The 56,322-nt window shown below is 71.8% G+C and carries 53 protein-coding genes, 1 pseudogene and 1 riboswitch (2 of these 55 only partly in view); of the genes and pseudogenes, 23 read left to right on the forward strand and 31 right to left on the reverse strand.

Annotated features, from left to right (window positions below; all coding sequences use genetic code 11):
- Window positions 1–249 carry the 3' end of an ABC transporter permease gene (locus P2424_RS25420; RefSeq protein WP_276478034.1) on the forward strand. Its footprint begins 540 nt before the window's first position, so 249 of the gene's 789 nt are visible here — the last part of the coding sequence; its start codon lies beyond the left edge, outside the window; the stop codon is at window positions 247–249.
- 80 nt (window positions 250–329) lie between these two features.
- Window positions 330–584, forward strand: coding sequence for a hypothetical protein (locus P2424_RS25425; RefSeq protein ID WP_276478035.1), 255 nt, complete (start codon window positions 330–332; stop codon window positions 582–584).
- Between the two features lie 64 nt (window positions 585–648).
- Here the strand turns inward: P2424_RS25425 and P2424_RS25430 are convergent, their stop codons facing one another.
- The 3 genes from P2424_RS25430 to P2424_RS25440 are packed head-to-tail and all read right to left on the reverse strand — an operon-like array spanning window position 649 to window position 6,737.
- Entirely contained in the window at window positions 649–1,539 is an 891-nt protein-coding gene (locus tag P2424_RS25430) for a hypothetical protein (protein WP_276478036.1), read from the reverse strand.
- Complete coding sequence (locus tag P2424_RS25435; RefSeq protein ID WP_276478037.1) at window positions 1,536–2,903, reverse strand: CHAT domain-containing protein; 1,368 nt, start codon at window positions 2,901–2,903, stop codon at window positions 1,536–1,538. Before P2424_RS25435 ends, P2424_RS25430 begins: the two co-directional genes overlap by 4 nt.
- A 3-nt stretch (window positions 2,904–2,906) precedes the next feature.
- Window positions 2,907–6,737 (reverse strand): MinD/ParA family protein, encoded by a 3,831-nt coding sequence (locus P2424_RS25440; RefSeq protein ID WP_276478038.1) that lies wholly within the window; start codon window positions 6,735–6,737, stop codon window positions 2,907–2,909.
- 355 nt (window positions 6,738–7,092) lie between these two features.
- Between P2424_RS25440 and P2424_RS25445 the strand changes: the two genes are divergently transcribed.
- Together P2424_RS25445 and P2424_RS25450 are read left to right on the forward strand one after the other, a co-directional pair.
- Window positions 7,093–7,806 carry a cytochrome P450 gene (locus P2424_RS25445; RefSeq protein WP_276478039.1) on the forward strand — a complete coding sequence of 238 codons (714 nt, stop codon included), beginning with the start codon at window positions 7,093–7,095 and terminating at the stop codon, window positions 7,804–7,806.
- 1,091 nt (window positions 7,807–8,897) lie between these two features.
- Window positions 8,898–9,431 (forward strand): SMI1/KNR4 family protein, encoded by a 534-nt coding sequence (locus tag P2424_RS25450; RefSeq protein ID WP_276478040.1) that lies wholly within the window; start codon window positions 8,898–8,900, stop codon window positions 9,429–9,431.
- A 46-nt stretch (window positions 9,432–9,477) separates the two neighbouring features.
- Here P2424_RS25450 and P2424_RS25455 read toward each other — a convergent pair.
- The 3 genes and pseudogenes from P2424_RS25455 to ychF form a co-directional block, all read right to left on the reverse strand.
- Window positions 9,478–9,698: pseudogene (locus P2424_RS25455) on the reverse strand (mobilization protein); the annotation flags it as partial.
- Window positions 9,699–9,969: 271 nt separating this feature from the next.
- Entirely contained in the window at window positions 9,970–10,845 is an 876-nt protein-coding gene (locus P2424_RS25460) for an Abi family protein (RefSeq protein ID WP_276478041.1), read from the reverse strand.
- A 271-nt stretch (window positions 10,846–11,116) separates the two neighbouring features.
- Window positions 11,117–12,205 (reverse strand): redox-regulated ATPase YchF, encoded by a 1,089-nt coding sequence (ychF, locus tag P2424_RS25465; RefSeq protein ID WP_276478042.1) that lies wholly within the window; start codon window positions 12,203–12,205, stop codon window positions 11,117–11,119.
- A 472-nt stretch (window positions 12,206–12,677) separates the two neighbouring features.
- Between ychF and P2424_RS25470 the strand changes: the two genes are divergently transcribed.
- The gene (locus tag P2424_RS25470) at window positions 12,678–13,349 is read left to right on the forward strand and encodes a DUF6542 domain-containing protein (RefSeq protein ID WP_276478043.1); all 672 of its coding nucleotides are present in this window, start codon (window positions 12,678–12,680) and stop codon (window positions 13,347–13,349) included.
- Window positions 13,350–13,555: 206 nt separating this feature from the next.
- Here the strand turns inward: P2424_RS25470 and P2424_RS25475 are convergent, their stop codons facing one another.
- Window positions 13,556–14,593 carry a 4-hydroxy-3-methylbut-2-enyl diphosphate reductase gene (locus P2424_RS25475; RefSeq protein ID WP_276478044.1) on the reverse strand — a complete coding sequence of 346 codons (1,038 nt, stop codon included), beginning with the start codon at window positions 14,591–14,593 and terminating at the stop codon, window positions 13,556–13,558.
- A gap of 219 nt (window positions 14,594–14,812) precedes the next feature.
- Between P2424_RS25475 and P2424_RS25480 the strand changes: the two genes are divergently transcribed.
- From P2424_RS25480 to P2424_RS25495, 4 genes are all read left to right on the forward strand, one after another.
- On the forward strand, window positions 14,813–16,321 hold the full coding sequence (locus P2424_RS25480) for an APC family permease (RefSeq protein ID WP_276478045.1): 1,509 nt from the start codon (window positions 14,813–14,815) through the stop codon (window positions 16,319–16,321).
- A gap of 106 nt (window positions 16,322–16,427) precedes the next feature.
- Window positions 16,428–17,642, forward strand: coding sequence for an exodeoxyribonuclease VII large subunit (gene xseA, locus P2424_RS25485; RefSeq protein ID WP_276478046.1), 1,215 nt, complete (start codon window positions 16,428–16,430; stop codon window positions 17,640–17,642).
- A 9-nt stretch (window positions 17,643–17,651) separates the two neighbouring features.
- A complete protein-coding gene (locus P2424_RS25490; RefSeq protein ID WP_276478047.1) occupies window positions 17,652–17,978 on the forward strand; it encodes an exodeoxyribonuclease VII small subunit in 327 nt (108 codons plus the stop codon).
- A gap of 184 nt (window positions 17,979–18,162) precedes the next feature.
- Window positions 18,163–18,756, forward strand: coding sequence for a malonic semialdehyde reductase (locus P2424_RS25495; protein ID WP_276478048.1), 594 nt, complete (start codon window positions 18,163–18,165; stop codon window positions 18,754–18,756).
- Window positions 18,757–18,979: 223 nt separating this feature from the next.
- Here P2424_RS25495 and P2424_RS25500 read toward each other — a convergent pair whose 3' ends face one another.
- On the reverse strand, window positions 18,980–19,570 hold the full coding sequence (locus P2424_RS25500) for a DUF4245 domain-containing protein (RefSeq protein ID WP_276478049.1): 591 nt from the start codon (window positions 19,568–19,570) through the stop codon (window positions 18,980–18,982).
- A gap of 225 nt (window positions 19,571–19,795) precedes the next feature.
- Between P2424_RS25500 and glpX the strand changes: the two genes are divergently transcribed.
- Window positions 19,796–20,830 carry a class II fructose-bisphosphatase gene (gene glpX / locus P2424_RS25505; protein WP_276478050.1) on the forward strand — a complete coding sequence of 345 codons (1,035 nt, stop codon included), beginning with the start codon at window positions 19,796–19,798 and terminating at the stop codon, window positions 20,828–20,830.
- Between the two features lie 136 nt (window positions 20,831–20,966).
- On the opposite strand, the gene P2424_RS25510 is transcribed toward glpX, so the two are convergent.
- Both P2424_RS25510 and P2424_RS25515 read right to left on the reverse strand, forming a co-directional pair.
- Window positions 20,967–21,335, reverse strand: coding sequence for a WhiB family transcriptional regulator (locus tag P2424_RS25510; protein ID WP_276478051.1), 369 nt, complete (start codon window positions 21,333–21,335; stop codon window positions 20,967–20,969).
- A 235-nt stretch (window positions 21,336–21,570) separates the two neighbouring features.
- Window positions 21,571–22,359: a DUF1707 domain-containing protein gene (locus P2424_RS25515; protein ID WP_276478052.1), complete on the reverse strand. Its 789-nt coding sequence runs from the start codon at window positions 22,357–22,359 to the stop codon at window positions 21,571–21,573.
- 126 nt (window positions 22,360–22,485) lie between these two features.
- Between P2424_RS25515 and P2424_RS25520 the strand changes: the two genes are divergently transcribed.
- Window positions 22,486–24,186: a fumarate hydratase gene (locus P2424_RS25520; RefSeq protein WP_276478053.1), complete on the forward strand. Its 1,701-nt coding sequence runs from the start codon at window positions 22,486–22,488 to the stop codon at window positions 24,184–24,186.
- Window positions 24,187–24,289: 103 nt separating this feature from the next.
- On the opposite strand, the gene P2424_RS25525 is transcribed toward P2424_RS25520, so the two are convergent.
- Window positions 24,290–24,658 carry a VOC family protein gene (locus tag P2424_RS25525; RefSeq protein WP_276478054.1) on the reverse strand — a complete coding sequence of 123 codons (369 nt, stop codon included), beginning with the start codon at window positions 24,656–24,658 and terminating at the stop codon, window positions 24,290–24,292.
- A 74-nt stretch (window positions 24,659–24,732) separates the two neighbouring features.
- Between P2424_RS25525 and P2424_RS25530 the strand changes: the two genes are divergently transcribed.
- The 4 genes from P2424_RS25530 (at window position 24,733) to P2424_RS25545 (ending at window position 29,887) form a co-directional block, all read left to right on the forward strand.
- Window positions 24,733–26,154, forward strand: a complete 1,422-nt coding sequence (locus tag P2424_RS25530; RefSeq protein ID WP_276478055.1) for a class II fumarate hydratase — start codon at window positions 24,733–24,735, stop codon at window positions 26,152–26,154.
- A gap of 83 nt (window positions 26,155–26,237) precedes the next feature.
- Complete coding sequence (locus P2424_RS25535) at window positions 26,238–26,930, forward strand: DUF402 domain-containing protein (RefSeq protein WP_276478056.1); 693 nt, start codon at window positions 26,238–26,240, stop codon at window positions 26,928–26,930.
- A gap of 184 nt (window positions 26,931–27,114) precedes the next feature.
- Window positions 27,115–27,750, forward strand: a complete 636-nt coding sequence (locus P2424_RS25540; protein WP_276478057.1) for a class I SAM-dependent methyltransferase — start codon at window positions 27,115–27,117, stop codon at window positions 27,748–27,750.
- A 49-nt stretch (window positions 27,751–27,799) separates the two neighbouring features.
- Window positions 27,800–29,887 carry a SpoIIE family protein phosphatase gene (locus P2424_RS25545; RefSeq protein WP_276478058.1) on the forward strand — a complete coding sequence of 696 codons (2,088 nt, stop codon included), beginning with the start codon at window positions 27,800–27,802 and terminating at the stop codon, window positions 29,885–29,887.
- Between the two features lie 120 nt (window positions 29,888–30,007).
- Here P2424_RS25545 and P2424_RS25550 read toward each other — a convergent pair whose 3' ends face one another.
- Window positions 30,008–30,541, reverse strand: coding sequence for an alkyl hydroperoxide reductase (locus P2424_RS25550; protein WP_276478059.1), 534 nt, complete (start codon window positions 30,539–30,541; stop codon window positions 30,008–30,010).
- A 6-nt stretch (window positions 30,542–30,547) separates the two neighbouring features.
- Complete coding sequence (locus P2424_RS25555) at window positions 30,548–31,102, reverse strand: peroxiredoxin (protein WP_276478060.1); 555 nt, start codon at window positions 31,100–31,102, stop codon at window positions 30,548–30,550.
- 243 nt (window positions 31,103–31,345) lie between these two features.
- Between P2424_RS25555 and P2424_RS25560 the strand changes: the two genes are divergently transcribed.
- Window positions 31,346–31,768, forward strand: a complete 423-nt coding sequence (locus P2424_RS25560) for an SgcJ/EcaC family oxidoreductase (RefSeq protein ID WP_276478061.1) — start codon at window positions 31,346–31,348, stop codon at window positions 31,766–31,768.
- Between the two features lie 96 nt (window positions 31,769–31,864).
- Here P2424_RS25560 and P2424_RS25565 read toward each other — a convergent pair whose 3' ends face one another.
- Together P2424_RS25565 and P2424_RS25570 are read right to left on the reverse strand one after the other, a co-directional pair.
- Window positions 31,865–32,059 (reverse strand): DUF397 domain-containing protein, encoded by a 195-nt coding sequence (locus P2424_RS25565; RefSeq protein ID WP_276478062.1) that lies wholly within the window; start codon window positions 32,057–32,059, stop codon window positions 31,865–31,867.
- Window positions 32,052–32,888, reverse strand: coding sequence for a helix-turn-helix transcriptional regulator (locus P2424_RS25570; RefSeq protein ID WP_276478063.1), 837 nt, complete (start codon window positions 32,886–32,888; stop codon window positions 32,052–32,054). Before P2424_RS25570 ends, P2424_RS25565 begins: the two co-directional genes overlap by 8 nt.
- 135 nt (window positions 32,889–33,023) lie before the next feature.
- Between P2424_RS25570 and P2424_RS25575 the strand changes: the two genes are divergently transcribed.
- Both P2424_RS25575 and P2424_RS25580 read left to right on the forward strand, forming a co-directional pair.
- Window positions 33,024–33,305: a hypothetical protein gene (locus tag P2424_RS25575; protein WP_239502105.1), complete on the forward strand. Its 282-nt coding sequence runs from the start codon at window positions 33,024–33,026 to the stop codon at window positions 33,303–33,305.
- Window positions 33,306–33,758: 453 nt separating this feature from the next.
- Window positions 33,759–34,778: a hydrogen peroxide-inducible genes activator gene (locus tag P2424_RS25580; RefSeq protein WP_276478064.1), complete on the forward strand. Its 1,020-nt coding sequence runs from the start codon at window positions 33,759–33,761 to the stop codon at window positions 34,776–34,778.
- A 58-nt stretch (window positions 34,779–34,836) separates the two neighbouring features.
- Here the strand turns inward: P2424_RS25580 and P2424_RS25585 are convergent, their stop codons facing one another.
- On the reverse strand, window positions 34,837–35,433 hold the full coding sequence (locus P2424_RS25585; RefSeq protein ID WP_276478065.1) for a TetR/AcrR family transcriptional regulator: 597 nt from the start codon (window positions 35,431–35,433) through the stop codon (window positions 34,837–34,839).
- 294 nt (window positions 35,434–35,727) lie between these two features.
- On the opposite strand from P2424_RS25585, the gene P2424_RS25590 reads away from it, so the two are divergent.
- A complete protein-coding gene (locus P2424_RS25590; protein ID WP_276478066.1) occupies window positions 35,728–36,681 on the forward strand; it encodes a chlorophyllase in 954 nt (317 codons plus the stop codon).
- A 48-nt stretch (window positions 36,682–36,729) separates the two neighbouring features.
- Here the strand turns inward: P2424_RS25590 and P2424_RS25595 are convergent, their stop codons facing one another.
- From P2424_RS25595 to P2424_RS25605, 3 genes are all read right to left on the reverse strand, one after another.
- Window positions 36,730–36,909, reverse strand: a complete 180-nt coding sequence (locus P2424_RS25595; protein ID WP_276479126.1) for a hypothetical protein — start codon at window positions 36,907–36,909, stop codon at window positions 36,730–36,732.
- Between the two features lie 143 nt (window positions 36,910–37,052).
- Window positions 37,053–37,988, reverse strand: coding sequence for an SPFH domain-containing protein (locus P2424_RS25600; protein ID WP_276478067.1), 936 nt, complete (start codon window positions 37,986–37,988; stop codon window positions 37,053–37,055).
- Window positions 37,989–38,130: 142 nt separating this feature from the next.
- Entirely contained in the window at window positions 38,131–38,655 is a 525-nt protein-coding gene (locus tag P2424_RS25605; protein WP_276478068.1) for a PadR family transcriptional regulator, read from the reverse strand.
- A 230-nt stretch (window positions 38,656–38,885) separates the two neighbouring features.
- Between P2424_RS25605 and P2424_RS25610 the strand changes: the two genes are divergently transcribed.
- The gene (locus P2424_RS25610) at window positions 38,886–40,913 is read left to right on the forward strand and encodes an alpha/beta-hydrolase family protein (protein WP_276478069.1); all 2,028 of its coding nucleotides are present in this window, start codon (window positions 38,886–38,888) and stop codon (window positions 40,911–40,913) included.
- A 94-nt stretch (window positions 40,914–41,007) separates the two neighbouring features.
- On the opposite strand, the gene P2424_RS25615 is transcribed toward P2424_RS25610, so the two are convergent.
- The 4 genes from P2424_RS25615 to P2424_RS25630 form a co-directional block, all read right to left on the reverse strand.
- The gene (locus tag P2424_RS25615) at window positions 41,008–42,417 is read right to left on the reverse strand and encodes an AI-2E family transporter (RefSeq protein WP_276478070.1); all 1,410 of its coding nucleotides are present in this window, start codon (window positions 42,415–42,417) and stop codon (window positions 41,008–41,010) included.
- A gap of 257 nt (window positions 42,418–42,674) precedes the next feature.
- Complete coding sequence (locus tag P2424_RS25620; protein WP_276478071.1) at window positions 42,675–43,409, reverse strand: transglycosylase SLT domain-containing protein; 735 nt, start codon at window positions 43,407–43,409, stop codon at window positions 42,675–42,677.
- A gap of 442 nt (window positions 43,410–43,851) precedes the next feature.
- Window positions 43,852–45,192, reverse strand: coding sequence for a PhoH family protein (locus P2424_RS25625; RefSeq protein ID WP_276478072.1), 1,341 nt, complete (start codon window positions 45,190–45,192; stop codon window positions 43,852–43,854).
- A gap of 477 nt (window positions 45,193–45,669) precedes the next feature.
- Complete coding sequence (locus P2424_RS25630) at window positions 45,670–46,431, reverse strand: isoprenyl transferase (RefSeq protein WP_276478073.1); 762 nt, start codon at window positions 46,429–46,431, stop codon at window positions 45,670–45,672.
- Window positions 46,432–46,579: 148 nt separating this feature from the next.
- Here P2424_RS25630 and mgrA point away from each other — a divergent pair, with 148 nt between their 5' ends.
- The gene (gene mgrA / locus P2424_RS25635) at window positions 46,580–47,674 is read left to right on the forward strand and encodes an L-glyceraldehyde 3-phosphate reductase (RefSeq protein ID WP_276478074.1); all 1,095 of its coding nucleotides are present in this window, start codon (window positions 46,580–46,582) and stop codon (window positions 47,672–47,674) included.
- A 154-nt stretch (window positions 47,675–47,828) separates the two neighbouring features.
- On the opposite strand, the gene P2424_RS25640 is transcribed toward mgrA, so the two are convergent.
- On the reverse strand, window positions 47,829–48,581 hold the full coding sequence (locus tag P2424_RS25640) for an A24 family peptidase (protein WP_276479127.1): 753 nt from the start codon (window positions 48,579–48,581) through the stop codon (window positions 47,829–47,831).
- Between the two features lie 208 nt (window positions 48,582–48,789).
- Between P2424_RS25640 and P2424_RS25645 the strand changes: the two genes are divergently transcribed.
- Both P2424_RS25645 and P2424_RS25650 read left to right on the forward strand, forming a co-directional pair.
- Window positions 48,790–49,011, forward strand: coding sequence for a hypothetical protein (locus P2424_RS25645; RefSeq protein WP_276478075.1), 222 nt, complete (start codon window positions 48,790–48,792; stop codon window positions 49,009–49,011).
- Between the two features lie 187 nt (window positions 49,012–49,198).
- The gene (locus P2424_RS25650) at window positions 49,199–50,128 is read left to right on the forward strand and encodes a hypothetical protein (RefSeq protein ID WP_276478076.1); all 930 of its coding nucleotides are present in this window, start codon (window positions 49,199–49,201) and stop codon (window positions 50,126–50,128) included.
- Window positions 50,129–50,143: 15 nt separating this feature from the next.
- On the opposite strand, the gene P2424_RS25655 is transcribed toward P2424_RS25650, so the two are convergent.
- The 7 genes from P2424_RS25655 to P2424_RS25685 all read right to left on the reverse strand — a co-directional run.
- A complete protein-coding gene (locus tag P2424_RS25655; RefSeq protein WP_276478077.1) occupies window positions 50,144–50,773 on the reverse strand; it encodes a hypothetical protein in 630 nt (209 codons plus the stop codon).
- A gap of 135 nt (window positions 50,774–50,908) precedes the next feature.
- A complete protein-coding gene (locus P2424_RS25660; RefSeq protein ID WP_276478078.1) occupies window positions 50,909–51,664 on the reverse strand; it encodes an OmpA family protein in 756 nt (251 codons plus the stop codon).
- Between the two features lie 3 nt (window positions 51,665–51,667).
- Window positions 51,668–52,267 carry a hypothetical protein gene (locus P2424_RS25665; protein WP_276478079.1) on the reverse strand — a complete coding sequence of 200 codons (600 nt, stop codon included), beginning with the start codon at window positions 52,265–52,267 and terminating at the stop codon, window positions 51,668–51,670.
- A 32-nt stretch (window positions 52,268–52,299) separates the two neighbouring features.
- Window positions 52,300–52,977 carry a hypothetical protein gene (locus P2424_RS25670; RefSeq protein ID WP_276478080.1) on the reverse strand — a complete coding sequence of 226 codons (678 nt, stop codon included), beginning with the start codon at window positions 52,975–52,977 and terminating at the stop codon, window positions 52,300–52,302.
- Window positions 52,978–53,030: 53 nt separating this feature from the next.
- Window positions 53,031–53,234: a hypothetical protein gene (locus tag P2424_RS25675; protein WP_019357641.1), complete on the reverse strand. Its 204-nt coding sequence runs from the start codon at window positions 53,232–53,234 to the stop codon at window positions 53,031–53,033.
- 863 nt (window positions 53,235–54,097) lie between these two features.
- A riboswitch (cyclic di-AMP (ydaO/yuaA leader) is annotated at window positions 54,098–54,272 on the forward strand.
- A 238-nt stretch (window positions 54,273–54,510) separates the two neighbouring features.
- Window positions 54,511–55,401 (reverse strand): DUF5936 domain-containing protein, encoded by an 891-nt coding sequence (locus P2424_RS25680; RefSeq protein WP_276478081.1) that lies wholly within the window; start codon window positions 55,399–55,401, stop codon window positions 54,511–54,513.
- A 4-nt stretch (window positions 55,402–55,405) separates the two neighbouring features.
- On the reverse strand, window positions 55,406–56,322 hold the 3' portion of the coding sequence (locus P2424_RS25685) for a type II secretion system F family protein (RefSeq protein WP_276478082.1). It continues 76 nt past the right edge of the window; 917 of the gene's 993 nt are visible here — the last part of the coding sequence; its start codon lies beyond the right edge, outside the window — the gene reads right to left on this strand; it ends in the stop codon at window positions 55,406–55,408.

Below are 56,322 nucleotides of genomic sequence, written 5' to 3' on the forward strand. Positions count from 1 at the left end.
GCCCCCGCTGTCGTGCAGTTCATCCTCTTCCCGCTCGTGTTCCTGTCCGGCACCTACATGCCCATCCACAACGAGATCGTGGAGAACGTCACCGCACTGCTGCCGGTGCGGCCGTTCAACCAGGCCCTGCTCCGCGCGGTGCAGGACGGCGGCTTCGCTTGGCAGCACCTCCTCACCCTGCTGATCTGGGGTGTCGCCGGAGCGGTCGTGGCCGTCCGCCGCTTCCGCTGGGATCCACGGTCCGAATGACCGGCGAACGGTTGTTTCAGCCTGCGCAGGACACGAGAGAAGAACCGTACAGATCTGGAATGAGAAACGAGGTGGTCAAAATGGCAGGCCGAGGGCGCCGCTACAAGGGGCCGTGGCTGGTGCGGATCCGAGAGCACGAAATATCCTGCGCACTGTGCGGAGGCTCGCTGTTCTGGGACCGGGAAGTGCAGCTCAACACCGCCGGCATGAGCCTGATGAACCTGGACTGGGCGAACGCCTCGGCTCTCGGCCTCCAGTGCGCCGAGTGCTCACGCCTGGAACTGTTCGCCGACAGCAACCAGGCCCGGTTCAGTGCCCCGGAGGAAGAGCCCTGAGCTTCCCGTCAGACCCGCGCACACGTACTGCCCGACGTGGGCCGAGGGGCCGACCACTGTGCCGTCAGCGTGACAGGGCCGCCAGGCTCAGGAGCAGGTGGGCGGACTCGGGGTGGTCGATGTCCGAGTGGGCACCGGCGGGGGCCAGCCGGGTGCGGGCGCTGCCGCGGAAGCAGTGGCCGGCGTCGACGTTGACCAGCCGGTGGTCCAGCGCCGAGAGCCGGTACGGCTCGTGCGGCGCCAGGAGCCGGGTGTGGAACTGGGCGACGGGAGCGGGGCCGGCGCCCGAATGTCCGATACCGGCTGAGCCTTCGGCACGGAGATGCCAGAAGCCGGTGGCACGGTCCCAGCGGGAGTGGGTCAGCACGAGCGGGCCGCGCAGCGGAGCACCCGGCTTGCCGTCGGTGCGGAACAGCGCGGGGAAGAGCTGGTGGAAGGCGTCACGCGGCGCGGCCATCTGGAAGACGAGCATGCTGTCCGCGGTGAAGGGCCGGTCGGGCATCTCGGGAGCGGTCCATCCCAGCACCCGAGGCGCGTCCGGGGCTGACGCCCACTGCACGGCCTCGCAGAGGAATCGGCCGCCGAACGAGTGCCCCACGAGGTGGAGGTACTGGCCGCTGCGGTTGGCGAGCACGGGGGGATCGGCGGGATCGCCGCGCCGGCTGTCGAGGTAGCCCAGCAGATGTGCGAGTACGTGGGGCGCGTGGCCCAGCCCGGGTGCGCTCATCGCGTGGGCGCGGTCGCGGATGCGCCGGTAGCCGCTGAGCGAGGGGAGGCTGGAGGACGGCCAGCGCACGACCACGAGCCAGGGCCGGTATCCCCGGGTCAGCTCCGGATAGCGCTGTGGATGGGTGGTGTGGAGTTCGCCGGTCCGGGCGAGCAGGGCCGACGCGCGGCGTGCCGCGACGGGTGGGGCGGTCTGCCAGCCGTGCACGTAGACGTAGACGTCCGTCACCCGGTCGGGAATGTGGACGTGTCGGGAGAGGTGCTCGGCGATGCGGTGGCCTGGGACGGTATGGCGGCCGCCAGGTGAGCGGAGTCGCCCCCGTTCGTCGAGGTCGAGGGTGGTGACGTGCACGCTTTCTCCCAACGGCTGTCGATACCGCAGTGCAGTGAGTAGCTCAGCGCGAGCGGGTTGCGCAGTTCCTCGATGAAGTGCTTCACGAGCGCGTGGCAGATCTCGCCGGCGGTCTGCGCGCCGCTGACATACCGCTCGATGAACGCGTGGGCGTATTCGGCGGCGAAGACTTGCGGCATTTCGATCTGCGGGCCCAGCACCCCGTCCGCGCCGTGCTCGATGAACGCACTCCCGAGGTACTCCAGCTCGGCCGTGTCGGCCGGCTCACCCGCATGACACGCGTTGATCAGGACGAACGGGCGGAAGGATGCCCCCGGTGCGGCGCCGCACTCTTCGCGGTACCGGTGCACCGACTCCGCGTCGATGAGCTTGCCGTCGGACAGCTGGATGCCGACTGTGCGGTGGGAGCCGCGTTCGACGAACATGCCGTGGCACCAGAAATACATCAGGTCCTCGTCGAAGTCCGGTGCGCGCAGTGACTTGAACAGTTCCTCGGCGGTGGTACGCACGGTCAGCTCGGAAGCCTCCCGCAGCAGGTCGTACACGGCGTCGGAACGGCCGACGCCGTCGAGAGCGGTGTCGGTGTTGAGACTGGTCGCGGGCACGGCTCGGGCGGTCGGAGGGGCCTCGTACAGCGGGTACGGTGCCCCGGTCTGCTCGATCTGGTGCCGGTGGCCGAGGAAGGAGGACGACGCGTCGGGGCCCGGGGCGCGCACGGCGAGCATCGGCCACGGCACGTACAGCTCCGAATCGAAACTCACCCGCAGGTTCTCTTCGCGCAGCTCACCGAGGAGGAAGTCGCGGAACTTCTCCAGCTCACTGCCTGTCCCCGCCAGGATCCTGTCCAGGACGCGTCTGCCCTGCACGGCCAGCTCCTCGACCAGCGGGTCGACGGTGTCACCGTAGGGGCGCAGGTCACAGGTCTCAGCGAACGCGTATCTCCCGTACGGCGTGCGGTCGGCGCCGGGCAACTGCAGCCGGACGACGTTCTCGTACCAGAAGTGACGCAGCCGGTCGGCCTGGGCGCGAATGGCGGAGGCGGACGTCCGGAGCCGGGCACGATGCACACGGGTACGGGGCGACCGTCGGTCACGCGCGAAGGCGAGGATCATGACACTGTCGTCGGCACACACGTGCAGAGTGACGGTGAGATCCAGCGGCCGCTGCCCGTGCTCTCCGGGCCATCGGGTGTACTGCGCCGACGGGTCGTGGACGATCTCGGCATTCAGCTCGCGGGCCATCGGTCACGGACTCCCGAGCGATTCCCGGTCCGGGGCAGTGGCCACCGGCAGCGTGGTCTCCAGAACCTGCAGCACCCTGCCGTTCTCCGCGTCGTACACGGAGAAGCGCACGCGGTGCGTGCCCGCCTCCCCCGCCGTGACGGCGAACCGGGCGGGCTCGTCGTTCGCCGTGCAGTCGACGGCGGGGGGCTCCACGGTCGCGCGAGAGCGAGTCGTGGCGACGACCAGAAGGTTCTGCTGCGGTGGGTGCGGCTCGGCCATGTCCGGCGGGTCGGCGGCGGTCAGCCGGAACTCGAGCGTGCAGGCTTCGCCGACGCATACGACGTCCTCCGCCACCGTCACCCGAGCGCGGAGCCGGGGGCGGGGCGCGGGAGGGGGCAGCGGGGCCGGACTGCTCAGCCGTGCGGACCGGGGGCCGCTCGGGGGCGGAGGCCGGCTGGCGGTGCCGAGGACGGACGAGCCCGGCTCGACTGCATCACCCGGAGCGTCGTCGGGCACCCCCGGGAACTCGGAGAACCGTGCGTCGAGAGCAGCCGCGGAGGTGCTCGCGGTCTCCGTCGGTGCTTCCGGAGCGATCGGGGCGCCCGGATGGGCGCTGGGGAAGCCCTCTGCGACCAGCACCGCGAGGTCGACGTACGCCCGCCGGGTATCCGCCCGGAGCCGAGCCGGGTCCAGTTCCGCGCCGGTGGCAAGATGCTCGTCGAAGGGGACGGTGACGACGCCGCGGCAGCGCCGGGCGAAGTGCTCGGCGATGAGGTGAGCCTTCACCAGGCGGGAGCGGGCGTGCACGCTCGAGAGCACGACCAGCGAACTCCGGGCCAGCTCGGCGTGGCCGTGGGCGGAGAGCCAGTCCATGGTCACGGAGGCGACCTCGGCACCGTCGACGCTCGCGGTGGCGACGATCACCAGCTGGTCGGCGAGCGTCAGCACACCCCTCATGGCCTCCTGCATCAGGCTGGCGCCGGAGTCGGTGACGACGATCGGGTAAGTGCGGCTCAGAGCGTCGACGACTTGCTGATACTGCTTCGCGCCGAACGGCACGGACAGCGCCGGGGAGACGTCGTTGGCGAAGACCTCCAACCCGTCCGGGCCGGGACCGGCGAAACCGCGGACGTCCTCGGGACCATGGAGCTGCGGGAGAGCGGCGAGCAGGTCCAGAAGCTTCGAGCCCGCCTCCCGGCTCACACGGTGTCCGAGGGTGCCACCCTCCGGGGACGCGTCGACCGCAACGACCGGATCCTCGCGCAGACCGGCAAGCGTGGCGCCGAGCATCGCCGCCGTCGTCGTCTTGCCCGTGCCGCCCTTCAGACTGATCACCGCGATGCGGTGGGACCCGGACAACGGTGAGCGCAGTACGTCCCTTCCGGATCGCGGCTCACCGGCTGTGGACCCCCCGCGCCTGGCCAGCCGGCGGCGCCACTGGCTCGTCCACGACGGCTTCAGCAGCAAGTGCCCGGCCGAGAGCTTGGCCTCGTCGTCCGACGGCGCCGTCCGCGCACCGTGCGGCGTCCCACCCTGACCGCCGGGCACGGGCGGCGCCCAGCACTCGGAGCGAGGTGGCCCGGCCCCCGCGTGGGGATGTCGGGAGTACGGGGCCTCCCCTGCGGGCCCCACCGGGACGCGGGTGGCAGTGGCCGCGTCGGCGGCCCGGTTCCGCCACTCGGTCAGCTGGTCGCGGATGCGCAGTACGGCATCGTCATCGGGACCGAAGACCCGCACCATGTCGTCGAGGAGTTCGGCGTAGGCGGCCGCCGCCTCCGCGGCGTCGCCTGCCTCTCCGCGCCAGAGCGCCAAGTTGTGGCGCGTCAGAAGGGTGTCCCTGTGGTCGGGGCCCAGTGCCCGCAACCGGTCCGCCAGCAGGTCCGTGTAGGCCACGGCGGCCCGCGCGGGATCACCGGCGACGCCTTGCCAGCGCGCCAGGTTGTCCCGGACGGTGAACACATCGCTGTGGTCGGGGCCCAGCACCCGCACCAAGTCGTCGAGCAGCTCTCGATAGGCGGCCACGGCACCGGGCGCGTCCTGCGCGGCACCCCGTACCCAGGCACGATGACCGCGGGCAGCGAGCGTGTCGGGATGGTCCGGGCCGAAGTGCTGGTGCAAGGCGGCGTGCAGCCACTCCCAGCGCATCCGGGCCGCACGGATCAGCCCGGCCGTGATGAGGTTCCGGCCGGCCTGGAACAGCACGGGATGGCACTGCTGCTTCCACAGCGCTCCCCGCGCGTGCGTGGCCAGGATGTCGGTTCCCGAACGCAGCGCCCGGCACAGCGCGGACCGCGGCTCGGCTGACGCCGGACCCCACACTTCCCGCAACGCGTCTGCGGCGCTCAGGACCAGTCGGTGCCTCACCCCGGACGGCACCGCCGCCCGGACGGCGTCCTGAACCAGGCTGCTCAGGCCGACAGTCGGGTGCTCCGCGTCACCGCGGCTCTCCACCAGGCGCACCCTGTGCAGTACGTCGAGGGTGTGCAGGGCCTCCGCGCTCTCGACCGGGCGGGATCGCCCAAGGGCACCGGGTGTCTCCCCGTCCGCCGCGCCGCGCCGTCGTGCGAGGTAGTGCAGCGCGGGCTCACTGGTGAGCACGGCGACCGGCACACGGTGCGGATCGAGTACCGCGGCCAACTCCAGCAGAGGACGGGCGAGTCCCGCGGAATGCCGGTCGGCCGTCTCGAGGGACAGCCACCAGCAGGCCGTGACGGGGTCGGGCCCGGCAGCGCCCGGCAGGCGCCGGGTGAGATCGGCCAGGCGGCCGCGATAGTCGGCAAGGCTCTGTCCGGAATACACCAGGCAGGCGGCCGCTGTGGACAGCGCCAGCGGGTGCCGCCCGAGGTCGGAAGCCAATGCGGTGGCCTCGGCGGGATCGCCGAGGCGCCCCTGTGCACCGAGCTCGAGCCTCAGAAGGCCGTCCGCCGCCTCGGAGCCGAACCGTCCGATCTCGACGCGTCCGGTGCCGTTCGGCGGCGGCGCAGGGTGGCGGGTGGTGACCAGCACGCGACCGTTGGGCCGTTTCGGTGGCCACAGGTCCTGCAGTCCGGCGAAGTCGGGAAGCCCGTCGAGTACCACCAGCCAACGCCGGTCCGTCCAGCTCAGCCAGGAGCGGAAAGCCTGCGCGGCACGCTCCGGCTGCTCGGTGCTGTGCTCGGTGACGACTGCGGCGGCTTCGGCGTAGCCCCACACGACCGCGTCTTCGCTGGTCGCTGTCACCCACACCACCAGGTCGACCGCCCCGTCCAGCAGCATGTGCCGGGCGACGCGGGCGGCCAGCCGGGTCTTGCCCACCCCGGCGGGCCCGACGAGGGCCCGGGCGGCGGACGGCTCGTCAAAGCCGGCATCCAGCAGATCGGCCTCGGCACGGTGGCAGAACGGGCCCACCTCGGCCGGAATGCTCCCGACGAGAGTGGGAGCACTGTCCGCGCCTGCGCGTAACGGAGTCCACTCGACACGCGAGGGCGGGAGCGGGGCCCGCACGGGGGACGGAGCGGAGCGCTGCACCGGGCCGGATACTGCCGTGACGGCGTATGGGTGGCGCAGCACCACATGGTCCAGCTGCTCCACGAGTTCGGAGGTCTCGCTTTCCGGTGCGGTCTCCAGCAGCATCTCGAACCGCGTCTGCCAGGCGGCCTCCAGCCGGATGCGGGTCCGCTCGTCACGTGCTTCCATGAGCAGCGCCAGGTCGCGGTCCAGCCGGACCGCATGCGCCTCTTCTGCCCGTGGGTCACCCCGGCTCAGCAGGCGCGCCGCGAAGGAGCGGACGGAGTACCACGCCTCGCTCCCCATGGCCTCGACCACGGCGGCGCCGGCTGCCGCGGCTGCGGAGCGGGAGGCGTCGTCCACCATGCGCCGCATCCCGCCCTTCGCACGTCTCCCTCTGCCAACTGCCTCAATGGAAGCACAACGGCACCAGGCCGCAACCCCGTTGACGGTCGACCAGAAAGCCGGGCGAGCAGTACACCGTCCTCGCCTGTCAACGGTGACCGGCGGACCGTCCGAGCTCCGGTGCCGGTGACCGACAGGCGACTGTCATGGCTTCGTTCCGGAGTGGTTCCTGCTCGAAGGGCGTGCGCCGGGTCGGCGGTTCCCGAGCGGACCGCCCGCGCCAGTGCGGCGCCGCTCAGGACGCACCGCCGACCGAGCCCGACCCTGCGTCCTCGCCGAGGGGCGTGCCGCCGGGCGTGGCCGCAGGCGCAGCCTCGTGACATGGAGGGCGATACCGGTCGGTCAAGGGTACCGGCGCGCGCTCGCGCCTTCGGGGCCGGACACCGGTACGCGGCTGGTCTACCGCTGCCTGGCGGACCTGCTGCTGCACCCCGACACACCGGGTCGCAGCCGTGAGCTGATGCGGCGGGCCGCCCACGAGGGCGTGGCCATACGCGCCCGGTACGCCTGGCAGCGGGCCCGGGCCGAGGTGGTACGGGCCAAGCTGGTGACTGCCGTCGCCGAAGAGGCGCACCGCCGCCGGCAACCTGCGGGCGAACCGCGGGACATGCTCGACGCGGTGCTCATAGTGGGCGCCGAAGCGGGAATGACCGACCGGGCAGTGGCCGACCTGCACCTGATGATGTTCCGGCCGATTCTGGCCCCACAGCTGCTCTCCGTCTGCCCGTACCTGCTGCACCACGACGCCCGCCACCGGGATTCCCCGGACGCCTTCCGTCCCGAACGCTGGGCCGACGACAGCAGCCACGGTCCCTACCTCCCCTTCGGAACGGGCCCCTTCAGCTGCGCCGGAGCAGCCGTGGCCCACACGCTGCTCATCGAGTCGCTGACCGCCCTCACCGACCAGGCCTGCCTGGCTGTCACCGACGCTGATACACGCGCTGCCATGTCGGAGGGCAACATCCCGCGACCGTTCGTCCTGCACCGCACCCCGGACCGCCCACCCGCACTCCACGCAGGAAGGAGGTGATCACCCATGACCTCGACGATGCGACGCATCTTCACCAACAAGCCGGCCCGACGCTGGTACTGGTACTGACGACCAGGGCACGACCGGCCCGGGCGCCTTCGGCGTCCGGGCCCTCCCTTGCGGGGCCCTTGGCAGGCCGGTCATGCCGGTGTGGTCCCCGCGCGAGCGGGGGTGTTCCGACCTGCGCATCCGGTCTCCGGCGCCCCGCAGCTGGTGCACGGCAGGCGAGCGCTGGGAATCGAGAGGTCTCTCTCCTCGGGTGGGACTCATCGCGCGCCTTGAGCGCGCTGCTCCGCCCAACCACCGCCCGTGCGCGTGCGGTCCGTGCCAGCGGCCGAAACTTCCCGCGACGGACCTCCTGTCCATCGCAGCGGCAGAGCGAGAGGTGGACCGCTCCAGGACGACATCCTGGAGTCTGCCGTGGGCAGCTCACCATGACCGAGGAGACTGACCCGAGTATCTGCCCGGGTGGACCGTAGATTCACCGGCGCAGCCGGTTCACCAACGCCGGGAAGGTGTGGCCCCCGGTGCTCATAAAACAGGGCGTATTTGATGTGCCGTACGGGTTCATCGCGCTGCCGCCGGTGACGCAACCCGTCTGCTGGCTGCGGGGCTGCACTTGTTCTCGCCCAGGTGCAAGCGAGTGGGCCCCCGCCGTAGCGGGGGCCCACTCTCCCAACACCTCACCTGACCCCTGCGGGACACCCAGAAGGGCGACGGCATCCGCAGGAAGGCGAGGAGACATACAGCGTACCCAGCCGTCCGCCCTACCAGACAGCAGGCCCAGGAGCACCGTTACCTGTCACGATCGAGTCCCTGCGCAGCAGCGTGAAGCGCGCGAGGTATGGAAGGTCCGCACAGATCTCCGACTTGGCTTGGCCCAGTCGCCGGCATCGGCCGCGCCGAGTGCTTCGAATCGGGCGCGCAGCGACTCCGCTGTCGCCCTTCCACGCGCGTCCAGACTGTTCAGCCAAGCCTGCCACTCGTTTGAGGATTCGCTCACCGTGACCATGCCCCACGCGTATCTCGGCTGGAGCTCCGCCAGCACTATCAGCAGCTGGGCAGCCCAAGCCGATCGCTACTCTGTTCGCATGATCGTGAACGGAGATCGCCAGTTCCCCGCCGCGCTCGCCGCTGCCATGGCAGTCCGACTCGAGTGCATTGGCGAGGATGGCGTCGACTTCGAACCCTACGAGTCCTTCCTGACCGCCGATGAGACCACCGAGTGGTTCCGCGCGTGGACAGGCAACGGCGAGCTGAAAGGTGACGACTTCCGCGTATTCGGCCAGGACGGCACCGGTGGGAACGCGGCGTTCTGGCTGGTTCGTCCAGGTCGGGAGCTGGTAGAGGAGCCGGTTGTCTTTCTGGGCTCCGAAGGGGAGACGGGCGTTGTCGCTCGCGACCTGGGCGCCTTCCTGTGGCTGCTGGCTGACGGCTTCGGCCCGCGGGAAGCAGCCACCTCATACGAGCCCGAGCCGGATTGGGCTCCACAGGTCAATCGCGACCTGACGGCCATCGCGGAGCAATTCGCTCCGGACCGCCGCGCGTCGGCAGCGACGATCATTCCGCAGGCCACACGAGAGTTTCCCGATTTCGACGACACCATCATGAAGCTTTGCCGTTGAACCCGACCCGCCCCCCACGGCGTGTGGCGAGGGCATCTGATCGGTGTCAGCGGTGTCGACTGCGCTCTTCGGGCCTCGTAGCCACTGGCGTGGTCGAGGGTGTGGCGTGGCGGGCATGGACGACATTCCACTGATGCTGCTGCGGCTGCGAGCTGCTTGTGTCCGCCGGTTCGGCTGAGCGGTGATGCGCCAGTTGCGGACCTCGGCGGGGTGCTCGGCGCTGTCGAGTTCCCGCTGGGCGCTCACTTCGGCCAGGAGACGTCGGGGCTAGGCGTAGGCGCTCCCCCGCGTGCCGGGCTCATCCAGCACGCTGCGGACTCTGTGCGGACCGCGAAGGCCGTCCGACCCGCTCCGCCGCAGGTCGGCCTTTCACCGGACGTAGTGGGCACTAAAACGACGACCTTCAACGGGTCCGCTGACAGCAGGTGGCAGCCGTGCTGCGCGCACCATGCCGACTACGCCTTCCACGTGCTCACGTAGGCGCGTGTCTTTCGCACCGCACCGCCGTACTTGGGGATCGTCCCTGATCAGGGCTGATTCACGCCCTGTGATCGCGCGGGCTCTGAGGCCGCGCCAGCCCCTCCCAGAACAACCCACCACGAGGGTGCTGCTCGGCAACCTTCACAAGCACCGGATCAGCGACCTTGCCGCGTGTGGCCACGTCGTCGAGCGAGGCGATGACATCGAGAACCGAACGCGGCTCGAACTGTCCGGCCAACCGCTTCGCCTTGCTGCGCACATTGTTCGGCGTAGGGCCGGCGTCGAGGACCGAGTGATGCCACAGTCGGCTGTGGTGGGCGCACCGGTTGCGCAGGTAGACCAACGACCTCACACGGTAGGCGAACCCTGCCTTCGCGACCCCGACGCTGGTCGCCACGGCATCGGAAAGAGCGCCGCCAGCTCCGCGCTCGATGGCCTTGGACAGCGTCCCGAACGACCACGCTTCAACGGCGGACCACACGGGCAGCTTGCTGTAGTCGACGCGGTCACGTTCGGTGCCCCTGTACCGCAGGATGTGGCGGTCCTTGCTCCGGTCGATGTCACGCAGGCACGACTCGACGGTCGGCTCAACGTTGCCGACGTCGGTGTAGAAGCTTTCCTCGAGGAACCTGCCGTACGGACCGTGCACGTCGGCGATCACTCGGGCGACATGCGTGCGCAGCAGGAGTTCGACCCGTGCGAGGGGGGGGCTGAGCGCGGTGCGTAGCGCCTCATCGGCTTCGTAGATGCGGCGGATCTCAGCGAACGTCGTACCGGGCGTAAACGCGTCGTCGCCCATATGGGGGGCTCGCTGGAAGTAGCGAGCGTAGCCGGAGAACCGGTAGTAGTTGTTCGAGCCAAAGAACGCCGCACAAATGTCTTCGTCGGGGATAACGAGGCCACGGCTGGCCAGGAGCGCGACCTGCTTCTCCACGGACAGGCTCGGTTTCACTCGCACCCCGGAAAGAAAGAGGCCCCTCCCATTTGAGCATCGTGGAGAGGCTTGGGAGGGGGTCGATTGCCACCATTCTAGCCGATGCGCCGAGCCTCGCACCAGCCGCCTTCGGGTCGACCGGCTGCTTCTTCCCGACCGTCCCGCCGGTTCCCGCGGGGCGGACCCATACAGCACGCTGCGGACTCTGTGCGGACCGCAAAGGCCGCCCAACCCGCTCCGCCGCAGGTCAGATGACCTTTCGCCGGACGCATCAGACGTTGAAGCGGAACTCCACCACGTCGCCGTCGCGCATGATGTAGTCCTTGCCCTCCATGCGGGCCTTGCCGGCGGAGCGGGCTTCGGCGACCGAGCCGGTCTCCAGGAGGTCCTCGTAGGAGATGACCTCGGCCTTGATGAAGCCCTTCTGGAAGTCGGTGTGGATGACACCGGCGGCCTCGGGGGCGGTGGCGCCCTGCTTGATGGTCCAGGCGCGGGCTTCCTTCGGTCCGGCCGTGAGGTAGGTCTGCAGGCCGAGGGTGCGGAAGCCGACGTGGGCGAGGGTGGCGAGGCCGGGCTCCTCCTGGCCGACGGTCTGCAGCAGCTCCAGCGCCTCCTCCTCGTCCAGCTCGGCGAGGTCCGCCTCCAGCTTGGCGTTCAGGAAGACGGCTTCGGCGGGGGCGATGAGGGCGCGCTGCTCGTCCTTGAAGGACTCGTCGGTCAGCTCGTCCTCGTCGACGTTGAAGACGTAGATGAACGGCTTGGTGGTGAGCAGGTGCAGCTCGTGCAGCGGTTCGGCGCGCTCGGTGCCCTGGGCGATGCCCGCGGAGAAGAGGGTGCGGCCCTCCTCCAGGATGGCCTGCGCCTCCTGGACGGCCTTGACCTGCGGCTGCTTGTCCTTCTTGACCCGTGCTTCCTTCTCCAGGCGGGGCAGCACTTTCTCGATCGTCTGGAGGTCGGCCAGGATCAGCTCGGTGTTGATCGTCTCGATGTCGTTCTTGGGCGAGATCTTGCCGTCGACGTGGACGACGTTGTCGTCCTTGAACGCACGGATGACCTGGCAGATCGCGTCGGACTCACGGATGTTGGCGAGGAACTTGTTCCCCAGCCCCTCCCCCTCGCTCGCGCCCCGCACGATGCCCGCGATGTCGACGAAGTCGACGGTGGCGGGAAGGACCCGCTGGGAGCTGAAGATCTCGGCGAGCTTCCCCAGCCGGGGATCGGGGACGCCCACGACGCCGACGTTCGGCTCGATGGTGGCGAACGGGTAGTTGGCCGCCAGCACCTCGTTCTTGGTCAGAGCGTTGAAAAGGGTCGACTTGCCGACGTTCGGCAGGCCGACGATTCCGATCGTGAGCGACACGTGGCGACTACTTCCCGTTGCCCCTGGCGGGGGTTCTCCATAGAGGGGTCTCTTGGCGGACAGGCGGCCCGGAGGCCGACCACCCAGTCTACGGGCGACCGGAGCCGCCCTTCCCCGGTGTCGGCCGTACGGGACCAGGGAGGGATCGGGGCAGGGCCGGGGCGGGACCGGGCAAGCCCGGGGCAGGGCCGGGTGCGGGTCGCGGCCAGGGGTTCCGGAGTGACTCGGAGGCGGCTGAGCCGCTGCCCGAACCGACCGGACCTCCGAGCCGGCCCCGAGCGCGGTGGGCGGCGGGCGATCCGGCTGCCGATGCGGCCATCAGGCTGCCGGCCGGTGCCCGGGCAGCGAGTACGGCCGAACCTGTGGCCGCATCCGGCAGGCCGGGTGGTCATGGTGTGCCGGACCGGCACCTTTGGCGGAATCCGCGTGTTCATGACGGTCACCAAGGGGCCCGACCGCCTACCGTGGCCCGGTGGAGCAACGCAGCGCGCGCACGACCCAGCACGATCCGTACGGGGCCCCGCCCCCGGGCAGCCGTGCCGAAGGCGGCGGTGCCGCCACCCGGCAGAGCCCACGGCTCCCGCACCCGGCAGCGCCCGCCCCCGCAGCCGCGTCCGCGGGCCGCCGGAAGAAAGCACAGGCACCCTCCGCTCCGCCGAGAGGCACACCCCGGCGGGGTGCGGGCAAGCAGGCAGGCGGGCGGCAGCGGGCGGCTCGCGGGGGGTCGGCCCGGCGCGGGGCGTCCCCGTCGGCGCCGCGCCTGACCGGGCTCGGCGTCGGGGTGTTCGCCACGCTGCTGATGGTGCTGATCGGGGGCCTGGTGGCCCTGATGCCCGGCGGGGCGCCCGCTTTCTACGGCATCGGGTTCGTGCTCGTCTCGATGGCCGCCGCCGTGTGGGTACGGCCGACGGAGTTGTTCACCGCTCCGGTCGCGGTGCCGCTCGCCTACACGGCGGGGCTCTTCTTCGCCGGGGGCGCCGGGGACGGCGTCATGGGCGTGCTCCAGAACGTCTTCACGGGCTTGGCCGTGCACGCGGGGTGGCTGTACGCGGGCACCCTCGCGGCGGTGCTGATCGCGCTCGTCCGGAGGACGGCTCTCGCTCTGGAGCAGCGCCGCACCCGACGGCGCGCCACGGCAGGATGAGGGCCGCCGGTCGGTGAAGGGGCCGGGAACCGTGCCCCGCCGACGATGACCGCCGGTGGGGCGCCGTCGAGCGCCGTGCCGGAGCTTCGCCACCGCGCGCCGCCGGTCGCGGCCATCCCGGTCCCCGAAGCCGACGCGGCTGAACGGCGCACCGCCCGCTCCCGGCCCGGCCGGCCCAGGGTGGCCGGGCCCGCGGGGGCCAGGTGTCAGGCCCGTGCGCGGTCCGCGGCCTCGGTGCGCAGATCGCGGCGGAGTTCCTTCGGGAGTGAGAACTGCATGTGCTCGTCGACGGGCTTGACGATCTCGACCTCGTCCCAGCCGCGCTGCGCCAGCCACTCCAGGACGCCGTCGACCAGGACCTCGGGGACCGAGGCACCGGAGGAGAGGCCGATCGTCTCGATGCCTTCCAGCCACGCTTCGTCGAGTTCGTCCGCGTTGTCGACCAGGTGGCCGTCCTTGGCGCCGTGCGTGAGGGCCGTCTCCACCAGGCGTACCGAGTTGGAGGAGTTCTTGGAGCCGACCACGAGGACCAGGTCGGCCTCCGCGGCGACCTGCTTGATCGCGGTCTGGCGGTTCTGGGTGGCGTAGCAGATGTCGTCGCTGGGCGGCGAGAGCAGATTCGGGTAGCGGCCCTTGAGCGCGTCGACCGTCTCCATGGTCTCGTCGACCGAAAGAGTGGTCTGGGAGAGCCACACCACCTTCTCGGGGTCGCGGACCTCGACGTTCCCCACGTCCTCCGGGCCGTCGACCAGCGTGATGTGGTCCGGCGCCTCGCCGCTGGTGCCGATGACCTCTTCGTGGCCCTCGTGCCCGATCAGGAGGATGTCGTAGTCCTCCTTGGCGTACCGCACCGCCTCCTTGTGCACCTTGGTGACCAGGGGGCAGGTGGCGTCGATGGTGGCCAGTTTGCCGCGCTCGGCCTCCTCGTGGACGGTGGGCGCCACCCCGTGCGCGGAGAAGATGACGATCTCGCCCTCGGGCACCTCGTCCGTCTCCTCGACGAACACGGCCCCCTTCTTCTCCAGGGTCTGGACCACGTACTTGTTGTGCACGATCTCGTGCCGCACGTAGATCGGAGCACCGTACTGCTCCAGCGCCTTCTCCACGGCGATCACCGCGCGGTCCACGCCCGCGCAGTAGCCGCGGGGCGCGGCGAGCAGGACGCGGCGGCGGCCCGGAGCGGCGGATTGCGGTGCGGTGGTTTCCGGTGCGTCGTCGGGCCTGCGGGCGGGCGTACCAGTCATGGCTCCATCGTAAAGGCCGTGCTCGCGTCGTTCCGGGGGCCGCCCGCGGTGGCGCGGGCGGCGGAGGCACCGGGCCGGAGCGCGGGTGTGTGAGTCGGCGCCGGTGTGCGCCCGGGGCGCGGATCTGCGGCAGGGGCTCGTTCCACAGTGGGGGCGCATGACGCGGCCGGGGGCGCGCTGCCCCCTGCCGACGGGAGCATTCTGCGGCAAGCTGGGCCCATGCCTGGAGCCCGCTCGCGCACGGCCGACATCCTCGGAGCCAGCCCGGACGGTGCGCTGCGGCGCAGTCTGACGCTGCGCGATCTGATCGTCTACGGTCTGCTGTTCATCGCGCCGATGGCGCCGGTGGGCATCTACGGAGCCCTGGACGCACGCAGCCACGGTGTGGTGCCGCTGGTGTACGTGGTCGCGACGGTGGCGATGTCGTTCACGGCGTTCTCCTACGCCCGGATGCTCCATACGGTGCCGCAGGCGGGCTCCGTGTACGCCTACGCGCGCGTGGGCCTCGGTTCCGGCGCCGGTTTCGTGGCCGGCTGGATGATGATGCTGGACTATCTGCTCATCCCGGCCGTCGCCTATCTGTTCTCCGGCATCGCCATGGCGCAACTGGTGCCCGAGGTGGACCAGTGGATCTGGACGGCCCTCGCGGTGGTGGTGACGACAGCGCTCAATCTCTCAGGCGTGCGCCGCGCGGCAGTGGTCGGATTCCTGGTGCTGGCCATGGAGATCCTGGTGCTGCTGGTGTTCGTGGCGGCCGCGCTGGTGGTGCTGGTGCAGGACGGTCCCCAGCGGAGCTGGCTCTCGCCGGTCACCGGGGACCGCGCCTTCTCGCTGACGGCCCTGCTGAGCGCGGTCTCCGTGGCGGTGCTCTCCTTTCTCGGCTTCGACGCCATCGCGAACTTCGCCGAGGAGGCCCGGGCCGGCAAGGGCGACCGCGGCACCCCGGTGGCCCGTGCCCTGGTGTGGTGCCTGCTGGTGACCGGTGTGCTCTTCATCGTCCAGACCTATCTGGCCGCGCTGCTGTCGCAGGACTCCTCGCAGCGCCTGGCCGACGATCCGGCCTCTCAGGGTGCTGCCTTCTACACCGCGACGAAGGCGGCGGTGGGCGGCTGGCTGGAGACGACGGTGGCGGTGAGCAAGGCGATCGGTGCGGCGTTCGCGGCACTGGCCGGGCAGGCGGCGGCCGCCCGGCTGCTGTACGCCATGGCGCGGGACCGGCGGCTGCCGCGGGTGCTGGCCGAGGTCGGCAACCGCACCGGGGTGCCGGGGCGGGCGCTGCTGCTGAGCGCGGTGCTGACGCTGTGCGCCGCGGTGTGGGCCGCGCGGGCCGCCGACGGTCTGGATCGCCTCGTCTCCGTCGTGGACATCGGCGCCCTCTTCGGTTTCGGCATGCTGCACCTGTCGGTGATGGGCTACTACGGGCTCGGGCGGCGGGAGGGGCGGCGCCCGGCGGGGCGGGCCGCGGCGTCGGGGGGCTCGACCTCCGGGGGTTTGGCGCCCGAAGACGGCGCACCGGGTGGCGCGACGGGGCGGCGGGCGCACGTGCTGGGGAACTGGGTGGTGCCGCTGGTCGGGCTCGGGATCATCGTCGCGGTGATCGTCACCGCCAACCGCGAGGCGCACTGGGTGGGTCTGGTGTGGCTGGCGGTGGCTCTGCTGGTGCTGGCGGTGCTGCGGCGGCGGGACCGGCGGGAGGCCGCAGCGGGGCGGGACACCGCAGCCGGCTGACCACCGCCCGAGCGAAGCGGAAGGGCGGACGGGCGGCAGGGCAGGGGCGCGGAGCGTCTGGCGCCGGGAGGGCCGGGCTGTCGGTGGCAGGGCCTAGCCTTCTCGCATGGCTCTCTCCACGTCCGCCGAATCCCCGATCCCCGTCAGCGAGGTCTCGCGGCTGATCCGTGGCTGGATCGACCGGCTGGGCGCGGTCTGGGTGGAGGGGCAGATCGTGCAGCTCTCGCCGCGGCCGGGCGCCGGCATCGTCTTCATGACGCTCCGCGACCCCTCCCGCGAGGTCTCACTCAGCGTCACCTGCTTCCGTCAGGTGTACGAACAGGTCAAGGACGTCATCGGTGAGGGCGCCCGGGTCGTCGTGCACGCGAAGCCGGAGTGGTACGAGAAGACGGGCCGCCTCTCGCTGCGTGCCGCGGAGATCCGCCCGGTGGGGATGGGCGAGCTGCTGGCGCGGTTGGAGCGGCTGCGCAAGACGCTGGCGGCCGAGGGGCTGTTCGCGGCGGAGCGCAAGCGGCCGCTGCCGTTTCTGCCGCAGCGGATAGGGCTGGTCACGGGCCGGGCCTCGGACGCCGAACGGGACGTGCTGCACACCGCGCGGGAGCGCTGGCCGGCTGTGCGCTTCGAGGTGCGGAACACGGCGGTCCAGGGGGTCTACGCGGTTCCGCAGATCATCGAGGCGCTGCACGAGCTGGACGCCCGGGCCGATGTGGACGTGATCATCGTGACGCGGGGTGGCGGCGGTATGGAGGATCTGCTGCCGTTCTCGGACGAGCGTCTGGTGCGTGCCGTCGCGGCGGTGCGGACTCCGGTGGTGTCGGCGATCGGGCACGAGGCGGACGCGCCGCTGCTGGACATGGTCGCCGACCTGCGCTCGCGCACGCCCACGCACGCGGCGAAGGACACCGTGCCGGATGTCGGCGAGGAGCACGAGCGGGTGCGGGGGCTGCGGGAGCGCGCCTGGCGGGTGATCAACGGGCTGCTGGAGCGCGAGGAGCGCGGCCTCGCGGAGGTGATGAGCCGCCCTGCCATGGCCGATCCGCACACCATGGTGGCGGATCGAGAGGAGGGGATCGCGGCGCTGCTGGACCGCTCCCGGCGGGTGCTCGACCATCGGCTGGCCCGCGCGGAGGACGCCTTGGAGCACACCCGCGCCCGCGTCGTCGCGCTCTCCCCGGCCGCCACGCTGGAGCGGGGTTACGCAGTGCTGCAGCGGGAGGACGGCGCCGTGGTCCGGGACGCCGCGGAGGTCGCCGAGGGCGACCGGCTACGGGCCCGGGTGGCCGGCGGGGAGTTCGGCGTCGCTGTCGGACCGCACGCATAGGCTGGCCGTATGACGACGGATACGGAAGGTCAGGCCGCGGCAGGCGGCCCGGCGGGTGCCGCGGCGGACGGTGCGGCGGGCGCGTCCCAGGCGGAGCTGGCCTCGGCCGACGCGCTCAGTTACGAGCAGGCGCGGGCCGAGCTGGTCGAGGTCGTGCAGCGGCTGGAGTCCGGTGGCTCGACGCTGGAGGAGTCGCTGGCGCTGTGGGAGCGCGGCGAGGAGCTCGCGGGTATCTGCCGCGCCTGGCTGGAGGGGGCGCGGGCCCGGCTGGACGCGGTGCTGGAAGAGGAAGAAGAAGAGGAAGAGGAGGAAGACACGGAGGAGGGCGAGCGGTGAGTTCGGGGCCCTGCCCCTGGGCCGGACCGACGTCGAGGCCGCCGGCCGGACGGGCCGATGCCCGGGGCGGCTGCAAACCCGCTGGCGGGCGGCCCCAACGGCGGCATTGTTCAAGCTTTAACTAGTGTTGGTTACACTCGTCTGTGCACCCCGAACGTCGCACGCAAAGGCAAGGCACCACCCCATGGCACTCGCCCTCGACCCCGCAGCCCAGGACCTCCTCTTCCGTGAGGCCCGCACCGCCAACACCTTCACGGACGAGCCGGTCACCGAGGAGCAGGTCCAGGCGATCTACGACCTGGTGAAGTACGGACCCACGGCCTTCAACCAGTCGCCGCTGCGCCTCACCCTGCTGCGCTCCCCCGAGTCCCGGGAGCGGCTGCTGGCGCACATGGCCGAGGGCAATGTGCCCAAGACCCGCGAGGCGCCGCTGACCGTGGTCCTCTCCTACGACCTGGACTTCCACGAGCGGCTGCCCGAGCTCTTCCCGCACGCCCCGCACATCAAGGACGCGGTCTTCGCGGAGGAGAGCGCACGGGAGAGCGCGGGTGCCCTCAATGCCGCACTCCAGGCCGGATACTTCATCCTCGGCGTGCGCTCCGCGGGGCTCGCCGTCGGTCCGATGACCGGCTTCGACCACGATGGGGTCGACAAGGAGTTCTTCGGCGACGGCCGGCAGCGCGTCCTGCTGGTCGCCAACATCGGTAAGCCGGGCCCCGACGCGTTCGCCCCGCGCTCGCCCCGGCTCTCCTACGACGACGTGGTGACCGCCCTCTGAGGCACGGCCCCCCGCGGCACCGCGTCCGGCGCTGATCCCCGTTCCTCCGGCGCTGATCCCCGTTCCGCGATCAACGCCCCCTGAACCGCCCCCCGCGCGTACCCCCCCTCGCGCGGGGGGCTTCCCTTTCCGCCGGGGGGCGACACCGCCGGCCCGGGCACGAGCACGACGACGCCGGTCCGCCGGGCGAACCGCGCCGCGTGCTGTCCGGCCCGCCCGCGTGCTACCCGGCCTGCTCGGCAGGGGAAGCGGACGGGCTCTCGGCGGGCCTGTGCGACTCGGCGCGGAGCGCTCCGGCCAGCTCGCCCAACTGCTGGAAGCTCGCCGTACCTGTGACCACCGTCACCGACTTGCCGTCCTCGGCGGTACGCACCAGCGCGTCGTACTTGGGGCCGCGGTAGCGGGTCCACTCCGCGCCCGCGACGCGCTGCTTCTTCGCCGTCTTCTCCGCGCCCTGGGTGACATCTTCGACAAACCGCGCCGGCCGTTCCTCGTCGCTCTGCTCGACGGCGGCGTACTCGTTGTCCGGCGTCATGAAGCCCAGGTGCCAGGCCGACCCCAGCGGGCTGTCCGCCTTGTAGCGGACGGAGGTGGCGCGCCACTGGTCGGACAGCCCCTGCGGCGCGGCGACCGGGTACGGCGCCGCGCGCCGTGCCGACGCCAACTCGACCCGGTATCCGACGGGCTTGACCGGGTCCTTCTTGTCGTCGTGCGGGACGAACAGGTAGACGACCCCGGCGGCGAGAATGATCACTATCAGCGAGATGACCATGTCGCGCACGGCCTGGGCGCCGCGTTTCTTGTCTGCTGCCACGCCCCCATCGTCCCTTATGCCGGTCGGCGGCCCGCGCGAGGGTGCGCGCAGCGGGCGCAGCGCCCGTCCGTCGGCCGCGGGCATCCCCTCCCCGGCCGCTCATCCGTGGGCACCCCTGCTCAGTCTGTGGTGTACGGGTAAAATCCTGCCCACCCTCGCCGAATCGGCACAGCTCACGTCGCCGCAGTGGCCGTCCAGAGTCGCCGTACAGAAAGGTGTGTTCCGATGACCGAACACCACCACCTGCCCTCCCCGCTCGAAGTCAGCCCGGAGGCACCCGACCGCAACCTGGCACTGGAGTTGGTGCGGGTCACCGAGGCGGGGGCGATGGCGTCGGGGCGCTGGGTCGGCAAGGGCGACAAGAACGGTGCGGACGGCGCGGCCGTCAAGGCGATGCGCACCCTCGTCTCCACGGTCTCCATGAACGGCGTGGTGGTGATCGGTGAGGGCGAGAAGGACGAGGCCCCGATGCTCTACAACGGGGAGCGCGTCGGCGACGGTACCGGCGCCGAGTGCGATGTGGCCGTGGATCCGGTGGACGGCACGACGCTCACCGCCAAGGGCATGGGCAACGCGGTCTCGGTGCTGGCCGTGGCCGAGCGGGGCTCGATGTTCGACCCGAGCGCGGTCTTCTACATGGACAAGCTGGTCACCGGGCCGGAGGCGGCGGAGTTCGTGGACATCACCGCGCCGCCCGCGGTGAACATCCGCCGGATCGCCAAGGCCAAGGGCTGCGGCGTGGAGGACGTGACCGTCGTCGTGCTCGACCGGCCGCGACATGAGGGCCTGGCCAGGGAGATCCGCGAGGCCGGCGCCCGGATCAAGTTCATCTCGGACGGCGATGTGGCGGGTGCCGTCATGACGGTGCGCGAGGAGACCGGCGTCGACCTGCTGCTCGGGGTCGGCGGCACCCCGGAGGGCATCATCGCGGCCTGCGCGATCAAGTGCCTCGGTGGGACGATACAGGGCAAACTGTGGCCCAAGGACGACGAGGAGCGGCAGCGCGCTCTGGACGCGGGCCACGACCTGGACCAGGTGCTGCTCACCGATGACCTGGTCAGCGGGGAGAATGTGTTCTTCGTCGCCACCGGTATCACCGACGGCGATCTGCTGCGGGGTGTGCACTACCGCGGCGAGCGTGCCTACACCCAGTCGCTGGTGATGCGGTCGAAGTCGGGCACCATCCGCCAGATCGAATCCGTGCACCGGCTCTCGAAGCTGCGGGCCTACAGCGCCGTCGACTTCGACCGCGCCCGCTGAGGGCCGCGTCCGGCCGAGCTCGCGCCCTTGCGGACCGCGTCCGGCCGGACGGCACCTTTCAAGGGCAGCCTCCGCAAGCGGCCCCTCTCCGGCACCGGAGAGGGGCGTGCGGGGCGTGGGCTGCAGGTCGGTACGGCTAGGCGATACGGGAGACCTCCGCGGGCCCCGAGGCAGCGGACTTCGCGGCGCGGCGGCGGCGCGAGAGGACGACGCGGCGCTCCGCGGCGGTGAGGCCGCCCCAGACGCCGTAGGGCTCGGGCATCACCAGGGCGTGCTCGCGGCACTCGACCAGGACGGGGCAGCCCGAGCAGACGCGCTTGGCGGCCTGTTCACGGGAGAGCCGGGCGGCGGTGGGTTCTTTGGAGGGGGCGAAGAAGAGACCCGCCTCGTCCCGGCGGCAGACGGCGTCAGCGTGCCAGGGGCCCGCTTGGTCGTCTCGCTCAGGCGTTCGCTGTGCGGGGACGGTGGCGGCGGCCTGCAGGGACTGATGCGGCGTGTGCAGCACGGTCTGCTCCTGACGCGACGACGGAGGTTTGTTTCCCCTTCACCCGTCTTGCGGCGTACGGCAGTCCGCGGCTCCCCCGCGGGCCCCTCGGGGCCGGCGCGCAAACTCTCGCCGTACGCAAGACGATGCCCGAGCCCTACCCGCTGTACGTGCCGGTATGCATTGCGTGTCGTCTGATACGCGCCCCAGCGTGCGCTCCCCGGCGCACGCTGGACGCCCCATGCGCCCCGCTCGTTCAGAGCTCCTTGCGCAGCCGGTCGCGCAGGTTCTCGATGAGGCGGCCGCGCTTCGGCTTGGCCTCCACACCACCGAAAATCGCCACTCCCTCGACCAGCACGGTCGGCGCGTCCGGATCCGCGGATTCGTTGACGCGGACTTCGAAACCGCCGAAGATCCCGGCACCCTTCTGCTGCAGAGTGACGTTCTCCGGGACCCGGATCTCGATTCCCCCGAAGATCGCAGTGGCGTTGATCTGCACGTGCGGGTGCTCGAACAGCGCCTCGGTGAGGTCGATCTCGATCCCGCCGAAGCAGGCGAAGGCGTTGATCTTCCGCGGGACCCGCCAGCGCCCCTTGCGCCCGGCGCCGCTGAAGACGGCGACCAGGTTCTCCTTGGAGCAGTTGCCGGGCGCGGGCGGAACGGAGGTGTGCGAGGCCGAGAAGTTCGCGAACGCGGTGCCGTAGGACCGCTGACCGCCCCCGTGTGTCCCCGTGCCGCCGTGCTCCCCGTCGGAGGCGCCGGAGCGGCCCGCGGGAAGATCGCGCACGAGGGGCTCCAGTTCGCCCATCGTCTTGGCCCCGTAGGCAGCCTCGATCCGCTCGCCGTGCTCCTCCGCGTCCAGCCGGCCCTCGGCGAGGGCCTCGCGCAGGATGTCCGCGACCCGGTCCCGGTCGGCGTCCGAGGCGCGCACCCCGCCCGGCTCCACGACGGGGGCCGGCGCGGGCGCTGCCGCCGCGGCGGGCTCCGGGGAGCGTTCGGCCGACTGCTGCTTCTGGAGCGAGGTGCGGGAAGAGTCTTCAGTCACAGGGGCAGGGTACCCAGACGCGATAGATCGCGACTACCCCCGCAGCGACTCCTTGCTCCCGGGTTCTACGCTGTGAGACGCGCTCCCATCGTCGAGAGCCGTAAGTGTGAGAGGAAGAGTCCCCGTATGTCTGCCAGCTCCCGACCGGCCAGCCCGGAGTTCTCCTACACGGATCTGCTCCCCGCCGGCGCGGACCCCACGCCGTACCGCCTGATCACCAGCGAGGGCGTGAGCACTTTCGAAGCGGACGGGCGGACCTTCCTCAAGGTGGAGCCGGAGGCCCTGCGCGCGCTGGCGGCCGAGGCCGTCCACGACATCCAGCACTACCTGCGCCCCGGGCACCTCGCGCAGCTCCGCCGCATCCTGGACGACCCCGAGGCCAGCGCCAACGACCGGTTCGTCGCACTGGACCTGCTCAAGAACGCCAACATCGCGGCGGCCGGGGTGCTGCCCATGTGCCAGGACACCGGCACGGCGATCGTGATGGGCAAGCGCGGCCAGCAGGTGCTGACCGCGGGCGGCGACGAGGAGGCTCTCTCGCGCGGCATCCACGACGCCTACACCCGGCTCAACCTGCGCTACTCGCAGATGGCTCCGCTCACCATGTGGGAGGAGAGGAACACCGGCACCAACCTCCCGGCCCAGATCGAGCTGTACGCGACGGACGGCGACGCCTACAAGTTCCTGTTCATGGCCAAGGGCGGCGGCAGCGCCAACAAGTCCTTCCTCTACCAGGAGACGAAGGCCGTGCTCAACGAGGCGAGCATGATGAAGTTCCTGGAGGAGAAGATCCGTTCGCTGGGCACGGCCGCCTGCCCGCCGTACCACCTGGCGATCGTCGTCGGCGGCACCAGCGCCGAGTACGCGCTCAAGACCGCCAAGTACGCCTCCGCGCACTACCTGGACGAGCTCCCGGACGCCGGGTCGCCCGCCGGGCACGGCTTCCGGGACAAGGAGCTGGAGGAGAAGGTCTTCGAGCTCACGCAGCAGATCGGCATCGGCGCGCAGTTCGGCGGCAAGTACTTCTGCCACGATGTGCGCGTGGTGCGGCTGCCCCGGCACGGCGCCTCCTGCCCCGTCGCCATCGCGGTGTCCTGCTCGGCCGACCGCCAGGCCAAGGCCAAGATCACCGCCGAGGGGGTGTTCCTGGAGCAGCTGGAGACCGACCCGGCGCGCTTCCTGCCGGAGACGACGGACTCCGAACTGACCGAGAGCGCGGGCCCCGACCTGGACGCGGTGCGAATCGATCTGGCGCGTCCCATGGACGAGATCCTGGCCGAGCTGACCAAGCATCCGGTCCGCACCCGGCTGTCGCTGACCGGCACGCTGGTCGTCGCCCGCGACATCGCGCACGCGAAGATCAAGGAGCGGCTGGACGCGGGCGAGGAGATGCCGCAGTACCTCAAGGACCACCCCGTCTACTACGCGGGCCCGGCCAAGACCCCCGAGGGGTACGCCTCCGGTTCCTTCGGCCCCACCACGGCCGGGCGGATGGACGCCTACGTCGAGCAGTTCCAGGCCGCGGGCGGCTCGAGGGTGATGCTGGCCAAGGGCAACCGCAGCAAGCAGGTCACCGACGCGTGCGCGGCGCACGGCGGCTTCTATCTCGGCTCGATCGGCGGTCCGGCCGCCCGGCTCGCCCAGGACTGCATCAAGAAGGTCGAGGTCCTGGAGTATGAGGAGCTGGGCATGGAGGCGGTCTGGCGGATCGAGGTGGAGGACTTCCCGGCGTTCATCGTCGTGGACGACAAGGGGAACGACTTCTTCGCCGATCCCGCACCCGAGCAGCCGTTCGTCACCTCCATCCCGGTGCGCTCCGGCTCCTGAGCCCGTCGGCCGGGACGCGGTGCCTGCCGGCCGGCCCCGGGCCCGGTGACGCCACCCGGCGGTCCCGGGCCCGGCGCACCCGGCAGGGCCCGGGGTCAGAGCCTCACAGCTCCTGGACCGTCCGCCCCAGCAGGCAGAACTCGTTGCCCTCCGGGTCGGCGAGCACCGTCCAGGTGACATCCGGTGACTGGCCGACGTCCACCCGGGTGGCGCCCAGCTCCAGGAGGCGCCGCAGCTCCTCCTCGGTGGTGCTGCCGTCGGCCCGCAGATCGAGGTGGAGCCGGTTCTTGAGCGTCTTGCGCTCCGGGACGGGGAAGACGTCGATGCCCGGCGCCGCCGGGTCCGACGGCCCGATGGTGACCCCGCCCTCGGCCTCCTCCCTGATCCGCCAGTCCAGCACCCGGCACCAGAAGTCGGCCACGACCCGGGGTTCCAGAGCGTCGATGCACAGCACCGAGATACGACTCGTCATGCCCGGACCCTAGCCAGGAATGCGGCCGGGATGCGAGATGCTGAGGAGTGTTGAGGAGCAGGGAGGTGCGCACGATGACCGACAGCACAGACAGCACCGGGTACCGGATCGAGCACGACTCGATGGGAGAGGTGCGGGTCCCCGCGGACGCCAGGTGGCGTGCGCAGACGCAGCGCGCCGTGGAGAACTTCCCCGTCAGCGGGCAGCGGCTGGAGCGGGCTCACATCCAGGCGCTGGCCCGTGTCAAGGCGGCGGCCGCCGTGGTCAACGCCCGACTCGGAGTGCTGGACGAGGAGCGGGCCGAGGCGGTGCGGGCCGCGGCCGAGGAGGTCGCCGAGGGCCGCTGGGACGACCACTTCCCGGTCGATGTCTTCCAGACCGGTTCGGGCACCTCGTCGAACATGAACATGAACGAGGTGCTGGCGACCCTGGCCACCGAGCGGCTGGCCGCCCAGGGTTCCCAGGCTGCCTCCGTCCATCCGAACGACCATGTCAACGCCAGCCAGTCGTCGAACGACGTGTTCCCCTCGTCCATCCACATCGCCGCGACCGCGGCGGTCACCGCCGACCTGGTCCCGGCGCTGGAACACCTGGCCGCCTCGTTGGAGGGGAAGGCCGCGGAGTTCGCCGACGTGGTCAAGTCGGGGCGCACCCACCTGATGGACGCCACCCCGGTGACGCTGGGCCAGGAGTTCGGCGGCTACGCGGCGCAACTGCGGTACGGCGTCGAGCGGTTGCGGGCCGCGCTGCCCCGGCTGGCCGAACTCCCGCTGGGCGGGACGGCCGTGGGCACCGGGATCAACACCCCGCCGGGGTTCGCGGCCGCCGTCATCGAGGAGGTCGCCGAGGCCACCGGGCTGCCGCTGACCGAGGCGCGGAACCACTTCGAGGCGCAGGGCGCGCGGGACGCGCTGGTGGAGACCTCCGGACAGCTGCGGACCGTCGCCGTGGGACTGACCAAGATCTGCAACGATCTGCGCTGGATGGCCTCGGGGCCGCGCACCGGACTGGCCGAGATCGCGCTGCCCGACCTGCAGCCCGGCTCGTCGATCATGCCGGGCAAGGTCAACCCGGTCGTCCCCGAGGCGGTGCTGATGGTGGCGGCGCAGGTCACCGGGAACGACGCGACGGTGGCGGCGGCCGGGGCCGCGGGCAATTTCGAGTTGAACGTGATGCTGCCCGTGATGGCCAAGAATCTCCTGGAGTCGATCCGGCTGCTGGCCAACGCCGCACGGCTGCTGGCCGACCGCACGGTGGACGGCATCACCGCGAACACCCGCCGTGCACGGGAGTTCGCCGAGTCCTCACCCTCGGTCGTCACCCCGCTCAACAGGTACATCGGCTACGAGAACGCGGCTGCCGTGGCCAAGCGGGCCATGGCCGAGGAGTGCACCATCCGCGAGGCGGTGCTGGCCGCGGGCCATGTGGAGCGCGGGGAGCTGACGCTGGAGCAACTGGACGCCGCGCTGGACGTGCTGGACATGACCCACCCCTGAGCCGGGCGGGCTTCCCGGGGGCGTCCGGCGCGCTGCGGCACAGCTCACGGCGGTCCGACGGGCCGCACATCTAAGATCCCGTCATGACAGCGGAACAGACGGCGCACCGGCAGCGGTGGCCCACAGGGACCCGGATCCTGTGGCGGTACCGCGCCAACGGCGCCACACACCCCCACATCTGCCGTCCTGTGACCGTCGTCCGGGACACGGCGGAGCTGCTGGCGGTCTGGCTGGCGCCCGGCACGGAGTGCGTACGGCCCGAGATGGCCGACGGTACGCCCGTGCACCACGAGCCGCTGGCCACCCGCTACACCAAGCCGCGCAGGGCCGCCTTCACCCCCTGGTTCGGGACGGGTGTGCTGAAGCTGGCGCGTCCGGGTGAGCCGTGGTCGGTGTGGCTCTTCTGGGCGGACGGCTGGCGGTTCAAGAACTACTACGTCAACCTCGAGGAGCCGCTGCTGCGCTGGCCGGGCGGCGTGGACTCCGAGGACCACTTCCTGGACCTGGAGGTGGGTCCGGACGGCCGCTGGGAGTGGCGGGACGAGGACGAGTTCGCCGAGGCGCAGCGCGCCGGGCTGTTGGACGCCGGGCAGGCGGAGCGGATCCGTGCGGCGGGGCGGCGCGCGGTAGAGGCGGTGCGGTCCTGGGGCTCGCCGTTCGCGGACGGCTGGGAGCACTGGCGGCCCGATCCGGCCTGGCCGGTGCCGCGGCTGCCGGAGGACTGGGATCGGCCGCCGCCGGACGCGTCCGGGCACCGGCCTCCCGATGCCCCTTGATGCGCCCCCATACTGCAAACGTAGGATCAACGTCCGTAAACAGTACCGCTGCACAACAACTCCCCTCACCCCCCGGGGACTTGACCGGCAGCCAGGAAGGAGCCCAGCCGTGAGCAGCTCTGCGGGTTTCGGGGCCGGCGGGACGTCCGGGGCAGACTTCGGGACATATGACGGATTCGCCCGGATGAGCATCGACAGATCCGGGCAACCCGAGGCGTTCGACGCCATAGGGGACCGCTACGACGAGGCCTTTCCGCACAAGGAGGGGCAGCTCGCCTGCGGCGCCTGGCTGGCGGACCAGTTGCCGCCCGGTTCCCGGGTACTGGACGTGGGCTGCGGCACCGGTCTGCCCACGGCGCGCCGGCTCACCGACGCGGGGCACGCGGTCGTCGGCATCGACCTGTCGTCCTCGATGCTGAAGCTGTGCCGCGACAACGTCCCCGAGTGCGATTGCCACAAGCTGGACGTGGCAGCGCTGGAGTCCTCGGGCCTGGGCCCGTTCGACGGTATCGCCGCCTTCTTCTCGCTGCTGATGCTGCCCCGCGACGAGATCCCTCTGGCGCTGCGCGCCCTGCACCGGCAACTGCGCGGCGAGGGCCCGCTGGTGCTCGGGATGGTGGAAGCGGATGTGAACGATTTCGCCATCCCGTTCCTGGGCAACTCGATCCGGGTATCCGGCTATCTGCGGGACGACCTGCGCCGGGTGGTCCAGGACGCGGGATTCGATGTCGTGGGAGAGGACGCACGCGCGTACGCTCCTGCGAGCACGGACGTACCTCCCGAGATTCAGCTTTTCTTGCAGTGCCGACGACGCCCATAGACCGCGAGCACCCAGCGCAGGGCGTGCGCCGACGCGCAGCCCCGGATGGATGGAAACCGAACGCGTGACGGAGCACGAGAAACCTGCGGTGAACAGCACCACCGATCCGACGCACCCCGCACCGTCGGGGGACGCACCCACCGGCACCGGCGGCGCCGGGGAACAGCCGGCGCGGCGAGGGCGCGAGGGCGTCCCGCCGAGACCGCGACCGCACCCGTCGCAGCCCGGTGACGCCGCCGGACGGGGCGTCACCGAGCCCACGGCGGAGGACGACGCGCTCAGCGAGCGGTCCGAGCGGGAGCGCCGCGGCGGCGACCGGCTGCGGTTCGTCGGCGCGGCGACGCGGCGTATCGCGCGCGGGGTGGACCTGGACGAGACGGTGCTGGGCCTGTGCCGCGCCAGCGTGCCGGCGTACTCGGACGCGATCCTCGTCTATCTGCGCGATCCGCTCCCGGTCGGCGACGAGCGGCCCACCGGCCCGTTCGTGCTGCGGCTGCGGCGCAGCGACCGGATCCCCGAGGACCCGCTGTCGGCGCAGGCGCTGCAGGCCGCACAGGCGTCGGCGGGCCTGGCGGCGCCCGAGGCCGCCGGGCATCCGGCCGACGCCGGGTACCAGGGAGGGGCCGCGGCGGAGGCGTCCGGCCTGTCCCTGGGCATGGCGGCGGGCATGGCGGCGGGTGCGGCGGGCACCGCGGCGGCGCAGCTCGCCGAGGTGCGCACCGGCGGTCCGCTGGCCGAGGTGCTGCGCGGGGTGCGGCCGGTCTTCGCGGACTCCCCCGCGGCCAGCGCCGCGCTGCCCGAACTCCTCGGCCCCGAACGCGAGGTGCCCGGCGGGCACCGGGCCATCCTGGCGCCGTTGCGGGGCCGCCGCCGGGTGATCGGCGCCGCGGTCTTCCTGCGCCGCCCGGACCGGCCGGCCTTCGAGCCGGACGATCTGCTGATCGCCGCGCAACTGGCCACCCATACGGCGCTCGGCGTGGACAAGGCGGTGCTCTACGGGCGGGAGGCGTACATCGCCGACGAGCTCCAGCGCACCATGCTGCCGGACGAACTCCCGCAGCCCACGGGGGTGACCCTGGCCAGCCGCTATCTGCCCGCCGCCGAGACGGCGCGGGTCGGCGGCGACTGGTACGACGCCATTCCGCTGCCCGGCTCGCGGGTGGCGCTGGTGGTCGGCGACGTGATGGGCCACTCGATGACCTCCGCGGCGATCATGGGCCAGTTGCGGACGACGGCGCAGACCCTGGCCGGGCTCGACCTGCCGCCCCAGGAGGTGCTGCACCACCTGGACGAGCAGGCCCAGCGGCTCGGCAGCGACCGTATGGCGACCTGCCTGTACGCCGTCTACGACCCGGTCGCGCACCGCATCGTGATCGCCAACGCGGGCCACCCGCCGCCGGTGCTGCTGCACCGCAGCGGACGGGCCGAGGTGCTGCGGATACCGGCGGGCGCGCCCATCGGCGTGGGCGGCGTCGACTTCGAGGCCGTGGAGCTGGACGCACCCGCGGGCGCCACGCTGCTGTTCTACACCGACGGGCTGGTCGAATCGCGGCAGCGCGACGTGTGGACCGGCATCGAGCATCTGCGCGAGAAGCTGGCCGCGACCGCCCGGTTGACCCGGCCGGGCGCCTCGGCCCCGCTGGAGCCGCTGTGCGACGAGGTGCTGGACATCGTCGGGCCGGGCGACCGGGACGACGACATCGCGCTGCTGGCCGCCCGGTTCGACGGCATCGCGCCGAGCGACGTGGCGTACTGGTTCCTCGACCCGCGCGCCCAGACCGCGCGGCAGGCCCGGCGGCTGGCCCGCCGGGCGCTGACCCGCTGGGGCCTGGAGGAGCTGTCGGACTCGGTCGAGCTGCTGGTGAGCGAGATCGTCACGAACGCGGTGCGGTACGCCGAACGCCCCATCACGCTGCGGCTGCTGCGCACCGACGTGCTGCGCTGCGAGGTGGGCGACGACGTACCGCAGTTGCCCCGGCTGCGGCAGGCCCGCGCCACCGACGAGGGCGGACGCGGGCTGTATCTGGTCAACCGGCTGGCCCGGCGGTGGGGCGCCACTCGGCTGTCCACCGGCAAGGTGGTCTGGTTCGAACTCCCGGTCCCGGACGCCGCACCGGAGCCCGAGCCGGAGCTGTGAGGCACGGCGGCCGCGCCCTCGGAGTGCCGGTGGCCCCGACACGGCACGGCCCCGGGTGCGCCGCCACGAGGGCGGGCGCATCCGGGGCCGGACGCGGGTGTCGGCGCGAGAGCGCGGGGCTCAGCCCGCGAGCTGCTCCTCGGCCTCCAGGGTGGCGCCGACCGCCTGGAGGACGGCCGCGATCTTGAAGGCTTCCTGGATCGTCTCGCGGTCCACGCCGGCCTTGCGCAGCACCTGCTCGTGCGAGTCGAGGCACTGGCCGCAGCCGTTGATCGCGGAGACCGCGAGCGACCACAGCTCGAAGTCCGCCTTCTCGACACCGGGGTTGCCGATGACGTTCATCCGCAGCCCGGCACGGAGCGTGCCGTACTCCGGGTCCGACAGCAGGTGCCGGGTGCGGTAGAAGACGTTGTTCATCGCCATGACGGCGGCGGCCGACTTGGCGGCGGTGTACGCCTCCTCGCTCAGGTTCTCCCTGGCCTCCGGCTCCAGCGCGCGCAGCACGATCCCGGAGCGGGACGCGATGGCGCAGGAGAGCACGGTGCCCCAGAGCTGCTGCTTGGGCAGCTCCGAGTTGCCTATGACGGAGCCGAGGTTGAGCTTGAGGTCCTTCGCGTAACCGGGAAGGGCCGATTTCAGGTCGTCGAGAGCCATGGCTTCTCACTCACCGGCCAGCAGCGCGACCGGGTCGAGGGTGTCCTCGCCCTGGGTCCAGTTGCAGGGGCACAGCTCGTCGGTCTGCAGGGCGTCGAGGACCCGCAGGACCTCCTTGGGGTTACGGCCGACGGAGCCCGCGGTCACCATCGTGAACTGGATCTCGTTGTTCTGGTCCACGATGAAGACGGCGCGCTGCGCGAAGCCGTCCTCGCCCTCGATGCCGAGCGCGCGCATCAGCTCGTGCTTGGAGTCGGCCATCATCGGGAACGGCAGGTCGGTCAGGTCCGGGTGGTCCTTGCGCCAGGCGTGGTGCACGAACTCCGAGTCACCGGAGAAGCCGAGGATCTGCGCGTCGCGGTCGGCGAACTCCTCGTTCAGCTTGCCGAAGGCGGCGATCTCCGTCGGGCAGACGAAGGTGAAGTCCTTCGGCCAAGCGAAGACGACCTTCCACTTGCCCTCGTGGGTCTTGTGGTTGATGTCCTCGAACTCCTTGCCCTTCTCCAGGGAGACGCAGGCAGTCAGCTCGAACTCAGGAAACTTGTCACCGACGGTGAGCACGTACACACTCCTTGTGCTTGCGACCAGGATGCCCGGATTGCGAGCATTCCTGGAGGTTGGTCGGAACCACCTAACCACACCCGCCATTGATCGCGGAAATCGGCACGTGCGCGCCCGTTGATCGCCTCTGCCTATCAGAATCCGGCTACCCCGAGAGCCGGCCGCACCGGCAGACCGAGCGAGTGCCATGGGGGGACCGACGGCGGTTGACTTGAACCTGAGTTGAAGTTCTATGTTCGGCGCATGGACATGTCGAGCCCCACTCCCCCGGCCGACGAGGCTGACGAGCAGCGGATCCGCGAGTTGGTCGCGCAGTCTCAGACGGCGCAGGCCGACCCCGATCTGTTGCCCGCCCTGCACACCGCGGACGCGGTGATCGTCAACATCGCCGGTCGGCGCCTCTTCGGGCGCGACGCCTTCGCTTCGGCCATGGCCGAAGCGCTCTCGTCCCCCCTCAAAGACGTCCGGACCTCGCTCCGGGTCCACGACATCCGGTTCACCACACCGGATGTCGCCGTCGTCAGCCTCACCAAGACCGTCCACGACGAACGGCCCGAGGCCGAGGCCCCCTCGGAGCTGCCGCCGGCCGGGGCCATGACCTACGTCATGACCCGCCAGGACGGCGACTGGCGCATCACCCTGGCCCAGACGACACCGATCCGCTGAGCGGCTGCCGCGCCTTCCCGCGACTTCACCTTGTGGCTGCCCGCCCCCGCCCGCCGGGTGTCCGGCCGGACGGGGGCGCGCACCACGCGTGCGGCTTCAGCGCTCGGCGTGCTTGATCTCACCGACGAACGCGGACCAGGCGGCGGTCGGGAAGCTCAACGGCGCCCGGCTGGTGTCCTTGCTGTCCCGGACGGGGACGTTCCCGGCTGCGGCGAACTGCGGCGCCCACTCGACGCACTGCCCGCCGTCTCCGCTGCTGTAGGTGCTCTTGATCCATTGCATGTCAGCCATCGTGATATTCCTCGCTGATCTCTTGGATGAATGAGACCGACTCGTCCGGCCCCAACGCGCGCGCTCGGATGAGGTCGAACAGATCTTTGCACTCAGCTACGTATTCCTGATCATCGTACGACCGACCGCCGACGGGGAACCCCGCGTAGGCACACCAACCGCCGCTGCGGAGCAGTGTGAACGGCGTGGTGCACGGATACGCGCCTGCCCTGTACGGAAGTGCTTGGAGTGTGACGCGAGGGTGCTCTGCCAACCGTGCCAGGTACCCGAGCTGCTCCTTCATGACGGCCGGACCTCCGACCGGCGTCCGGAGACAGCTCTCGGTCAGGACCACCCACAGTTGCGGGGGCGTCGGCCGATCGAGGAGCGCCTTGCGGTCCAGCCTGGCCGCCAGGGACGGGGTGGTGTCCTCGCCCTTCGCCGCCAGTGGTCCGGCGCGGAAGACTGCTCGGGCGTACGCCTCGGTCTGGAGGATGCCCATCGGGAAGACGGGGCTGTAGTCCAGGATCCTGTCGGCCTTCGCCTCCAGTTCCACGTACGGTGCGAACCACTCGGGCACGCGCTCGCCGTACAGGATGCGGCGAAGCTGCTCGGAGAACAGATCACCGGTACCGAACGTGAGATCGCATCCGGCGGCGAATTTCTCCGAAGGTGACTTCTTGCCGGCCTCCACTCTGCTCACATAGCCCTCGCTGTAACCCGCGGCTTTACCCAGTTGCTTCTGCGTCAGTCTGCGCGCGAGCCGGACTCTCTTCACATCTGCGCCGAACCCCTGAGTGGCGATGGCGGCGGCGGACAAGTCCTCCGCGCGCCGATTCCGCTGCCCCACGTCTGATCAGCCCCTTTGTGCGGCGTAACGCCCGTGATACCCACACCCCCGTCTTGCCCTGCGTGGGGCAAGTCGTGCCAGATTAACGCGAGTTGTGTTGTCCTCACCACAGAGTCCGAAGAAAGGGCGCAGGTGATGGAACTACAGGTCGGGATCACCGTCCGGGTCTCCGGCGTGGAGGATGACCGGTTGATGAAACTCATGGCGGTGGAAGACGTACCGAACTCCGCGGATGGTCCGCATCGGCGGAGATTCGAGCGGACAGCGTTTGTACGCCCGTTGGCCGGCGGTGCCGAGCGCGGCTACCCGGTGGAGGCCGTGGAGGCCGTCTGCGCTCATCCCCGGCTGGACCGGCGCGGGGACGGGACCTACTGCACGGGCTGCGAGGCGCTCATCTACGCCTCCGGCGCTTCGTAGTGGTGTTCGACGTGGGCGACGTATCAGGGGAGGCGTTTTCTCCTCCTCCGCTCGTCAAGGGATGCATGTGGTGCGAGAACGCCTCGTCCACCTATGCGGGATATGCGCGCATGCCGGACTGCTCCCGACGGGACGAACTGCTGTTCTGGGCAATGCGGCAGTGGCGCTCCCATTTCGAGTACGCACACCCGGATGTGGCCGGATGAAAGAAGGGGACTGGAATTGAAGCGCATTCTTCGGATCCTGATGGCGTATGCCGGACCGATCATGATCGTGACCGTGAGCGGGGCGTGCGGCTTCGTTCTGGGGCTGTGTCCGGGACGGATGTGAGCCCCTTCTGACACCACCCCGCGGGAAGCGGACTCCGGGCCGGAATCCGGTCCGGAGGACCGGGGTGCGGAATTGATTGCGGGAATGGTTACAGTTGGGCCGGTTGATTGGAGTGAGTTATCAGTGACCGGCCCCACCGTCCCCGCGCAGCCGACCCGCACCCCGGCCCGGGCACCCGCCCAGACCCCGGCGGCGGCCACGCGCTCGGCGCGCGCACGGCAGCCCAGCCTGGCGCAGCTTCGGGCCTTCGCCGCCGTCGCGGAGCATCTGCACTTCCGGGAGGCGGCCGCCGCGCTCGGAATGAGTCAGCCGGCGCTGTCCGGGGCGGTCGCGGCGCTGGAGGAGACGCTCGGGGTGCAGCTGCTGGAGCGCACCACCCGGAAAGTGCTGCTCTCGCCCGCGGGTGAGCGGATGGCCGCCCGCACCCGGTCGGTGCTGCACGCCGTGGGGGAGCTGATGGAGGAGGCCGAGGCCGCGCAGGCACCCTTCACCGGCGTGCTGCGGCTGGGGGTGATCCCGACGGTGGCTCCCTACCTGCTGCCCACCGTGCTGGGGCTGGTGCACCAGCGCTATCCGGATCTGGATCTCCAGGTCCACGAGGAGCAGACCGCCTCGCTGCTGGAGGGGCTCGGGCAGGGGCGACTGGACCTGCTGCTGTGCGCGGTGCCCCTCGGGGCGCCGTGGGTGCGCGAGATACCGCTGTTCGACGAGGACTTCGTACTGGTCACCCCGGACGGGCACCCGATGGCCGACCGTACCGATCTGCCGCGCTCGATGCTGCGCGAGCTGGATCTGCTGCTGCTCGACGAGGGCCACTGCCTGCGGGACCAGGCTCTCGACATCTGCCGTGAGGCGGGCCGCACGGAGGGGGCGAGTGTGACCACCAGCGCGGCGGGGCTCTCCACGCTGGTGCAGCTGGTGGCGGGCGGCATGGGCGTGACGCTGCTGCCGCACACCGCGGTGCGGGTGGAGGCCGGACGGAACCCGTCCCTGGCCACGGCGCACTTCGCCGACCCCGCACCGGCCCGCCGGATCGCGCTGGCGACCCGGGAGGGAGCCGCCCGCGAGGAGGAGTTCCGCGCGTTCGGTGACGCCCTGCGCGCGGCTCTGCGGTCGCTGCCGGTACGGCTCGCACTGCCGTGACACCCGGGGCGGCGCCGACCGGGGCCCCTGTCTCCCGGCTGCCGTCAGCGCACCGCGGTCAGGACGGCCGGCGCAGTCCGGCGACGAGGATCTCGACCAGTCGCCGGGCGTCGTAGCGGGGGTCGCCCTCGGCCCCGATGCAGAGGTTCCCGATGCCGCGCATCAGGTGGTAGGCGTCGAGGTCCGAGCGGATCTCGCCGGACGCGGCGGCGGCGTCGAGCAGTTCGGTGCACACCGGCAGCAGGCGCTCGAGGAAGTAGGCGTGCAGCGTCTCGAACCCGGCGCTGTCCCCCTGCATCGCGGCGGCCAGGCCGTGTTTGGTGACCAGGAAGTCGACGAAGAGTCCGACCCACTGCTCCAGCGCTTCGCGGGATGTCGGGCTGTCGGCGAGCAGGGCCGGTCCGGCCTCGGCGCAGGCGTCGACCTGGTGCCGGTAGACGGCGATGACGAGGTCCGCGCGGGTGGGGAAGTGCCGGTAGACCGTGCCCACTCCGACGCCGGCCTCGGCGGCGATGTCGCGGACCGGCGCGTCCACGCCCGAGGCGACGAAGACCGCCGCGGCCGCGTCCAGCAGCGCCTGCTGGTTGCGCCGGACGTCCTTGCGCTTGGGTCCGGCCCCGTCGGCGTCGGTCGGTCCCTGACTGGCGTCGCTCACCGCACGCCCCTTCCCTGGCAGCCCTTGTAAAACGGAACGAGGTTCCGTATTGTTCTTTGCGGAACGACGTTCCGTTTCATCCATCATGGCAGAACCCGGCGCCCGCCGACCAGGCCGCCTTCGCGCCCACGCTCTCCAGAAGCACCGGAAGCAGGCGTGCGCGACCGCCGGCACCCGGCTTCGGCCGACCCACCCACGAGAAACGCTCTCCGCTCCCCGTCGGCCCGAGCCGCGACGCCACCGTCCGCCGGCCCCGCCGGTCCCGAGCGATGCCCCTGAACGGAAGGCACCTCCATGTCCGACCCGAACACCCCCACCGCACCGACGAACACCACCGCGCCGACGCCCGTGGTCTCCGCCGAGCCGGTGGTCCTGGCAGCGCCCGGCGAGCGGGGCGAGGACCTCCAGGTCCGCGTGTCCGCCCCCGCGACCGGCACCGACCTGCCCGTCGTCGTCTTCTCGCACGGCTTCGGCTGGTCGATGAACGGCTACGCGCCGCTGGCGGACCACTGGGCCGCCCAGGGCTTCGTGGTCCTCCAGCCCACCCACCTGGACTCCCGGACGCTCGGCATCCCCGCCGAGGATCCCCGTACACCGCGGATCTGGCGGCTGCGCATCGAGGACATCACGCGGGTGCTGGACGCGCTCGACACCGTGGCAGCCGCCGTGCCGGGCCTCGCCGGGCGCCTGGACCGCGAACGGATCGCCGTGGCGGGCCACTCCTGGGGAGCCCAGACGGTCAGCACGCTGCTGGGTGCGCGCGTCCTCGACACCGACGGCGTGCCCGGCGAGGACCTGTCCGACCCCCGCGTCACGGCGGGAGTGCTGCTCGCCCTGACCGGCCTGGGCGACGACCTGACCCCCTTCGCCGTCGAGCACCTGCCCTTCATGCGGCCGTCCTTCGCCACCATGACCGCACCGGCCCTGATCGTCGCAGGGGACCGGGACCAGTCCCAGCTGTCCACGCGCGGGCCGGACTGGTTCACCGACCCCTACACCTACAGCCCGGGCCCCAAGCACCTGCTCACGCTGTTCGGCGCGGAGCACTCGCTCGGCGGGATCCCCGGGTACGAGGTCGCCGAGACGACCGACGAGAGCCCCGCACGCGTCGCTCTGATCCAGCAGCTCAGCACGGCCTTCCTGCGCGACGCCCTCTCCCCCGGTGGCGCCGGTGCCGCGGAGTGGAAGACGGCCGTCGCCGCGCTGGACGGCGCGGCCGAGCCGCTCGGGACGCTGCGGAGCAAGTGACCTCTCGAAACCGGGCGCTCGATGCCCCAAGAGCTTCTCGCGCCCGGCTCAGCCCGAGCCGGGCGGGCGGCCTCGGCGCGGATGGGGGCGGGCCTCCTTGGGCAGGCGGCCCGCCTCCTTGAGGGCCCGGCGCAGCAGATAGTCGATCTGCGCGTTGGTGGAGCGCAGTTCGTCGGCCGCCCAGCGGGCGAGCGCGTCGTGCATCGCCGGGTCCAGCCGCAACAGCACCTGCTTCCGCCGCTGCGGCCCGGACCTGGCCTTCGTCCCCTCCGGCGGGGGCGGCGGCTCGGGGGCCGCCGTCCGCTCGGGCTCCGGGCCGGGGCTCTCTGCCGCCTCGGCGGTGTCGTCGCCGGTGCCCTCGCCGTCGGCTGTCACTGGTAGAGCGACCCCGCGTTCAGCACCGGCTGCGGGGACCGGTCGCCGCACAGCACCACCAGCAGGTTGCTGACCATGCTGGCCCGGCGCTCCTCGTCCAGTTCCACGAAGTCCTGCGCCGTGATGCGGGCGAGCGCGTCCTCGACCATGCCGCAGGCACCCTCCACGATCTGCTTGCGGGCCGCGACGACGGCGCCCGCCTGCTGCCGCTGGAGCATGGCGGAGGCGATCTCGGGCGCGTAGGCGAGGTGGGTGAAGCGGGACTCGACGACGGACACCCCGGCCGCCCGCACCCGGGCGGTCAGCTCCGCTGCCAGCTTCTCGGTGATCTCCTCGGCGTTGCCGCGCAGCGAGAGGCCGCCCTCTTCCAGCGCGTCGTACGGGTACTCGATGGCGATGTGGCGGACGGCCGCCTCGGTCTGGGTGGAGACGAACTCCGCGTAGTCGTCCACCGAGAAGGTGGCCTGCGCGGTGTCCCGGACCTGCCAGACGACGACCGCGGCGAGTTCGATCGGGTTGCCGTAGGCGTCGTTGACCTTGAGGACCGCCGTCTCGTGGTTGCGGACCCGGGTGGAGATCTTCGTGCGGGTGGTCAACGGGTTGACCCAGCGCAGTCCGTCGGCGCGGACCGTGCCGGTGTAGCGGCCGAAGAGCTGCACGACACGCGCCTCGCCGGGCGCCACCATGTTCAGCCCGGCCATACCGAAGACCGCGCCGATCGTCAGGACGATACCGAGCACGAGCAGCACACCGCCGACCGTGGCGCTGTCCCCGGCGGCCAGTCCGCTCCCGACGACGAGGCCGCCGACGCCGAGCAGGAAGCCGATCAGGCCCAGCAGAAGCGCGAGGCCGCCGGAGAGGCTGGCCGCGGCCGTCTCCTTCACCTCGGGTGCGGGCATCTCCGGTGCGTCGGCCGGCTGGTCACTGGTCATCGTGCTCCCCCGTTCGGTCGTGCGGGCGGGTGCGCACCATCCACAGCGGCACCCCTATCAAAGTGATAACACATTAACGCGCGGGGGCGGCCGCCGCCAGTCCGGGCCGACGGCCGAGCAGGCCCCGGGTGCCGGCGGAGGATCAGTCGCACACCTGCGAACGCAGGGCGTCGAGCCGGGCGGCGGCCGTCTCCAGCCACCGCAGATCGGCCTCCAGATGGAACAGCGCGTGGTCGCAGATCAGTTGGTCGGCGAGGTCGCCGCCGGTCTTGCGGCGGGTCAGTTCGCGCATCAGCCGCAGATGTTCGGCCCGCTGGGTGTCCAGCAGCGCGGCACCGTCCCGGCCCGTCAGCAGCGCGAGCACGAGCTTGGTGTAGAGCGTGCTGTGCAGATAGGGCTCCGGCTTCTCCGGCGTGGACAGCCACTCCTGCACATCGGTGACCCCGGCGTCGGTGATCGCGTACCGCTTGCGCTCGGGACCCTCACCGGGCTCCCTGCCCTCGACCTCCACGAGCCCATTCTTCAGCAGTCGCGACATGGTCGAGTAGACCTGTCCGTAGTGCAGGGGCCTGTCCTGCCCGAACCTCTCGTCGAAGGCCCGCTTGAGGTCGTATCCGTGGCGGGGTCCGGATTCCAGCAAGCCGAGCAGCGTGTGACCGATGGACATGGGCCAACTCTACACCACGTGTATACACATCGTGTATACACAGCGCTACCGCCGCCGCCCACCGGAACCTCCCCCGAATCTCCCCGGAACCCTCCCGGACCCTCCCCCGGACCCGCAGGACCGCGGGCCACGCGCACCCGAGCAACCCGGCACCCGCCCTTTGCGTCAGCGCATCGGGACCCCGAAGCCGGGGTCGGGACCGTGGGCGGACAGCGAGCGGGAAGCAGGCGATGGGACAGGCAGCGGACGACCGGATCGCGCAACCACCGCACGCGGGCCGGCACACGGACGCCGACCCGTCCGCCTCCGCGTCCGACACCCCGCCCGACACCGCCGGGCACCCCGGCCGCATCCTGCCGCCCCGCACCGTGCGCCTGCCCCGCCCCCGGGTGGGGCCGCCGAGCGGACTGCGGCCGTCCGACGAGGCCACGGAATCGGCCGGCGCCGACCCGCTCCCGGAAGCCGACCCGAGGCAGCCGTGGGGCGCGCTCCTGCTCCGCACCCTGCGCGGCCCGGCACTCGCCTTCCTCCGGCATCCCTACTGGGAACCCGCCGACCCCGCCCACGTCCTGCGGCGCTGGCCCGGACTGACCGCGATGTGCTGCGCGACGCTGTTCTTCTGGCTGTCGCTGACGCCCTCGCTGGTACCCCGACCCTGGCTGCTGCAGGGGGTGATCGGCGGGATCACGGCCGCCATCGGGTACGCCATCGGCGGGCTGCTGGAGTGGCTGCTGCGGCTCACACTGGGGCCGCTGTACCGCCGCCACCGCGGCCGGGTGCACCGCCTGCTGCCCGGACGACCGGGGCCGCACTGGCGAGCCAGGGCCTGGCTCGGCTACTACCTGCTCAGCACCGGACTCACCGTCGCGGCACTCTCCCTGAGCGCCGACGCGCAGCGGGAGCTGCGCCGGCTCCAGGAGATGCCCGAGACGCTGACCTGGCACTCCCTGATGATCGCCCTGCTGGCCATGGCGATCTGCGGCACGCTGGTGGCGCTCGGCCGGGCCGTGCGGCTGGGTACCCGTGTCCTGATCCGGCTGCTGGGCCGATTCGTGCCGCGCCCGCTGGCCATCGGCGTCGGACTGCTGGTCAGCGCCACCGTCGTGGTCTTCGGTACCCGCGACGTCGTCTTCGACCGCGGCATCATCGACGTCGCGGCACGGCTGGCCGAGAAGACCGACAGCAGCACGAAGGACGGCATCGTGCAGCCGGCCTCACCCCTGGTCTCCGGCAGCCCCGGTTCGCTGGTGCGCTGGGACGAGCTGGGCTACGAGGGGCGCAACTTCACCGGCTCCTCGCTCTCACCGCACCGGATCACGACCGTCACCGGCAAGCCCGCCGTGCAGCCGATCCGGGTCTACATCGGCCAGGAGTCGGCGCCGACCTTCGCCTCCCGCGCGAAGCTGGCGGTGCGGGAGCTGGAGCGCACCGGCGCCTTCGACCGGAACGTGCTGGCCATCGCCGGTACCACCGGCCGGGGCTGGGTCAACTCCACGGACGCCGAACCGCTGGAGTACATGCACGGCGGGAACACCGCGATCGTCGCCGTGCAGTACTCCTACCTGCCCAGCTGGGCGTCGTTCCTGGTGGACAAGGAGCAGGCGGGACAGGCCACCCGGGCCCTGGTCGAGGCCGTCCGTGCCCGCTGGCTGCGGATTCCGGCCCAGGAGCGCCCGAAGCTCGTCGTCTTCGGTGAGTCACTCGGCGCCTACGGCATCGAAGCCTCGTTCGACGGCCCCGACGACATGCTGTCCAAGGTGGACGGCGCGCTGCTGGCCGGAACCCCCAACTTCTCCCCCATCCGCCGGGAGCTGACCGCCCACCGCGACCGGGGCACCCCGATCTGGCGGCCCGAGTACCGGAAGGGGCGGCACTTCCGCTTCGCGCAGTGGCCGCGCAAGGACCTCGCACGGCCGGGCCCGGAGTCCCGGTGGCAGGGCCCGCGCGTCGTCTATCTGCAGAACGCCTCGGACGCGATCGTGTGGTGGTCGCCCGACCTGGCACTCGAACCGCCCCGGTGGCTGCGCGCCCCGCTGGGCCCGGACATCACCGACGAGGTCACCTGGTTCCCGCTGGTCACCTTCTGGCAGACGACGGTGGACATGGCGGTCTCCTACGGCGTCGGCGCCCCGCACGGCCACCGGTACGGCAACGGCTCGGTGGAGGGCTGGGCGGCGGTCGCACCCGCCGCGGGCTGGACGGAGCAGGACACCGCGCGGCTACGCCGGTTCATGGAGCAGCGGGAAGCCCCCTACTGAACCGGCACCCCGGCCGCGACGGTCCCAGGCCCCCGGGCCCGGCGCGTTTCCGGCCGCCGGAGACCACCCGCCGGACCCGCGCCGGGGCCCGTCATCACTCCTGGGCGCCGCCGTTCCCGGGCGGCGCCGACTGCTCCGGGCCGGGGGCGGTGGACCCGCTCCCGGCAGCACCCGCGGGTTGCGGGGCGGCCTCGCGCAGCCGGCTGAGGGTCTGCTCCTGCGCGTAGCCCTTGAGGTAGCCGACGACGGTGTTGGTGACGGCCACCAGCGGAACCGCCACGACCGCGCCGGGGATACCGGCGATCAGGCTGCCGCCGGTGACGCCGAGGACCACCGCCAGCGGGTGGACGCGCACCAGCCGGCCGAGGATGAAGGGCTGCAGGATGTGGCTCTCGATCTGCTGCACGGCCAGCACGACGGCCAGCGCCAGCAGCGCCGTGACGATGCCGTCGGTCACCAGCGCGACGACCACGGCGAGCGCGCCGGAGACCACCGCACCGATGATCGGGATGAAGGCGAAGAGGAAGATGAAGACGGCGAGCGGCACCGCCATCGGGACATTGAGCAGATACAGCCCGATCCCGATGAAGATCGCGTCGATCAGCGCGACTATGACCGTCCCGCGGACATAGCCGGTGAGCGTGGCCCAGGCGCGCGGACCGGCTCCCGCCACCCCCTCGCGGGCGGCCGCGGGGACGAACTTGAGCGTCCACTCCCAGATGCGGCGGCCGTCGTAGAGCAGGAAGAGCGTCACGAACATCGCCAGCAGGGCGCCCGAGAGGAACTCCAGGATGACGGTGACGCCCTCGATGCCGGCGGAGGTCAGCTCCTTGCTGTTGTCGCCGATCCAGTCGCTGAGGTTCTGCGCGATCTCGTTGATCTGGTCCTCGGAGACATGGAACGGGCCGTTCAGCGCCCAGTTCTTCAGCTCCTGGATACCGTCCTGCACCTTGTCGGTGAGGGTGTCCAGGTTCTCCATCACCTGCCACACCACGAACCAGCCGACCAGGCCCATGACGACGAAGCCGCCGATGAAGGTGATGGCGGTGGCCAGTCCGCGGCCCAGCCCGATCCGCCGCAGCCGGGCCACGGTGGGCTGCAGCAGCGCCGTGATGAGCAGACCCGCGGAGAAGGCGATGATCACCAGGCTTATCGTGCTGACGACCTTCATCAGCACCCAGATGACCCCGGCCAGCACCAGCAGCCGCCAGCCCGCCTCGGCGGCGACCCGCACACCCCACGGCACGGCGGCGGACGGCTCCGGCTTGGCCGCTATGGCGGGCGCGTACTGCGGGGGCGGCGGCACGTAGGCGCTGCCGTTCCCCGCGTCACCGGCCTCCGCCTCGGCCTGGGCCCGGCCCGCCTCGGTGTTGGAGAGCTCCGGGTCGATGCCGTCGGGCCGGTGCGCGGTCCCGGAGCCGCGCTCCGCTTCGGCACGCCGCTCGGCGGCCTTCGCGGCCCAGCGGCCCACGGCCACCCTGAGCCTGTCCATCCTGCTGGTCATTCCGCTTCCTCCGCCCCCGGGGCCAGTGGGTTCGCCGTGTGAGGGACGACGTTACCCGTGCCGATGGTTGCTTCGAGAACCGGATACCTCGGCCGAGGGCCCGCCACGGGGCCCGAGGGGGCGGCGCCGGGGCCCTGCGCCCGCGGGGCCGACCCGCGAAAAACGGGATGCCCCCCGGGTCGATCTTCACAGATCGCCGCGAGGGGCATCCCGTTCCGGACCCGCGGGGCCGGTGAGCTGCGCTGGACCGGTTCGGCTCAGTAGTAGTGGTTGGCCTGCCAGAAGTCCCACGCACCACAGGGGCTTCCGTACCGGTCGTTCATGTAGTTGAGGCCCCACTTGATCTGGGTGGCCGGGTTCGTCCGCCAGTCGGCGCCCGCCGAGGCCATCTTGGAGCCCGGCAGCGCCTGGACGAGTCCGTAGGCACCCGAGGAGGGGTTGGTCGCGCGGTAGTTCCAGCCGGACTCACGGGAGACGATCGACGAGAAGCACTGGTACTGGCCGCCGCCGACGATCTGCTTGGCCATCGACTGCACCTCTGCGGTGGAGTACGACGACTTCTGGGCGAAGTTCGCGCGCTCGTCGGACCGGCTCGCGGCCGACTTGACCTCGTCGCGCTCCTCGGCCTTCTTGGCTGCCTTCTCCGCTGCCGCTTCCTTCTCGGCCTTCGCCTTCTTGGCGGCGGCGTCCTCGGCGGCCTGCTTGCGGGCGGCCTCCTCGGCGGACTTCCGCGCCTCGGCGTCGGCCGCGGACGAGGCGGCGTCGACCTGCTGGGTCAGGGAGGCACTCTGCGCCCGGGCCTGCGACCCGGCTGGTATGTCCTCCAGGAGCGTCGCCTGGGCGGCGGTGGCCTCGGCGTCACCGGACGCCTGGCCCTGGTCGGCGCCTGCGGCAACCCCGACGACGGCGCCGACGGTGGTGACCGCGGTGGCGGACGCCACGGCGAATCCCCGGACCGAAATCCGAGCAGTCACACGGTTTCCTTCCAACATGCCCGCTGGGGTGACCTCGCGGACGCAATCGTGCCCCTGGCACTGGCCTCCCTCGTTCTGGCCACGGGAGACACGGGCCCGGTGGGTCTCCCCCGTTCGGGAGAGCCCGCGTGGTGCTTCGGGCGGCATACGGCGACTGCTGTTCAGTTCTGTACTGCGTTGCGATGTCGCACCGTTGGTGGTGCGGATGTGCCGTATGCGGGGCCTGACAGAAACCACACCCTGCCGGAACGGGACGCGCCGAAGCAATTCCGTGCCGAGTGGGAAAGCTCACACGGCGTTTGGGGGACAGGAATCTCGGAAACAGGCGCGCGAGCAGGCCCCGTGCGGCTAAGGTGCTGCGCCCTTGCGCACGGGGCCCGGCTCTCTCGGCGGCGACCAGTGGGCTCCGTCCGGCCCTCGGCCGAGGTCAGCGCAGGTCAGACGCGTCCCTCTGCGCAGGTCAGACGCGTCCCTCTTCCAGCATTTCGGTCACCAGTGCGGCAATCGGGGAGCGCTCCGAACGCGTCAGGGTGATGTGCGAGAAGAGCGGATGACCCTTCAACCGCTCGACCACGGCGACGACTCCGTCGTACCGCCCCACCCGCAGGTTGTCCCGCTGCGCCACGTCGTGGGTGAGGACCACCCGCGAGTCGGTGCCGATCCGGGAGAGCACCGTCAGCAGCACATTGCGCTCCAGCGACTGGGCCTCGTCGACGATGACGAACGCGTCGTGCAGCGAACGGCCCCTGATGTGGGTGAGCGGCAGCACCTCCAGCATGCCGCGACCCACCACCTCCTCGATGACCTCCCGGCTGGTGACCGCCGAGAGCGTGTCGAAGACGGCCTGCGCCCAGGGGTTCATCTTCTCCGCCTCGCTGCCCGGCAGATACCCCAGGTCCTGCCCCCCGACCGCGTACAGCGGACGGAAGACCATCACCTTGCTGTGCTGCCTGCGCTCCAGCACCGCCTCCAGCCCGGCGCAGAGCGCCAGCGCGCTCTTGCCGGTGCCCGCGCGCCCGCCCATCGACATGATGCCGACCTCCGGGTCGAGCAGCAGGTCCAGTGCGATCCGCTGCTCGGCGCTGCGGCCCTTGATGCCGAACGCCTCACGGTCGCCGCGCACCAACCGGATCCGACCGTCCGCCGTCACCCGGCCGAGCGCCTTCCCCTTCTCCGACTGCAGCACCAGGCCGGTGTGCACGGGCAGCTCCGGGGCGTCGTGCGGCAGAGCCGTGCTCTCCTCGGCGAAGAGTTCGTCCACGTCCTCGCCCGGGAGAGTGAGTTCGGCCATCCCCGTCCAGCCGGAGTCGGTGATCGCCAACTCGGCCCGGTACTCCTCGGCGAGCAGCCCCACGGACGACGCCTTGATCCGCAGCGGCAGGTCCTTGGAGACGACCGTGACGTCGTACCCCTCCGCCTGCAGATTGCGGGCGACGGCGAGGATCCGTCCGTCGTTGTCCTCCAGCCGGCCGTGCGGATTGAGGAACGCGGCCGGCAGCACCGCCGGATCCGAGTGGTTCAGCTCGACCCGGAGCGTGCCGCCCGTGTCGCCGATCGGAATCGGCGCGTCGAGCCGGCCGTGGCGGATGCGGTACTCGTCGAGCCGACGGAGGGCCTGCCGGGCGAAGTAGCCCAGCTCTGGGTGGTTGCGCTTGGCCTCCAACTCGGTGACGACGACCACGGGGAGCACGATCTCGTGCTCGTCGAACCGGTCCATGGCTGCCGGATCCGCCAGCAGGACGCTCGTGTCGATGACATACGTGCGTCGGCCGGAATCGCTGCGCTTCTTGCTGATCACCACGGTGGGACGAACCCCCTCGGATGAGGTCGGGAGCGACGGCGTCGCGGGGGAAGAGACCGGAGTCGGCCCGCACCACGCGGGCCGGGCTCCGGCCCTCCGCGTCCTGCGCCCGTGCCGCGCGCGTTGCTGCTCCGCGCGGTCCGGGGGCGTCCGTGGTGTCCAAAGGGCCTCCCGGCGACCACGCCCCTGGGAGGGGCACGGTCGTGAGGGATATTCCCTGCCGAGTGGTCAGGCATGCAATCAGCAGCCCCCTGCGTCGCAGCACGCCCGCGCGCGGCGGCCGAGAGGCCGCGGGAGTGCAGGGGGCCGACGGAGCAGCCGGGGTCCGGGCCGGGTCGGCCGTACGGAGCAGCGGGGCCGGGTCGGGCGGCGCCCCGGGGGCCCGGGCTCCGGAGGCGGGAACCGCGTCGGTCCCGGTCCCGGTCTCGGGCGCGGGGCGGTGGGGACGGAGGCGGCCGGGGGTGACAGAAGCGGCTGTCAGCCGCCGTACCGGCGGTGGCGCGCGGCGTAGTCGCGCAGTGCGCGCAGGAAGTCGACCTTGCGGAAGCCGGGCCAGAGCACCTCGCAGAAGTAGTACTCCGAGTGGGCGCTCTGCCAGAGCATGAAGCCGGACAGCCGGGTCTCCCCGCTGGTGCGGATGATCAGATCGGGGTCGGGCTGCCCTCTGGTGTAGAGGTGCTCCGAGATGTCCTCGACGGTGAGGCTCTCCGCGCACTCGTCGAGGCTTGTCCCGCGCGCGGCGCGGTCGCTCAGCAGCGAGCGGACGGCGTCGGTGATCTCCTGCCGGCCGCCGTACCCGACGGCGACGTTCACCAGTATCCCGTCGATGTCCCCCGCCTTCTGCTCGGCCTCCTTGAGCACCTTCTGGGTGCCGGCCGGCAGCAGGTCGAGCTGCCCGACGTGGTGCACGCGCCAGCGCCCGTCGGCGGCCAGGTCGCGCACGGTGTCCTCGATGATGCCCACCAGCGGGAGCAGTTCGCTGTCCGGGCGGTTCAGGTTGTCCGTCGACAGCAGCCAGAGCGTGACGACCTCGACGTCCGTCTCGGCGCACCAGCCGAGCAGCTCCTCGATCTTGGAGGCTCCCGCTTTGTGCCCCTGCTCGGTCGTCCCGCCGGCGGCGCGTGCCCAGCGCCGGTTGCCGTCCAGGATGACGCCGATGTGCTTGGGGGCCTGGTCGTGGTCGAGACGGTCCTCCACCCGGCGCGCGTAGAGCTTGTACACCAGGTCGCGCAACTTCATGGGAACGGCCAGCCTCTCCGTGCCGAGTCGGGATTCCAGCACCTTACTGCCGTTCGCCCGAGCGTACGAACCGAGCCGGTCAGGGTCGCGGCGCCGCCCCCGCGACCGGGAGCGGGGCCGCCACCGGCACGGTGATAGGAAAAGGCGTATGACGCACGGCACGCACCTCACCACATCCCCCGTCCCTGTCCCCACAGCCGTACCGTCCGACACGCTGTACCGTGCGGACCCCGCGCGCTACGACGCCATGGAGTACCGCCGCACCGGCCGCTCCGGGCTGAAGCTGCCCGCGATCTCGCTGGGGCTATGGCACAACTTCGGCGACGACCGTCCGCTGGCCACCCAGCGGGACATCCTGCGCCGCGCCTTCGACCTGGGAGTGACCCACTTCGACCTGGCCAACAACTACGGGCCTCCGGCCGGGTCCGCCGAGCTGAACTTCGGCCGCCTCTTCGCGCAGGACTTCCGGCCGTACCGCGACGAGCTGGTCGTCTCGACCAAGGCGGGCTATCCGATGCACCCCGGGCCCTACGGGGACTGGGGCTCGCGCAAGTACCTGCTCTCCTCGCTCGACGCGTCGCTGAGCCGGATGGGCCTGGAGTACGTGGACATCTTCTACTCCCACCGCCACGACCCCGAGACCCCGCTCGAGGAGACGATGGGCGCGCTCGCGAGCGCCGTCCAGCAGGGCAAGGCGCTGTACGCGGGCATCTCCTCCTACAGCGCGGCGCGCACCCGCGAGGCCGCCCGGCTGCTGCGCGAGATGGGGGTGCCGGCCCTCATCCACCAGCCCTCCTACTCGATGATCAACCGCTGGACCGAGGACGACGGGCTGCTGGACACGCTGGAGGACGAGGGCATGGGCTGCATCGCCTTCGCGCCGCTCGCCCAGGGGCTGCTCACCGACAAGTACCTCGGCGGTGTCCCCGAGGGGTCCCGGGCCGCCCAGGGCAAGTCCCTGGACCCGGCGCTGCTGACGGACGAGGTCGTGCGGCGGCTGCGCGGCCTGAACGGGATCGCCGAGCGGCGCGGGCAGTCCCTCGCCCAGTTGGCGCTCCGCTGGGTGCTGCGCGATCCGCGGATGACCTCGGCGCTGATCGGCGCCAGCTCCGTGGCGCAGCTCGAGGCCAATATCGCGGCGCTGCGTGCCGGGAGCCTGACCGGGAGTGAGCTGGCCGAGATCGACGAACTCGCCGTCTCGGAGCCCGGCGCCAACATCTGGGCCGCCAGCAGCAACTCCTGACCGCTGCCGCGGGGCCCGACGGGGCCCGGGGAACGAAAAGCGGGCCGGTCCGTGGGGGGATACGGACCGGCCCGAGGGGGGGGTTCCCACCATAGCCCCTCGGGTGCGATCTTCCGCACACCAACGGCCGTGTCGCACAAGCGGATCCGGGCCTTCAGACCGCCAGCGCGCCCAGCGCGACACCGGCCATCGCCCCGAGCACCATGAAGGGACCGAAGGCCAGGGCGCTGTCCCGCCGGGCGCGACCGGTCGCCACGAGGGTGAGGCCGTAGCCCGCCGCGGCCAGGAAGCCGAGGAACGCACCGGCGAACAGCACCCCCCAGCCGTACCACCCAAGAGCGACCCCCACCGACAGCGCGAGCTTGACGTCGCCGAAGGCCACCGCGCGCGGGCTGATCAGGAACAGCACGAAGAAGGCCGCTGCCAGCACCGGTCCGCCCAGCAGCGCCCGGCTCCAGCTCCCGCCCGCGTCGGGCAGCAGGGCCGCGCCGCCGAGCAGTACGGCGGTGCCTCCTGCGAGAGGCAGGGTCAGCAGGTCCGGCAGCCGCATCACCGCGTGGTCGACCGCCGCCAGCAGCAGGGCCACCGGCACGACCAGCAACCACACGGCCAGCTCCGGACGCAGCCCGGCGGCCGCGGCCAGTCCGGCACAGGCGAGCGCGCCGAGCAGTGCGAGAGCGCCCCGTCCTCGCCCGTACGCCCCCCGGGGCTCCTGGCTCCCGGCGCACGCGGCGCACGTGGCGGGGCCGAGCAGGCCCCGCACTCCCCCGTCCAGCGGATGCCCGCGGGGGCAGCTCCCGCGCCACGGCTCCCCGGGTTCCACCGAAAGCCGGTAGACGGCCCGGGGCAGCAGGGAGCACACCGCGGCGCCCCAGGCGGCGGCGGCCGGTATCACGATCCACTCCAGCGGCGGCACACCGCGAGCCTACGCGGGGCCGGTGGCAGCACGTCCCTACTCGCCCGTACGGAGGGCTTCGGGAGCGATTCATCTCACACCGGCGCGGAGCATCCCGGAGCGGGACAGCGCCGACACCTGCGACGCAGCACCAACCAGCCGTCCCCGGCGTCTCGTTATCCACCTGCCGTTGTCAGTGGGGGGCCGTACTGTAGTGCGTATGACATCGACTTCCACCGGGCCCGGAGAGCCCGGACGGCTCCAGGAGACCGCTGCGGGCGCTGCGCCCGCGCCGGAGACCTCCGTCACCGCGGCCAACGACGCGATCAGGAACTTCGTCGCGGGCCGCACCCTCTGGTCGAAGGAAGCTCTGGCCGAGCTTGACCGGCTGCGCGGGCAGTGGCAGCGCGCCGTTCGTGCCGAGATGGTCGAGGCGGCGTGAGGGCCGCCGCCTCGGCCGTCTCCTCCTTCCGGTGAGCCCCGACTCGCCCTCCTCTCCGCGCCACTTCGGCGCACGCGCACCGCACCTCCCGCCGAACGGGGTCTCGTCACCGACCCGTTGATCCGCGACCATGTGACGGGTCAGCGGTACCCGCGGCACGCGGGCCCCACCGGCGGACGGAGGCGCGGTGCACAAGCGCGGACTGCGGCGGCGGATCCGGCCGCGGGCGGCGGACGGTCCCGCCGCACCCGAGTACGACGGCCCCGGCCCCGAAGACGACAGCCCCGAGCCGGGCGACGGCGAGGCAGCCGAACACGAGGCACCCGAGTCCGTGGAACGGGCCAGGCGCGGGCGGCGGCGACTGCTGGTCGCCGGCGCCCTGTTCGCGACACTGATCCTCCCCCGGGTCGTCAGTCCGCCCGGCTCCGCGGACGGCACCGAAGCCGCCCGGCCCGCACCCCGCACCGGCAGCGCCTCCGCGTCCCCGCGCCCCGGCGACGGCAGCAGTTCCTCCCCCGCACCGGCCCCCACCGGGCCGGCACCCGGTGGCGCACCGCGCCCGCCCGGGAGCCCCGCACCCGGCAGCACCGGCCCCGCGGCGGGACCGGGATCCGGCGGCGAGGAGGCCGCGTTCCGCTCGGTACGCGCGGGGCAGTGCCTGACCGTGCACGGCAACGGCTCGGGGTGGAACCGCCCGGCACCCACTCGGGCCACCCGGATCGGCTGCGGGGACGACCGCGCCTTCACCCGGGTGACGGCCGTGCGCCGTTCGCCCGCCGACGGCACGAGCGACCCCCCGTGCCCCACCGGGAACGGCCGGGCCACCTGGACTCACGGCGCCACGACGCTCTGCCTCACCCGGCAGTTCCGGACCGGCCAGTGCCTGCTGGCCGAGGCGGACGACGGGCAGGTACGTGCCGCGCTGATGTCCGCACCCGCCTGTTCCACGGCCCCGCCCTCCGGCCCGGGCCGGTACAACCGGCTGCTGCGGGTCACCGGCGTCCGGGACGACACCGCCCCCTGCCGGGAGAACGCCCCCGCGCCGCACTCCCACTACTGGCGGTGGCGGATCGACGGCGGCGACCGCACGCTGTGCACGGCCGACGCGACGGAGTGAGACACACCACCCCGCTCACCCCGCCCGGCGTCGCACCCGGGGAACGGCAGTGGCCAGCACGATCGCGAGCCCGCCGACGAGCAGCACGAACGGCAGCGCCGCACCCGCCAGAGCCAGGAACGGCAGCGCGGAGAGCCCGGCGACGAGGCAGTAGCAGGCACCCGCGAGGGAGAGGAAGCACTGGGTGCGGGGCGGCCCGTCCACGTTGAGGCGCACCACCAGCGCCGCACACACCGCGGCCCACAGCGCCGCCCGGGGCTCACCGAAACCGAACGCGTCCCGGGCCGCCTCCGCCGCACGGAACCACCACTGCGCGTCGAAGGCCTCGGCGACGCGGGGGAAGTCGGCGGCATAGTCGGGCAGCCGGGCGTCCTTCGGCACCCGGGCGCCGAAGGACACCACGTCCTGCCGGACGCACTCGGTGACCAACAGCACCGCCGCACCGAGCGCCTGTGCCAGGCCGGAGCCCCACCCGACCGTCCAGGCCCGCAGCCGGGCGGTGCCGGGAACCTCTGGCGGACCCGCGCCGGGTGCTCCGCCGTGCGGCGCCGTCGTCTTCCCCGCTGTCTTCACCGCCGCCGCCCCGCCGGAACCCGGTCCGGCGTCCACCGCCGCCCCGCCGGGTTCCGCCGCCTGTTGAGCCACGCCCGCACCCCCTCGGCCCGCCGTCCCTCCGCGGTCGGCCCGGACCCTCCGGGCCGGCCCCGCCATGATCGGACGCACCGTCCCGGCCCGCAAGGGGCCGCATGGGCCCACGAGTCGGACGGTACGCGGTACCCGTCAGCCCTTCTTGGGGAAGGACACCTCCACGCGGCGGTTCTTCGCGCGGCCCTCCTCGGTCCTGTTGTCGGCGACCGGATAGTCCTCGCTGTAGCCCCGCACGTTGAAGCTGACCTCGGAGCCCAGCTTCCGGGCCAGCGCCGTCTGGACGGCTGTCGCACGCTTCTTGGAGAGCTGCTTGCCATGCGCGTAGGAGCCGAGGTCGTCGGTGAAGCCGAAGACGTTGACCTCGGTGCTGCCCTGCTTCTCGATCTCGTCCGCGATGGCCTCGATCCGGTCCCTCGCATCGCTGCCCAACTCGGCGCTGTTCTTGGCGAACAGCACCTCGGCCTGGAGGGTGAACTTCGTCTTCGCGGAGCTGTCCTCGCGGCGCTCCTCGCCCCCGAGGTCCTCGGTCACGAACTTGATGTCCAGCACCTTGGGCTCGGCGAGCTTCGCGCCCGCGGCGAGGCGCAGTCCGTCGGCCTCGGCGTCCACCCGCACGGGTGTCCCGGAGTCCTTGAAGTCGTCCGGCGGCGCGCTGAACCCGGGGTCCCCGGGGCCTTTCTCGCCGGGCAGCGAGGGCGCCTGCGCGGTGGGGATGCCGGTGGGGTCGTCGGTGGGGTAGCGGGTCGCGATGTCCGGGACGGACGGAGTCGGCCCGGGGGTGGGGTCGTCCGCCCGCGCGGCGGGGGCGGTGATCCCCAGGACGAGGGCGGCGGAGGCGGACGAGGCCGCCGCGGCTCTGGCGGCGAGCCGCCACCGGGTGAAGCCCATCCCTCACTCCCCTTCAGAGATCGTCACACCGGCGGGAGGCATGTCCGCGATCTGGAACTCGACCTCGTCGTGGCCTTCCGGCGGGGCGGGGAACTGCGCGTACCAGGTCTTCGACTTTCCGGCGAGCACCGGCTGGCCGAACGAGGTGCACAGGCACTTGCCTTCGGTGTCCCTGAGAACGAGATAGCGCTTCTTGCCCTTCTTGTCGACGAGTTTGGCACCGGCGACCGACAGCTTGTTGCGCAGGGCGACTTCGGACTCGTCGCCCTCCCAGCCGGGTGCCACCCACGCCTTGCCCCCGCCGTTGGTCACCTTGCCGCTGACCGTCACGAAGCCGCCGGACTCACGGCGGGCCGAGGTGATGGTGAGGGTGATGTCCTCGCCGCCCCGCACCTCCGCCAGCGGCTCGCCGTCCGCGGGGGCGCCGGAGCGTCCGCCGTCCGAGCCGCCACCGCCCCCGTCGGCCTGCTCGGAGGACCGGGGCTCCTTGCCGTCGCCACCGCCGTCGCCGCCCCCGCCGCACCCGGCGGTGAAGGCCAGTCCGGCCGCGAGGGCCACGGCGGTCATGGTCCTGCGGGCCCGCAGGACGCGCCGATGATTCATGGACCACTCGACTCTCGTTCGTCGTTCACTCGTCATTCGACCAGCACCACCGAGAACAGGTCGGACGGATTCAGGTCGCGCCCCGCGTGCTCGGGGTCGATCGTCAGGTCCTCGCCGTCGCAGCGCAGCCGGACTTCCCCGGCGCCGTCCCCGTCGCTGTCGTCGCTGTCGTCGCTGTCGTCGCTGTCGTCGCCGCGGCCGCCGTCGCTGTCGTCGCCGGTGCCGTCCGTGCCGTTCTCATCGCTCTCGTCGCCGTCGCTGCTGTCGTCGCCCGTGCCGTCGCCGTCGGGGTCCTCCGCGACGCAGCGCGGCCGGAGCACCGCGGTGGCGGTGGCCTTGGCGGTCCTGTTGTCCGCGCCGGGGACGATCGTGCGTCCGGTGTCGAACCGCGTCTCGATCCCGACGCGGTAGCCGAGGTCGCCGTCCCGCGTGACCGGATCGCAAGTGAGCAGGTCGGAACGGTTGCGGTCCGCGAAGTGCGCCGCCGCGCCGCATCCGTCGCCGGTCAGCGGGGCCACGGCGGTCAACCAGTCCTGCCAGCCCCGTTCGGCCTCGACGGCGTCCAGGAAGCCGTCGAAGAACTGCCGGCGGTCGTCCTCGGCGGCACCCAGCGCCGCCGCGTCCGCGGCGGTCTGGCCGCCGTTGCGCACGGTGGCCGCCTGGGCCACCGCGAAGAAGGCGAAGGCGAGGAACAGCAGGCCGGCGATCACCGCTCCGTAGAGCAGGACCGTCTGGCCGCCGTCGCCGGACGGACGGCGCGCGCTCAGCCACCCAGCACGGCGGTCACCGCGTTGATGATGGCGCCCGAGATCAGCGAGTCGAGCCCCAGCGCCCGGATGGCCAGGATGATGCCCGCGACGAGGATGACGATCCCGGCGTATTCGATCGAGTTGGCGCCCCGGTCCCCGCCCCTGCCCCGCATCAGGGCGAGGCGGGTGCGGATGCGTCCGCGCGTGCCGTTCGGCATCGGGCTCTCCTCCGTTGCTGGCTGACTCGGTACCCCTGGAGGGATACGTCCCCGTGGCGTTCCGGACGTTCGGGCCCACCCGCCCCGCACGACGGCCGGTGCCGGGGCGGCAGCGGCGTGGTGTCACCTCGGCCCCCTCCTGCCGGTACCCCGCGGTGTAGCTAACAGTCGCTGTCCGAATGCAGACTGTGCCACAACTCATTGCGGCGGCGAAGGGGTGGACGGCAACAGGTGCCGCGACCGGGGCCGCACCGGGCACGGACGGGCAGGTTCCGGCACGGCGGGCGGTGGGGAGGGCGGGGAGTAAGCCGGACATGGACCGACGCCGCCTCCTCTCGACGGACCGTGGCGGCAGGGCGAGCGGTGCATCCGCGCGAGGAACACCCGTTCTGAATGCGCGTGTTGAGCAGATGCGGGCTGCGGATGTACCGACCCTCACCATAGCGAGCGAGATGCCCCGTGCGCCCCCTTCGCAACCGCTCTTCCGGGCACGTACAAGTCCCGTATGCGACAGAGCGGGCATATCACCGCGCACCTCGTCGCAGCACACCGCCCCTTGCCCGTATTCGCGAGCAGAAAGCGGACGAGCGGAAGTGCGGCGCCGCGAGTCGACTCACAACGGGCCAGGAAGCAACGGGACTCCCTTTTCGCCCCCTTCGCACGGCACTCCCCCATGCCCGCAGTACAGCCCGGGAATACGATCAAGAAAAACATTCCGGACGTGAAATCCGGCGGATTCGGCCGGATATGGCGCGACGACCATTTTCTGGTGTGCCGGAAATATGAGTGCTCAAGGTGCCCGGTCTGTCGCGCCCGACGTGCGGCAGTTCGCAGCCGGACGCCCGGTCCTGCCGCTGGTCTGCGAGAACCCACCGTCGACAGGAGCTGAGGAACCAGGTGAGTGCCCTGCGGGAACGATGTCCCGAGAGGCTTGGGGTGAAGCCGTGCCGGTGCCGCCGGAGAGGCGGACGTTGCGGCCGGGCTACTGCCCCTACCCGAATCCGGCAGCTCATCTCTCAGGCGCAGGAGAGGGACTCTCCTGCGCCGGGAAATCCTGCCCGAAAGTCCCGGAGCCGCATCCGCCGCGGCGCCGCCCCGGCGCCGGCCGCTGGAGGCGCGGGTGTGGTGCTGCCGCTGTTCGCGACCGGCAACGGCTGCCGGAGCCGGCGGCCTGACCGCCGGCAGCGACATCCGCCACGGGATCACCACCTCGCACGAGGTGTCCGGCACCCCGCGCGTAGGTGCGCGGACCGCAACGCAGGGGGCGAGGCCGCGCTCAGCCGCCCAGCACCGCGCCGAAGTCCGTGTCCGAGCCCAGGATGAAGGTGGCGACGATGAGGATGAGGGTGCCGGGGAGCAGGAAGGCGATGGTGGTCATGGTGGCCTTGGGCACGGTCTTGGCCGCCTTGCGGCGCGCGTTCTGGGCGTCGGTGCGGCGCATGTCGGTGGCGATCTGGATGAGCGTCTCGGCGATCGGGGCGCCGAGCTCCTCGCCCTGCTGAAGCGCGGTGACGAACTGGTCGACCTCGTCGCTGGCGTTGCGTGCACGCAGTTCGTCGAAGGCCTGGCGGCGGCTGACGCCCATGTCCATCTGCCGGAGTGTGATGCGCAGTTCGTCGGCCCACGGCCCCCGGTAGCGGTCGGCGACCCGCTCCAGCGCCTGCCGGAAGCCGAGTCCGGCGGAGACCACGACGGCCAGCACGTCGAGGAAGTCGGGCAGGGTGCGCTCGATGACGCGCCGCCGCTCCTTGATCGCCTGCCGGATGGCGAGGTCGGCCGCGAACCAGCCGAAGGCCAGCACGAGCGCGGTGAAGAAGAGGCTGCCCGCCCACAGTCCCACCAGCCCCATGCCGAGGCCGAACGCGCCGTAGACGGCGCGGCGGGCGGCGTACCGCTGGAGCGTGAGACCGCCGGGGTTGCCGGCCTGGTCGATCCGGCGGCGCTTGGCCGCGACCTGCCTGGGGCCCATCAGCCGCAGCACCAGCGGCGCCAGCCGCATGCCGAGCCGGTCGACGGCGGCCTCTCCCGTGGAGGTGCGGGTGGCACCGACCTCCAGCGCGACGGCCAGGTCGGGCGGGAGCCTGGCCTCCGCACGGTACATCCGCAGGCCCAGGAAGGCGCCGAGGACGGCGAGCGCGCAGAGGGCGGCGAGTCCGAGAGCGAGCACGGGCTCACACCTCTATCCGGCCGAGGCGGCGGATGACGAGGAACCCGGCGGCGAAGAGTCCGACGGCCACCACCATGGCGACCTGCCCGACCGGGCTGCCGGTCACCCGGGCGAGGGCGCCGGGCATCATCGAGTTCATCATCAGCATGGCGCCCAGGCCCAGCAGCGGGATGGTGAAGGCCGTCGCGTTGACCTCGGCGAGCATGGTGCGCACCTCGCGCCGGGTCTCCTTGCGCTCCTCCAGTGTGGTGGTGAGATTGCGGAGCGAGGCGACGATGGTGCCTCCGGCCCGGTTGGCGAGGACGAGCGTGGTGACCAGGACGACGAGTTCGCGCGAGGGCAGCCGCTCGGCGAGTTCGTTGAGCGCGTCGTCGACGGAGCGGCCGACGGCGAGCTGGTCGGTGACCAGCCGCAACTCGTCGCCCGCGGGGGCCTCCAGCTCCTCGGCTGCCATGCCCAGCGCCGTGCGCAGGGCGAGTCCGGCCGAGGTGGCGTTCGCGAGGATGCGGGCGAGTTCGGGGAGCTGGCCGATGAACTGCTCGGTGCGGCGCTGCCGCTGGTGCGCCAGGAAGGCGTTGGCGGCCAGCACCCCGACGAGCCCGGCGATCGGTCCGAAGAACGGCGCGAGCACGGAGGACGCCAGCAGCCACAGCACGGCGACCAGAGCGGTCAGGTATACGACGTACTCGCCGGGCGTGAGGTCGAGTCCGGTGGCGGCGAGCTTCGCCTGGAGGCGGCGGCCCGCGCCGGTCGCACGCACCCGCCGGTCGACCCCGGCGAACCGCTGCCGCCCGCCGGTGCCGGGCGGCAGCGCCGGGGCGGGGCCGCCGTCCCGGTCGAGCCGGTGGAGCAGGGCCCGGCGGCGGGCCCGCCCGGAGGCGTAGAGCAGCACGCCGGCGGCGGCCAGCACACAGGCCGCCA

This window comes from Streptomyces sp. WMMB303 (assembly GCF_029351045.1).
GTDB lineage: Bacteria > Actinomycetota > Actinomycetes > Streptomycetales > Streptomycetaceae > Streptomyces.

Bases quoted from the DNA above. Each gene is read 5' to 3' on its own strand.
- P2424_RS25425 (WP_276478035.1), top strand. From the start codon at position 330: ATGGCAGGCCGAGGGCGCCGCTACAAGGGGCCGTGGCTGGTGCGGATC.
- P2424_RS25435 (WP_276478037.1), bottom strand. From the start codon at position 2,903: ATGGCCCGCGAGCTGAATGCCGAGATCGTCCACGACCCGTCGGCGCAG.
- P2424_RS25440 (WP_276478038.1), bottom strand. From the start codon at position 6,737: ATGGTGGACGACGCCTCCCGCTCCGCAGCCGCGGCAGCCGGCGCCGCC.
- P2424_RS25450 (WP_276478040.1), top strand. From the start codon at position 8,898: ATGATCGTGAACGGAGATCGCCAGTTCCCCGCCGCGCTCGCCGCTGCC.
- P2424_RS25475 (WP_276478044.1), bottom strand. From the start codon at position 14,593: ATGACTGGTACGCCCGCCCGCAGGCCCGACGACGCACCGGAAACCACC.
- P2424_RS25480 (WP_276478045.1), top strand. From the start codon at position 14,813: ATGCCTGGAGCCCGCTCGCGCACGGCCGACATCCTCGGAGCCAGCCCG.
- xseA (WP_276478046.1), top strand. From the start codon at position 16,428: ATGGCTCTCTCCACGTCCGCCGAATCCCCGATCCCCGTCAGCGAGGTC.
- P2424_RS25490 (WP_276478047.1), top strand. From the start codon at position 17,652: ATGACGACGGATACGGAAGGTCAGGCCGCGGCAGGCGGCCCGGCGGGT.
- P2424_RS25495 (WP_276478048.1), top strand. From the start codon at position 18,163: ATGGCACTCGCCCTCGACCCCGCAGCCCAGGACCTCCTCTTCCGTGAG.
- glpX (WP_276478050.1), top strand. From the start codon at position 19,796: ATGACCGAACACCACCACCTGCCCTCCCCGCTCGAAGTCAGCCCGGAG.
- P2424_RS25520 (WP_276478053.1), top strand. From the start codon at position 22,486: ATGTCTGCCAGCTCCCGACCGGCCAGCCCGGAGTTCTCCTACACGGAT.
- P2424_RS25525 (WP_276478054.1), bottom strand. From the start codon at position 24,658: ATGACGAGTCGTATCTCGGTGCTGTGCATCGACGCTCTGGAACCCCGG.
- P2424_RS25530 (WP_276478055.1), top strand. From the start codon at position 24,733: ATGACCGACAGCACAGACAGCACCGGGTACCGGATCGAGCACGACTCG.
- P2424_RS25535 (WP_276478056.1), top strand. From the start codon at position 26,238: ATGACAGCGGAACAGACGGCGCACCGGCAGCGGTGGCCCACAGGGACC.
- P2424_RS25540 (WP_276478057.1), top strand. From the start codon at position 27,115: ATGAGCATCGACAGATCCGGGCAACCCGAGGCGTTCGACGCCATAGGG.
- P2424_RS25545 (WP_276478058.1), top strand. From the start codon at position 27,800: ATGGAAACCGAACGCGTGACGGAGCACGAGAAACCTGCGGTGAACAGC.
- P2424_RS25550 (WP_276478059.1), bottom strand. From the start codon at position 30,541: ATGGCTCTCGACGACCTGAAATCGGCCCTTCCCGGTTACGCGAAGGAC.
- P2424_RS25560 (WP_276478061.1), top strand. From the start codon at position 31,346: ATGGACATGTCGAGCCCCACTCCCCCGGCCGACGAGGCTGACGAGCAG.
- P2424_RS25565 (WP_276478062.1), bottom strand. From the start codon at position 32,059: ATGGCTGACATGCAATGGATCAAGAGCACCTACAGCAGCGGAGACGGC.
- P2424_RS25575 (WP_239502105.1), top strand. From the start codon at position 33,024: ATGGAACTACAGGTCGGGATCACCGTCCGGGTCTCCGGCGTGGAGGAT.
- P2424_RS25590 (WP_276478066.1), top strand. From the start codon at position 35,728: ATGTCCGACCCGAACACCCCCACCGCACCGACGAACACCACCGCGCCG.
- P2424_RS25600 (WP_276478067.1), bottom strand. From the start codon at position 37,988: ATGACCAGTGACCAGCCGGCCGACGCACCGGAGATGCCCGCACCCGAG.
- P2424_RS25605 (WP_276478068.1), bottom strand. From the start codon at position 38,655: ATGTCCATCGGTCACACGCTGCTCGGCTTGCTGGAATCCGGACCCCGC.
- P2424_RS25610 (WP_276478069.1), top strand. From the start codon at position 38,886: ATGGGACAGGCAGCGGACGACCGGATCGCGCAACCACCGCACGCGGGC.
- P2424_RS25615 (WP_276478070.1), bottom strand. From the start codon at position 42,417: ATGACCAGCAGGATGGACAGGCTCAGGGTGGCCGTGGGCCGCTGGGCC.
- P2424_RS25620 (WP_276478071.1), bottom strand. From the start codon at position 43,409: ATGTTGGAAGGAAACCGTGTGACTGCTCGGATTTCGGTCCGGGGATTC.
- P2424_RS25630 (WP_276478073.1), bottom strand. From the start codon at position 46,431: ATGAAGTTGCGCGACCTGGTGTACAAGCTCTACGCGCGCCGGGTGGAG.
- mgrA (WP_276478074.1), top strand. From the start codon at position 46,580: ATGACGCACGGCACGCACCTCACCACATCCCCCGTCCCTGTCCCCACA.
- P2424_RS25645 (WP_276478075.1), top strand. From the start codon at position 48,790: ATGACATCGACTTCCACCGGGCCCGGAGAGCCCGGACGGCTCCAGGAG.
- P2424_RS25660 (WP_276478078.1), bottom strand. From the start codon at position 51,664: ATGGGCTTCACCCGGTGGCGGCTCGCCGCCAGAGCCGCGGCGGCCTCG.
- P2424_RS25665 (WP_276478079.1), bottom strand. From the start codon at position 52,267: ATGAATCATCGGCGCGTCCTGCGGGCCCGCAGGACCATGACCGCCGTG.
- P2424_RS25675 (WP_019357641.1), bottom strand. From the start codon at position 53,234: ATGCCGAACGGCACGCGCGGACGCATCCGCACCCGCCTCGCCCTGATG.